This window comes from Marinomonas pollencensis, assembly GCF_003387375.1.
GTDB classification, from domain to species: Bacteria; Pseudomonadota; Gammaproteobacteria; order Pseudomonadales; family Marinomonadaceae; genus Marinomonas; species Marinomonas pollencensis.
The window spans coordinates 1-45,044 of record NZ_QUNG01000016.1 but is presented as its reverse complement, the minus strand read 5'-3'; the positions used below and the strand labels follow the sequence as shown (position 1 = coordinate 45,044).

54 protein-coding genes and 4 tRNA genes are annotated in these 45,044 nt (G+C 45.4%); 3 read left to right on the top strand and 55 right to left on the bottom strand.

The window, feature by feature from the left end:
• From DFP81_RS16415 to DFP81_RS16395, 5 genes are all read right to left on the bottom strand, one after another.
• Positions 1-147, bottom strand: a 147-nt coding sequence (locus DFP81_RS16415) for a cold-shock protein (protein ID WP_147299458.1), incomplete at its 3' end; no start/stop codon positions are given.
• 186 nt (positions 148-333) lie between these two features.
• On the bottom strand, positions 334-543 hold the full coding sequence (locus DFP81_RS16410; RefSeq protein ID WP_115898976.1) for a cold-shock protein: 210 nt from the start codon (positions 541-543) through the stop codon (positions 334-336).
• A 250-nt stretch (positions 544-793) separates the two neighbouring features.
• Complete coding sequence (locus tag DFP81_RS16405; RefSeq protein ID WP_115898975.1) at positions 794-1,165, bottom strand: VOC family protein; 372 nt, start codon at positions 1,163-1,165, stop codon at positions 794-796.
• A gap of 91 nt (positions 1,166-1,256) precedes the next feature.
• Positions 1,257-1,970 carry a single-stranded DNA-binding protein gene (gene ssb / locus DFP81_RS16400; protein ID WP_115898974.1) on the bottom strand — a complete coding sequence of 238 codons (714 nt, stop codon included), beginning with the start codon at positions 1,968-1,970 and terminating at the stop codon, positions 1,257-1,259.
• A 33-nt stretch (positions 1,971-2,003) separates the two neighbouring features.
• Positions 2,004-3,362 (bottom strand): MFS transporter, encoded by a 1,359-nt coding sequence (locus tag DFP81_RS16395; RefSeq protein ID WP_115898973.1) that lies wholly within the window; start codon positions 3,360-3,362, stop codon positions 2,004-2,006.
• 158 nt (positions 3,363-3,520) lie between these two features.
• Here DFP81_RS16395 and uvrA point away from each other — a divergent pair, with 158 nt between their 5' ends.
• Positions 3,521-6,343 carry an excinuclease ABC subunit UvrA gene (uvrA, locus tag DFP81_RS16390; protein ID WP_115898972.1) on the top strand — a complete coding sequence of 941 codons (2,823 nt, stop codon included), beginning with the start codon at positions 3,521-3,523 and terminating at the stop codon, positions 6,341-6,343.
• A gap of 139 nt (positions 6,344-6,482) precedes the next feature.
• Here uvrA and rplQ read toward each other — a convergent pair whose 3' ends face one another.
• The 49 genes from rplQ to DFP81_RS16145 form a co-directional block, all read right to left on the bottom strand.
• The gene (gene rplQ / locus DFP81_RS16385) at positions 6,483-6,860 is read right to left on the bottom strand and encodes a 50S ribosomal protein L17 (protein ID WP_067020081.1); all 378 of its coding nucleotides are present in this window, start codon (positions 6,858-6,860) and stop codon (positions 6,483-6,485) included.
• Positions 6,861-6,902: 42 nt separating this feature from the next.
• Positions 6,903-7,907, bottom strand: a complete 1,005-nt coding sequence (locus tag DFP81_RS16380; RefSeq protein WP_115898971.1) for a DNA-directed RNA polymerase subunit alpha — start codon at positions 7,905-7,907, stop codon at positions 6,903-6,905.
• 33 nt (positions 7,908-7,940) lie between these two features.
• A complete protein-coding gene (gene rpsD / locus DFP81_RS16375; protein ID WP_115898970.1) occupies positions 7,941-8,561 on the bottom strand; it encodes a 30S ribosomal protein S4 in 621 nt (206 codons plus the stop codon).
• 16 nt (positions 8,562-8,577) lie between these two features.
• Positions 8,578-8,970, bottom strand: a complete 393-nt coding sequence (gene rpsK, locus DFP81_RS16370) for a 30S ribosomal protein S11 (protein ID WP_012071913.1) — start codon at positions 8,968-8,970, stop codon at positions 8,578-8,580.
• Positions 8,971-9,036: 66 nt separating this feature from the next.
• Positions 9,037-9,393, bottom strand: coding sequence for a 30S ribosomal protein S13 (gene rpsM, locus DFP81_RS16365; RefSeq protein WP_115898969.1), 357 nt, complete (start codon positions 9,391-9,393; stop codon positions 9,037-9,039).
• A 123-nt stretch (positions 9,394-9,516) separates the two neighbouring features.
• On the bottom strand, positions 9,517-9,630 hold the full coding sequence (rpmJ, locus tag DFP81_RS16360; RefSeq protein ID WP_012071915.1) for a 50S ribosomal protein L36: 114 nt from the start codon (positions 9,628-9,630) through the stop codon (positions 9,517-9,519).
• A gap of 18 nt (positions 9,631-9,648) precedes the next feature.
• A complete protein-coding gene (secY, locus tag DFP81_RS16355; RefSeq protein WP_115898968.1) occupies positions 9,649-10,980 on the bottom strand; it encodes a preprotein translocase subunit SecY in 1,332 nt (443 codons plus the stop codon).
• On the bottom strand, positions 10,981-11,415 hold the full coding sequence (gene rplO / locus DFP81_RS16350; protein ID WP_115898967.1) for a 50S ribosomal protein L15: 435 nt from the start codon (positions 11,413-11,415) through the stop codon (positions 10,981-10,983). It abuts the gene before it with no gap.
• A gap of 1 nt (position 11,416) precedes the next feature.
• Positions 11,417-11,602: a 50S ribosomal protein L30 gene (rpmD, locus tag DFP81_RS16345; RefSeq protein ID WP_036163144.1), complete on the bottom strand. Its 186-nt coding sequence runs from the start codon at positions 11,600-11,602 to the stop codon at positions 11,417-11,419.
• A gap of 6 nt (positions 11,603-11,608) precedes the next feature.
• Complete coding sequence (rpsE, locus tag DFP81_RS16340) at positions 11,609-12,109, bottom strand: 30S ribosomal protein S5 (RefSeq protein WP_115898966.1); 501 nt, start codon at positions 12,107-12,109, stop codon at positions 11,609-11,611.
• Positions 12,110-12,120: 11 nt separating this feature from the next.
• The gene (gene rplR, locus DFP81_RS16335; RefSeq protein WP_115898965.1) at positions 12,121-12,471 is read right to left on the bottom strand and encodes a 50S ribosomal protein L18; all 351 of its coding nucleotides are present in this window, start codon (positions 12,469-12,471) and stop codon (positions 12,121-12,123) included.
• A gap of 10 nt (positions 12,472-12,481) precedes the next feature.
• Positions 12,482-13,015: a 50S ribosomal protein L6 gene (gene rplF / locus DFP81_RS16330; RefSeq protein WP_115898964.1), complete on the bottom strand. Its 534-nt coding sequence runs from the start codon at positions 13,013-13,015 to the stop codon at positions 12,482-12,484.
• 8 nt (positions 13,016-13,023) lie between these two features.
• Positions 13,024-13,416, bottom strand: coding sequence for a 30S ribosomal protein S8 (rpsH, locus tag DFP81_RS16325; protein WP_115898963.1), 393 nt, complete (start codon positions 13,414-13,416; stop codon positions 13,024-13,026).
• A 129-nt stretch (positions 13,417-13,545) separates the two neighbouring features.
• Positions 13,546-13,851 carry a 30S ribosomal protein S14 gene (gene rpsN / locus DFP81_RS16320; RefSeq protein ID WP_009834612.1) on the bottom strand — a complete coding sequence of 102 codons (306 nt, stop codon included), beginning with the start codon at positions 13,849-13,851 and terminating at the stop codon, positions 13,546-13,548.
• A 12-nt stretch (positions 13,852-13,863) separates the two neighbouring features.
• A complete protein-coding gene (gene rplE, locus DFP81_RS16315; protein ID WP_115898962.1) occupies positions 13,864-14,403 on the bottom strand; it encodes a 50S ribosomal protein L5 in 540 nt (179 codons plus the stop codon).
• Between the two features lie 17 nt (positions 14,404-14,420).
• Positions 14,421-14,738, bottom strand: a complete 318-nt coding sequence (gene rplX / locus DFP81_RS16310) for a 50S ribosomal protein L24 (protein ID WP_115898961.1) — start codon at positions 14,736-14,738, stop codon at positions 14,421-14,423.
• A 17-nt stretch (positions 14,739-14,755) separates the two neighbouring features.
• Positions 14,756-15,124: a 50S ribosomal protein L14 gene (gene rplN / locus DFP81_RS16305; RefSeq protein ID WP_113875592.1), complete on the bottom strand. Its 369-nt coding sequence runs from the start codon at positions 15,122-15,124 to the stop codon at positions 14,756-14,758.
• Between the two features lie 51 nt (positions 15,125-15,175).
• Positions 15,176-15,436 (bottom strand): 30S ribosomal protein S17, encoded by a 261-nt coding sequence (gene rpsQ / locus DFP81_RS16300; RefSeq protein WP_115898960.1) that lies wholly within the window; start codon positions 15,434-15,436, stop codon positions 15,176-15,178.
• 1 nt (position 15,437) lies between these two features.
• On the bottom strand, positions 15,438-15,629 hold the full coding sequence (rpmC, locus tag DFP81_RS16295) for a 50S ribosomal protein L29 (protein WP_115898959.1): 192 nt from the start codon (positions 15,627-15,629) through the stop codon (positions 15,438-15,440).
• On the bottom strand, positions 15,630-16,043 hold the full coding sequence (gene rplP / locus DFP81_RS16290) for a 50S ribosomal protein L16 (RefSeq protein ID WP_115898958.1): 414 nt from the start codon (positions 16,041-16,043) through the stop codon (positions 15,630-15,632). It lies immediately after the preceding gene.
• A 10-nt stretch (positions 16,044-16,053) separates the two neighbouring features.
• On the bottom strand, positions 16,054-16,734 hold the full coding sequence (gene rpsC, locus DFP81_RS16285) for a 30S ribosomal protein S3 (RefSeq protein ID WP_115898957.1): 681 nt from the start codon (positions 16,732-16,734) through the stop codon (positions 16,054-16,056).
• A 14-nt stretch (positions 16,735-16,748) separates the two neighbouring features.
• The gene (gene rplV, locus DFP81_RS16280) at positions 16,749-17,081 is read right to left on the bottom strand and encodes a 50S ribosomal protein L22 (RefSeq protein ID WP_115898956.1); all 333 of its coding nucleotides are present in this window, start codon (positions 17,079-17,081) and stop codon (positions 16,749-16,751) included.
• A 14-nt stretch (positions 17,082-17,095) separates the two neighbouring features.
• Entirely contained in the window at positions 17,096-17,371 is a 276-nt protein-coding gene (rpsS, locus tag DFP81_RS16275; RefSeq protein ID WP_115898955.1) for a 30S ribosomal protein S19, read from the bottom strand.
• Between the two features lie 15 nt (positions 17,372-17,386).
• Positions 17,387-18,211, bottom strand: coding sequence for a 50S ribosomal protein L2 (rplB, locus tag DFP81_RS16270; RefSeq protein WP_115898954.1), 825 nt, complete (start codon positions 18,209-18,211; stop codon positions 17,387-17,389).
• A gap of 14 nt (positions 18,212-18,225) precedes the next feature.
• Entirely contained in the window at positions 18,226-18,522 is a 297-nt protein-coding gene (rplW, locus tag DFP81_RS16265) for a 50S ribosomal protein L23 (RefSeq protein WP_115898953.1), read from the bottom strand.
• On the bottom strand, positions 18,519-19,124 hold the full coding sequence (gene rplD, locus DFP81_RS16260) for a 50S ribosomal protein L4 (RefSeq protein WP_115898952.1): 606 nt from the start codon (positions 19,122-19,124) through the stop codon (positions 18,519-18,521). The genes rplW and rplD overlap by 4 nt, the downstream gene beginning before the upstream one ends.
• Positions 19,125-19,136: 12 nt before the next feature.
• Entirely contained in the window at positions 19,137-19,775 is a 639-nt protein-coding gene (gene rplC, locus DFP81_RS16255; RefSeq protein ID WP_115898951.1) for a 50S ribosomal protein L3, read from the bottom strand.
• A gap of 128 nt (positions 19,776-19,903) precedes the next feature.
• Positions 19,904-20,215 carry a 30S ribosomal protein S10 gene (rpsJ, locus tag DFP81_RS16250; protein WP_012071937.1) on the bottom strand — a complete coding sequence of 104 codons (312 nt, stop codon included), beginning with the start codon at positions 20,213-20,215 and terminating at the stop codon, positions 19,904-19,906.
• A gap of 208 nt (positions 20,216-20,423) precedes the next feature.
• Entirely contained in the window at positions 20,424-21,647 is a 1,224-nt protein-coding gene (gene tuf, locus DFP81_RS16245) for an elongation factor Tu (protein ID WP_115898950.1), read from the bottom strand.
• A 35-nt stretch (positions 21,648-21,682) separates the two neighbouring features.
• Complete coding sequence (gene fusA, locus DFP81_RS16240; RefSeq protein WP_115898949.1) at positions 21,683-23,776, bottom strand: elongation factor G; 2,094 nt, start codon at positions 23,774-23,776, stop codon at positions 21,683-21,685.
• A gap of 21 nt (positions 23,777-23,797) precedes the next feature.
• Positions 23,798-24,271 carry a 30S ribosomal protein S7 gene (gene rpsG, locus DFP81_RS16235; RefSeq protein WP_115898948.1) on the bottom strand — a complete coding sequence of 158 codons (474 nt, stop codon included), beginning with the start codon at positions 24,269-24,271 and terminating at the stop codon, positions 23,798-23,800.
• A gap of 99 nt (positions 24,272-24,370) precedes the next feature.
• Positions 24,371-24,742, bottom strand: a complete 372-nt coding sequence (gene rpsL, locus DFP81_RS16230; RefSeq protein WP_013659444.1) for a 30S ribosomal protein S12 — start codon at positions 24,740-24,742, stop codon at positions 24,371-24,373.
• Between the two features lie 137 nt (positions 24,743-24,879).
• Complete coding sequence (gene rpoC / locus DFP81_RS16225) at positions 24,880-29,082, bottom strand: DNA-directed RNA polymerase subunit beta' (RefSeq protein ID WP_115898947.1); 4,203 nt, start codon at positions 29,080-29,082, stop codon at positions 24,880-24,882.
• Positions 29,083-29,147: 65 nt separating this feature from the next.
• Positions 29,148-33,248, bottom strand: coding sequence for a DNA-directed RNA polymerase subunit beta (gene rpoB / locus DFP81_RS16220; RefSeq protein WP_115898946.1), 4,101 nt, complete (start codon positions 33,246-33,248; stop codon positions 29,148-29,150).
• 189 nt (positions 33,249-33,437) lie between these two features.
• Positions 33,438-33,809 carry a 50S ribosomal protein L7/L12 gene (gene rplL / locus DFP81_RS16215; RefSeq protein WP_115898945.1) on the bottom strand — a complete coding sequence of 124 codons (372 nt, stop codon included), beginning with the start codon at positions 33,807-33,809 and terminating at the stop codon, positions 33,438-33,440.
• 83 nt (positions 33,810-33,892) lie between these two features.
• A complete protein-coding gene (gene rplJ, locus DFP81_RS16210) occupies positions 33,893-34,393 on the bottom strand; it encodes a 50S ribosomal protein L10 (RefSeq protein ID WP_115898944.1) in 501 nt (166 codons plus the stop codon).
• Between the two features lie 230 nt (positions 34,394-34,623).
• Positions 34,624-35,325, bottom strand: a complete 702-nt coding sequence (gene rplA, locus DFP81_RS16205; protein ID WP_115898943.1) for a 50S ribosomal protein L1 — start codon at positions 35,323-35,325, stop codon at positions 34,624-34,626.
• A complete protein-coding gene (rplK, locus tag DFP81_RS16200) occupies positions 35,325-35,759 on the bottom strand; it encodes a 50S ribosomal protein L11 (RefSeq protein ID WP_115898942.1) in 435 nt (144 codons plus the stop codon). Before rplK ends, rplA begins: the two co-directional genes overlap by 1 nt.
• Positions 35,760-35,808: 49 nt before the next feature.
• On the bottom strand, positions 35,809-36,342 hold the full coding sequence (nusG, locus tag DFP81_RS16195; RefSeq protein ID WP_115898941.1) for a transcription termination/antitermination protein NusG: 534 nt from the start codon (positions 36,340-36,342) through the stop codon (positions 35,809-35,811).
• Positions 36,343-36,351: 9 nt separating this feature from the next.
• Positions 36,352-36,720: a preprotein translocase subunit SecE gene (secE, locus tag DFP81_RS16190; RefSeq protein ID WP_115898940.1), complete on the bottom strand. Its 369-nt coding sequence runs from the start codon at positions 36,718-36,720 to the stop codon at positions 36,352-36,354.
• Between the two features lie 41 nt (positions 36,721-36,761).
• Positions 36,762-36,837 (bottom strand) — tRNA-Trp (locus DFP81_RS16185).
• Between the two features lie 115 nt (positions 36,838-36,952).
• Positions 36,953-37,028: transfer RNA gene (locus DFP81_RS16180), tRNA-Thr, on the bottom strand.
• Position 37,029: 1 nt separating this feature from the next.
• Positions 37,030-37,104 (bottom strand) — tRNA-Gly (locus DFP81_RS16175).
• Between the two features lie 3 nt (positions 37,105-37,107).
• A tRNA-Tyr gene (locus DFP81_RS16170) sits at positions 37,108-37,191 on the bottom strand.
• Between the two features lie 75 nt (positions 37,192-37,266).
• Entirely contained in the window at positions 37,267-37,974 is a 708-nt protein-coding gene (locus tag DFP81_RS16165) for an SPOR domain-containing protein (RefSeq protein WP_115898939.1), read from the bottom strand.
• On the bottom strand, positions 37,971-38,705 hold the full coding sequence (locus DFP81_RS16160) for a type III pantothenate kinase (protein WP_115898938.1): 735 nt from the start codon (positions 38,703-38,705) through the stop codon (positions 37,971-37,973). Before DFP81_RS16160 ends, DFP81_RS16165 begins: the two co-directional genes overlap by 4 nt.
• On the bottom strand, positions 38,689-39,642 hold the full coding sequence (locus tag DFP81_RS16155) for a biotin--[acetyl-CoA-carboxylase] ligase (RefSeq protein WP_115898937.1): 954 nt from the start codon (positions 39,640-39,642) through the stop codon (positions 38,689-38,691). The genes DFP81_RS16160 and DFP81_RS16155 overlap by 17 nt, the downstream gene beginning before the upstream one ends.
• 4 nt (positions 39,643-39,646) lie before the next feature.
• Entirely contained in the window at positions 39,647-40,555 is a 909-nt protein-coding gene (locus DFP81_RS16150) for a phytanoyl-CoA dioxygenase family protein (protein WP_115898936.1), read from the bottom strand.
• 26 nt (positions 40,556-40,581) lie between these two features.
• Positions 40,582-41,763: an alpha/beta hydrolase gene (locus DFP81_RS16145; RefSeq protein WP_115898935.1), complete on the bottom strand. Its 1,182-nt coding sequence runs from the start codon at positions 41,761-41,763 to the stop codon at positions 40,582-40,584.
• Between the two features lie 107 nt (positions 41,764-41,870).
• Here DFP81_RS16145 and DFP81_RS16140 point away from each other — a divergent pair, with 107 nt between their 5' ends.
• A complete protein-coding gene (locus DFP81_RS16140; protein WP_115898934.1) occupies positions 41,871-42,302 on the top strand; it encodes a GNAT family N-acetyltransferase in 432 nt (143 codons plus the stop codon).
• 65 nt (positions 42,303-42,367) lie between these two features.
• Here DFP81_RS16140 and DFP81_RS16135 read toward each other — a convergent pair whose 3' ends face one another.
• Complete coding sequence (locus DFP81_RS16135) at positions 42,368-44,059, bottom strand: OpgD/OpgG family glucan biosynthesis protein (protein WP_115898933.1); 1,692 nt, start codon at positions 44,057-44,059, stop codon at positions 42,368-42,370.
• A 351-nt stretch (positions 44,060-44,410) separates the two neighbouring features.
• Here DFP81_RS16135 and DFP81_RS16130 point away from each other — a divergent pair, with 351 nt between their 5' ends.
• Positions 44,411-44,569, top strand: a complete 159-nt coding sequence (locus tag DFP81_RS16130; protein ID WP_115898932.1) for a YqaE/Pmp3 family membrane protein — start codon at positions 44,411-44,413, stop codon at positions 44,567-44,569.
• Positions 44,570-45,044 lie beyond the last annotated feature (475 nt).

The following is a 45,044-nucleotide window of genomic DNA, read 5'->3' as shown; positions in this document are numbered from 1 at the left end:
GCGTTGGCCTTCAGCCAATGTTTTAAAGCCGTCACTGACGATCGCACTAAAGTGTGCAAAAACATCAGGACCAGATTCTTGTTCAATAAAACCAAAACCTTTTGTTTCGTTAAACCATTTTACTGAACCAGTTGTTGTATTAGACATAATAGATATCCTAGAAATTAATAAAAGTGTGCCTAAAATAAGGCGATAGAGTATGAAGAAAACAAATATTTAACTGAGGATAGCGCGAAGGATTATTACTAATAACAACGTGATACGTACAATAAACAGGTATTTCTTTCAAACCAATGTTAAATAGTGGGCTAACTAAGCCCTCTATTTAAAAATTTAGATACAAACAATATTTTCTGCTTGTGGGCCTTTTTGGCCTTGTGTCACTTTAAATTCTACACGTTGGCCTTCAGCCAATGTTTTAAAGCCGTCACTGACGATCGCACTAAAGTGTGCAAAAACATCAGGACCAGATTCTTGTTCAATAAAACCAAAACCTTTTGTTTCGTTAAACCATTTTACTGAACCAGTTGTTGTATTAGACATAATAGATACCCTAGAAATTAATAAAAGTGTGCCTAAAATAAGGCGATAGAGTATGAAGAAAACAGATATTTAACTGAGGATAACGCGAAGGATTATTACTAATAACAACGTGGTACTTACAAATAAACAGGGCTTTCTATTGACCCGATGAAAAAATATTAACACAGCAAGCAATTTTATAGCAAGTTATATTTAAAACTTTATAATACAAAGCACTCAACAAAAATATATTTAAGAGGCAGTAGAGATATTAAGCTTGGTACATAACGTGTAATTTATTACCATCTAAATCTCGGCAGTAAGCACCGTAATATCCTGGGCGATAACGATATCCTGGTGCGCCTTCATCCACGCCGCCAAGCACTAATACCATTTGGTGAAATGCCTCAACCTCATCGTTATTCGACGCTTGAAAGGTGACTTGTACACCATTTCCGTACGACGCAGGCTGTTGATTAAACGGCGTTAATACCCAAAAGCAACTTTGGCCGCCTTTCACGCCATAACCTATCTCTCCCTCTACTGCCATCGTCTGGACCATATTAATGGTACCCAATACAGCATTATAAAAAGCACTCGCTTTTGCCAGATCATTCGTTCCGAGCGTGACACCTAATAGCATTCTAGACTCCTCTTTGAGCTGTGCTATGAAAAAGAAAGCCCCTATAAAGGGGCTTCAGGTTAACTCTATTCTTTATGAGCTCAGATAAATCCTAGAATGGAATATCATCATCGAAGTCATCAAAGTTTGGCGCTTGCTGAGGCTTTGGCTCAGGCGCAGGGGCACGCTGAGGAGCCGGCTGCTGTGGTGCACGCTGTTGCGGAGCTTGTTGAGCTGGCGCTTGCTGAGGAGCATTCCCCCAACTACCAAAAGATTGTGGCTGAGCTTGCGGTGCGGCCTGCTGCGGTGCTTGTTGCGCTGGCGCTTGATTGTAACCACCTTGAGGCTGATTGAAGCCTTGCTGTGGCGCTTGCTGCGCAGGTGCTTGGTTGTAACCACCTTGTTGAGGTGCGTTGTTGCCGTAACCACCTTGAGCACCAGAATCATAACCGCCTTGTTGGCCGCCGCTATTGTTATCGCCACGACCATCAAGTAATTGCATTTCGTTCGCTACGATTTCTGTTGTGTAACGCTTAATGCCGTCTTTTTCCCACTCACGTGTACGCAAAGAACCTTCAACGTATACTTTTGAGCCTTTCTTAATGAAATCGCCAGCAATTTGACCTAGACGGAAATTACCACGGTCCATGAATGCCACTCGGTGCCATTCAGTACGCTCTTGCATTTGTCCAGTTTGCTTATCGCGCCAGCTTTCTGATGTTGCTAGGTTAACGTTTGCAACCGCTGCACCCGATGGCATAAAACGCACTTCGGCATCATTGCCTGCGTTACCGATTAAGATAACTTTGTTAATTCCACGTGCCATGACGCTCTCCAACTAAATAATTCATTATCGTCTTTAAAGATTCACTTGCGGCGCTAAACGCTGCAAAGCTTCTTTATCGAGTATTTTTTTGTCTACTTTAAGATAAGCGGTACGCTCATCTATAAAAATCTGCATGTCTTCCACCCCTTCCACATGGGAGAGCTGGTCAGCGAACGCATTTATTTCTGCGTCATCACCGTCTGGCAGGCTAAATGCCATACTGCTTAATTGTCGTATTGTAGGCTGGAATAAGCAGACTATCGACCACAATAACAATACTAAACCAACAACAAGGAACAAACTGTTACTAGATAAGTGCTGTAATAACCAACCACCACCAATTCCACCGAGAAAGGAACCTAAGAACTGATGGGTAGAAAACACCCCCATCGCCGTGCCACGATAACCTACTGGTGCCAGCTTACTGATTAACGAGGGTAAGGTTGCCTCTAACGTGTTGAAACCGACAAAATAGGCCCATAATAATAGCCCAAATGCCCATAAGTACGGCGCCCATTGTAACAATAAAGCACTAAAACCTAGTAATGCAACGACGCCAAAAACCACTTCTTTCATTTTGCCTTTGGCTTCGGCAAGAATCACTAATGGTACCATACCCACAAAAGCAAAACCCATAATAGCAAGGTATAACCAACTATGGTGGGCGAGTGGTAAACCAAATCGAGTGATGAGTAAATGCGGCACGGTGACAAACAAAGCAGTCAGGCTGGCATGTAATAACAACACGCTGATATTCAAGAAACGTAACCGACTGTCTTTAATAACTTGGCCTAACGCTACAGCGCTTGGCGTAGTGTCGCGTCGAAAGGTATGCTGCACGATATTTGGCACCATAAAGAGTACCAAAGCGATACCTAAGAAAGAAAAACCAAACGATAGGTAAAAAAGTCCAGACAGGCCAATCAGGTCAAATAGCCAAGGCCCGAGCACCAAAGACAACATAAAGGAAGCACCTATGCTAATGCCAACCGTTGCCATAGCTTTAGTGCGGTTTTGTTCGCGGGTAACATCACTTAATAATGCCATTAAAGTACTGGCAATGGCACCTGCCCCTTGCACAGCTCGACCAATGATCAATACATAAATGTCTGTCGCGTTGGCACAAATCAAGCTACCCAGAGCAAACAATAATAGACCGATAACAATCACGCGCTTGCGGCCAATGTGATCCGACCACATCCCCATAGGTATCTGTAAACAGGCCTGGGTAAAACCATAGATACCAATTGCAGTACCGATTAATGCAGCATCAGAACCAGTTAAGCCATCAGCAGCCACACTGATCACTGGCATAATAAGAAAAAGCCCGAGCATTCTAAACAAGTAAACTGATGCGAGAGCAAGAACAGAACGACGTTCGAGTACATCCATAAGGAGATTACAACCACTCAACTTAGGGTTTAAAAAAGAAAGATGTCTATTTTACTTAAAATACCGTTGAAGCTCTATTTCAAGTACTGTAAAAATAGACAGTTATTCTACCGACAACGATGTAAAACTTCTGTTGCTAAAACACTATTTGGAGACACATGGATACCATCACCATACGCGGAGCTCGCACCCACAATTTAAAAAATGTGGATTTAGACATCCCCAGAGATAAACTCGTGGTGATCACAGGTTTATCAGGCTCGGGAAAGTCGTCTCTTGCTTTCGACACCTTATATGCTGAGGGTCAACGACGCTATGTAGAATCCCTCTCTACTTATGCTCGACAATTCTTATCCATGATGGAAAAGCCAGATATAGACCATATCGAAGGCCTTTCACCAGCGATCTCCATAGAACAGAAATCCACGTCACATAACCCGCGCTCGACAGTGGGTACTATCACAGAAATTTATGATTATCTCCGCCTGTTGTTTGCACGAGCGGGCCAACCACGTTGTCCTGACCATGGTGAGCCGCTAGAGGCGCAGACCATATCACAAATGGTCGATAAGATAATCTCCCTCCCTGAGGAAACTAAAATGATGTTGCTTGCACCGATCGTGAAAGATCGTAAAGGCGAGCACCTTCACATTCTTAATGACTTGTTATCTAAAGGTTTTATTCGCGCGCGTATTGACGGTATCGTGGTCGATCTAGATGACGCACCGGCTTTAGAAAAAAATAAGAAGCACACTATTGAGGTGGTAATAGACCGTTTCAAAGTCCGTGACGACTTACAACTTCGTTTAGCAGAGTCGTTTGAAACCTGTTTAGGGCTATCAGACGGCATCGCCAAAGTCATTAATATGGATGACGATGAAGACGTTCATATATTCTCTAGCAAATTTGCTTGTCCGGTTTGTGGTTACAGCCTAACTGAGCTTGAGCCTCGCCTTTTCTCGTTTAATAATCCAAATGGCGCTTGCCAAACCTGTGATGGGTTAGGCACTCACCAGTTGTTCGATCCAGAACGAATCATCCAGGACAATACACTCACCCTAGCGGAAGGAGCGATTCGAGGTTGGGGACGACGCAGTATCTTTTATTACCAACAGCTCACGGCACTAGCAAAACATTATGGCTTTGATATAGAGGCGAAATTCAAAGACATTCCAGTCGAATTCCAAAATAAAATTCTAAAAGGTTCAGGCGAAGACAAAATAGACTTTGTTTACATCAATGAGCGCGGCGACAAGATGATTCGTTCCCACGCTTTTGAAGGTGTGCTGCCGAACCTACAACGTCGTTACCATGAAACAGAATCTGACAGCGTACGAGAAGACCTATCTCAATACATCAGCACTCAGGCTTGTCCAGACTGCCACGGCTCTCGATTAAATCGCTCAGCAAGAAACGTATTTATCAACAAACAAACTCTACCAGAGATAGTCACCTACCCTATTGCAGAATGCCTTGCCTACTTTGAAGCCCTCAACCTACCTGGCGCTCGTGGCGAGATTGCTTCCAAGATTCTAAAAGAAATCCGTGACCGTTTAACCTTCTTGGTAAATGTCGGATTAGACTATCTGACCTTGGACCGTAAAGCCGACTCCTTATCCGGTGGTGAAGCACAACGTATCCGTTTAGCCAGCCAGATTGGTGCGGGCTTAGTGGGTGTCATGTACATTCTAGACGAGCCATCTATTGGGCTTCATCAACGCGACAATGAACGCTTGATTGAAACCCTAACTCGCCTAAGAGATTTAGGTAATACCGTAATCGTTGTTGAACACGACGAAGATGCCATCCGAGTTGCTGACTTTGTTGTGGATATTGGCCCAGGTGCGGGTATTCATGGTGGAGAAGTCATTGTTAGTGGAACACCGCAAGATGTGATGAACTGCGAAGACTCCATCACCGGCCAATACTTAACTGGCCAACGCAAAATTGAAATTCCCGCCATCAGAAACAAAGCCAAAGACGGGCACTCTCTCAACCTAATAGGTGCAACAGGTAATAACTTAAACACAGTGGATCTAAAAATCCCGGTTGGCATAATGACCTGTGTCACTGGTGTGTCTGGATCAGGCAAATCGACGCTGATTAACGGCACCTTATACCCACTGGCCTCGACCGCATTAAATGGCGCAACAACCTTAAAAGCAGCACCCCATGACCGTATCGAAGGGTTAGAGTTATTTGATAAATGCGTCGATATTAACCAGAGTCCGATTGGCCGTACGCCTCGCTCAAACCCAGCCACATATACAGGGATTTTCACGCCAATGCGTGAACTCTTTGCCGCCACGCAAGAAGCGCGCTCTCGTGGTTATAAACCTGGCCGCTTTAGTTTCAACGTTAAAGGCGGTCGCTGTGAAGCTTGCCAAGGTGATGGTGTTATCAAGGTTGAAATGCATTTCTTACCGGATGTTTATGTCCCTTGTGATGTTTGTAAGGGGCATCGCTACAATCGCGAAACCTTAGAAATACATTATAAAGGCAAAAACATACACCAATGCTTAGACATGACAATCGAAGATGCTCGAGAGTTTTTCGATGCGGTGCCGTCTATCGCCCGCAAGCTACAAACTTTGATTGATGTGGGCTTAGGCTATATCAAGCTAGGGCAAGCGGCGACAACACTGTCAGGCGGTGAGGCTCAACGTGTCAAACTCGCCAAAGAGCTCTCTAAACGTGATACTGGGCAAACCTTGTATATTTTAGACGAACCGACAACAGGGCTGCATTTTGCAGATATTGAACAGCTGCTGAAAGTGCTTCATCGATTACGTGATCATGGCAACACTGTTGTAGTTATTGAACACAATCTAGATGTCATTAAAACTGCTGACTGGATAGTGGATTTAGGGCCAGAAGGAGGCAGTGGCGGAGGTTATATCATTGCAGAAGGAACACCTGAAGAAGTGGCTGAGGCAACCGGATCTCATACAGGACGATTTTTGAAAGGAATGTTAGCCTGATTAAGCATAAATAAGGGAGCCACATGAATGCTCTCTTGTTTAATAAAAAAGCGGCAGTGCCGCTTTTTTATTAACTGAGTTTTCTTCAGACATAAAAAAAGCCGAGCTATAAGCTCGGCTTTTTTATTACAAACTGATATTACTCAGCTGCTTCCGCAACTGGTCGATCGACCAATTCAACGTAAGCCATAGGTGCGTTGTCACCTGCACGGAAGCCACATTTTAGAATGCGAACATAACCGCCAGGACGAGCTTGGTAACGAGGACCAAGTTCAGAAAACAATTTACCTACTGCATCTTTGCTACGAGTACGAGCAAAGGCAAGGCGACGATTCGCAACGGAATCTTCTTTCGCCAATGTGATCAAAGGCTCTGCAACACGGCGAAGTTCTTTGGCTTTCGGCAACGTAGTTTTAATAACTTCGTGTTCGAACAAAGAAGCAGCCATATTCTTGAACATCGCTTTGCGATGAGAGCTAGTACGGTTTAAGTGACGTCCACTCTTACGATGACGCATTTTACATTCCTTACCAAACTACGGTGGTCAGGGAACAATGACCTAGCGAGCTAGAACTTTGCTATCGTCTTTCAAACTAGCTGGTGGCCAGTTTTCTAGACGCATTCCCAAAGACAAACCACGCTGTGCTAAAACATCTTTGATTTCAGTTAACGACTTTTTACCTAGGTTAGGCGTCTTAAGAAGCTCAACCTCAGTACGTTGAATCAAATCACCGATGTAATAAATGTTCTCTGCTTTCAAACAGTTAGCACTGCGAACGGTCAACTCAAGATCATCAACCGGGCGTAGCAAAATTGGATCAATCTCATCCTCTTCTTCAACAACAGGTGCTTCACTCTCACTTTCAAGAGCAACAAACACAGCAATTTGCTGTTGTAGAATAGTCGCTGCGCGACGGATAGCTTCTTCAGGGTCGATAGTACCGTTTGACTCGATATCTAATACTAGCTTATCAAGGTCAGTACGCTGCTCTACACGAGCATTATCAACACTGTAGGCTACACGGCGAACAGGGCTGAATGAGGCATCCAGTTGCAAGCGACCGATAGGACGAGTCTCATCATCGCTAGCAACACGAGCGTCAGCAGGCTCATAACCACGACCACGAGACACTTTGATCTGCATAGAAAGTTCAGCAGTATCATCCAAGTGTGCAATCACATGGTCAGGGTTAGCGATCTCTGCATCAGCAACTAACTGGATATCACCAGCCGTTACGATACCAGGACCTTTTTTACTTAGAGTAAGAGTTGCTTCATCTTGCCCGTGTAGAGCGATCGCAACTCCTTTCAGGTTAAGAAGAATTTCAATGACATCTTCTTTAACCCCTTCAATTGCGCTGTATTCATGCAATACACCGTCGATTTCAACTTCAACAATTGCACAACCAGGCATTGAAGACAGTAGAATTCGGCGCAACGCATTACCCAAAGTGTGACCAAAACCACGTTCTAGTGGTTGTAGCGTCACTTTAGCGCGCGTTTTGCCCAATTCCTGAACTTCAATGTTGCGTGGGGTTAACAATTCGCTCACTGAACGCTGCATAGATCCACCTATTTCTTAATCCCAATCACCGACTTACTTAGAGTAAAGTTCGACAATTAGGTTCTCATTAATTTCAGCTGATAAATCGGCACGTTCTGGAGCAGCTTTATAAGTTGCTTCCAGTTTAGTTGTATCAACTTCGATCCAATGGATCGACGTACGATTTTTAGATAGCTCTAGTGCGCTTTGAATACGCAATTGCTTCTTAGCTTTTTCACGGATAGACACTACATCACCAGCTTTCACTTGGTAAGATGGAATGTTAACCGTTGCGCCGTTTACTAGAATGCCTTTATGGCCTACTAGCTGACGAGCTTCCGCACGTGTAGAACCAAAACCTGCGCGGTATACAACGTTATCTAAACGTGATTCCAAAAGTTGCAAAAGGTTCTCACCAGTCGCGCCTTTTAGACGAGCTGCAGATTTGTAGTAGTTACGGAATTGTTTTTCAAGAACACCGTACATACGACGTACTTTTTGTTTCTCACGTAATTGTAAGCCGTAATCAGAAAGACGTCCGCGACGTGCACCGTGCACACCAGGAACTGTTTCTGCTTTACATTTCGACTCAAGAGCGCGTGAACCGCTCTTCAATTGCAAGTCGGTACCTTCACGACGAGACAACTTACAAGTTGGACCTATATAACGAGCCATGTATCTGTCTCCTCAGTTAAACGCGACGTTTCTTAGGTGGACGGCAACCGTTGTGCGGGATTGGCGTCACATCTGTGATGTTATTAATGCGCAAGCCCAATGCATTCAATGCACGAACTGCGGACTCACGACCTGGGCCAGGGCCCTTGATCATTACGTCAACGTTTTTAAGGCCGAATTCTTGTGCGACAGTACCGGCACGTTCCGCTGCTACTTGAGCTGCGAATGGTGTACTTTTACGAGATCCGCGAAAACCAGAACCACCGGCAGTAGCCCAAGACAATGCATTGCCTTGGCGGTCGGTGATAGTCACGATCGTGTTGTTAAATGACGCGTGTACATGAGCAACACCGTCGACAACCGTCTTTTTGACTTTTTTCTTGGTATTGCGCGTAGCTGGCTTAGCCATATTGCACTTTCCTATTTAATGCTCAGCTCTAGCTAACTTATGTAGCTAGAGCGAAACGCGTTTATATTACTTACGAATAGGCTTACGAGGGCCTTTTCGCGTACGGGCGTTCGTTTTGGTACGTTGACCACGAACAGGTAGGCTGCGGCGGTGACGAATACCACGGTTACAGCCAAGATCCATCAGACGCTTAATAGACATGCTGACTTCACGGCGTAGATCACCCTCTACAGTATACTTAGCAACTTCGCCACGAAGTTCATCAAGTGTTTCATCACTTAAAGAACCAATTTTCGTAGTTTCTGCAACACCTGACGCGGCGCAAATTGCGCGCGAACGAGTGCGACCAATTCCGAAGATGTAAGTCAGAGAAATGACCGCATGTTTATTGTCAGGAATATTGACACCGGCTATACGAGCCATTCACTTTACTCCGTTGTTATGGATGATTCTAAATCATCACTTTGCTTTCATGAGGGCGGCTGATTATGCCTATCTTTAGGCGAAAAATCAACCACCCTTCCCTATCATCGAGCGAACTCGCAATTAACCTTGACGCTGTTTGTGTCGAGGCTCAACGCAAATCACTCGAACTGAACCGTTACGACGAACGATTTTACAGTTACGACAGATTTTCTTTACAGATGCACGTACTTTCATGTTCAACTCCAACCTATGCTAACGCATTAGGCCATTTGGACCATAACCAGTCAGATTAGACTTCTTCATTAATGACTCGTATTGATGACTCATTAAGTGACTTTGAACTTGCGACATAAAGTCCATGACAACTACGACTACGATCAACATAGAAGTACCGCCAAAGTAGAATGGAACATTCCACGCAACAACAAAGAACTGAGGCATCAGTGACACTAGAGTGATGTATAAAGCACCAAATAGAGTCAAACGAGTCATTACACCATCAATATATCGAGCTGTATGATCGCCTGGACGAATACCCGGCAAAAAAGCACCGGATTTTTTTAAGTTATCTGCCACATCTTTAGGGTTGAACACCAGTGCTGTATAAAAGAAGCAAAAGAAAACAATTGCTATCGCAAACAACAGCACATAAAGAGGTTGCCCAGGAGCTAGAGCCAAAGAGATATTTTGCAACCATTCCATTCCTTGTCCTTGACCAAACCATTGGCCAATTGACGCAGGAAACAGAAGGATACTAGAAGCAAATATAGGTGGGATAACACCCGCCATATTCACTTTAAGAGGCAAATGACTCTTTTGTGCGGCAAACACCTTGTTACCTTGCTGACGCTTAGCGTAGTTCACTGTAATACGGCGCTGACCACGTTCGATGAAAACAACGAATGCGATAGTCGCCACAGCAAGAACACCAATTACCAACAAAGCAAGAATATTAATATCGCCTTGACGAGCCGATTCAAATGAACGACCTAGAGCAGAAGGTAAGCCAGCAACAATACCGGAGAAAATGATAATGGAAATACCATTACCAATTCCTTTTTCTGTCACTTGTTCACCCAACCACATCAAGAATACCGTACCAGCAACAAGAGTGACAACGGCAACACCGTAGAACTCAAGACCACTGCTAAACGAAATCCCCTGACTGGCAAGGCCAACTGCCATGGAGGCAGATTGAACAAGCGCTAGAAGCACAGTACCGTAACGGGTGTATTGAGTAATCTTACGACGACCCGCCTCACCCTCTTTCTTTAACTGCTCTAGCTGCGGACTCACAACCGTTAATAACTGCATAATAATAGAGGCAGAAATATAGGGCAGGATCCCAAGCGCAAAAATACTCATACGCTCGAGCGCGCCCCCTGAGAATACGTTAAATAAACTCAGAATTGTGCCTTCATTTTGATTAAACAGGGCAGACAATCTATCTGGGTTAATACCCGGAACAGGGATGTGTGCACCAATTCGGTATACAATAATTGCTAAGAAAACAAAGCGGATACGCGACCAAAGTTCGCCTAATCCATTTTGCACTCCAGCTGGTAGTGAGCCACGCTTTGCCATTTATTCCTCGACTTTTCCGCCGGCAGCTTCAATAGCAGCACGAGCACCTTTAGTCACTTTAAGACCACGAACAGTAACGGCTTTGTCGATAGAACCTGACAAGATTACTCGAGCTGACTTAATTTGATGACCAAGGATGTCGGCGCTTTTAAGAGCAGCCAAATCTACAACTTCAGCATTTACAGCAGCAAGTTCGTTTAAACGAACCTCAGCAACATACTTTGCCTGACGTGAAGTAAAACCAAATTTTGGCAGACGACGCTGCAAAGGCATTTGACCACCTTCAAAACCAGGTTTTACTGAGCCACCAGAGCGAGACTTAAGACCTTTATGGCCACGTCCGCCTGTTTTGCCCAAGCCGCTACCAATACCGCGACCGACACGTTTCGGAGCATGTTTGCTACCTTCGCCAGGACGAAGCGTATTTAAGAACATGTTATTCTCCTACTACTTTAACCATGTAATAAACTTTATTAACCATACCACGTACCGCTGGAGTATCTTCCAGCTCACGAGTTTGGCCAACTTTACGCAAACCCAAGCCTTTAACTGTTTCACGGTGCTTTGGAAGACGACCGATCGGGCTACGGGTTAGTTGAACTGTGATGGTATTATTCGCCATAACACATTACCCCAAAATTTGATCGACTGACTTACCGCGTTTAGCCGCGATTTGCTCAGGTGCTTTCATATCTTGCAAACCTTTGATCGTAGCGCGAACTACGTTTACTGGGTTTGTAGATCCGTAACATTTTGCCAATACGTTGTGAACGCCTGCAATTTCTAGAACTGCACGCATCGCACCACCGGCAATGATACCAGTACCTTGAGAAGCTGGTTGCATGTAAACTTTAGAAGCGCCATGCACAGCTTTAACTGGATACTGCAAAGTATCACCGTCAAGTTTAACTGAAACCATATTGCGACGAGCTTGTTCCATCGCTTTTTGGATAGCTTGAGGCACTTCGCGCGCTTTACCGCGACCGAAGCCAACCTTACCATTTCCATCACCAACGACTGTCAAAGCAGTGAAAGAGAAGATACGACCACCCTTCACAACTTTAGCAACGCGGTTTACTTGAACTAGCTTCTCTTGGAGGTCGCTAGTTTGTTGATCATTAACTGCCATTTGCTACCCCTTTAGAACTCTAGACCGGCTTCACGTGCTGCGTCAGCAAGAGCTTGAACGCGGCCATGGTATTTGAAGCCAGAACGGTCAAAAGCGACCGAAGTGACACCTGCTTCTTTAGCGCGTGTAGCAATCAAAGTACCGACTTGTTGAGCCGCTGCTTTGTTGCCAGTCGCTGTAGCACGTAGAGTTTCTTCCAGAGTAGAAGCACTAGCTAGTACTTTACTACCACAAGGAGAAATCACTTGAGCATACATATGACGTGGCGTGCGATGTACAGTAAGACGATTCGCACCTAGCTCACGAATATGTAGGCGCGCACGACGTGCACGACGAATTCGAGATTGTTTCTTAGTGTTCATGAATGCTTACCTACTTCTTCTTAGCTTCTTTACGACGAACATTTTCGTCAGCATAGCGAACACCTTTGCCTTTATAAGGCTCTGGTGGACGGAAACCGCGAACTTCTGCAGCGACTTGACCAACGGCTTGTTTATCAATACCTCTGATCACAACTTCTGTCTGTGAAGCACATTCAGCTGTAATGCCTTCAGGTAGTTCGTAATCTACTGGGTGTGAGAAACCCAAAGATAGGTTAAGTACTTTGCCTTTAAGAGCAGCACGGTAACCAACACCTTGAAGAAGCAATCTTTTCTCAAAACCTTGGCTAACACCAACAACCATGTTGTTGACCAAAGCGCGAGTAGTACCAGCTAAGGCACGGCTTTGTTTTGCACCATCGCGGGCAGCGAAAGTGATAACATTTTCTTCTTTAGACACAACAACGCTTGTGTGAGCAGTAAACTCTAATGAACCTTTGCCGCCTTTTACAACAACATTTTGGCCATTTAGAGTTACATCTACACCACTAGGAAGCGTCACGGGACTATTAGCAACTCGAGACATACTAACTCCTAGAATACAGTGCAGATTACTTCGCCGCCGATACCAGCAGCACGAGCTGCACGGTCAGTCATCACACCTTTAGAGGTAGAGATGATCGCAACACCAAGGCCAGCTTCTACTTTAGGTAGATTTGCAGAACCTTTGTATTGACGCAAGCTTGGGCGAGATGCGCGTTTAATTTCTTCGATTACCGGCTTACCTTCGTAGTATTTCAACTCGATAGTAAGGGTCGGTTTGATCGCTTCGTCTACAGAGAAGTTACCTACGTAACCTTCTTCTTGTAGTACAGAAGCAATTGATGCTTTCATTTTTGATGAAGGCATGCTCACAGAGGTCTTTGCAGCCATCTGTGCATTACGAATACGAGTGAACATATCCGCAAGTGTATCTTGCATACTCATTGAAGAGCTCCTAATTGAAAAACCATTGTGCAGCAAATAGAGCTCGCGCATAGTACACAGCAGCGAGCAGAATGTCCAGTATTTAGACACCCCACTCGCTGCCATGTATTATGATCGCGCTCTACTTGCTTACCAACTAGCTTTCTTCAAGCCTGGTACATCACCGCGCATCGCTGCTTCACGCAATTTGATTCGAGACAAACCAAATTTACGATAAACACCGTGTGGGCGACCCGTTACTTGGCAACGGTTACGCTGGCGAGAAGAAGATGAATCGCGTGGAAGTGCTTGCAATTTAAGCGTTGCTTCCCACTTTTCATCGTCCGATGCATTAACGTCGCTAATGATCGCTTTTAGAGCAGCACGCTTTTCAGCGAACTTTGCTACTAATTTAGTGCGTTTTGCTTCGCGCTGAATCATTGAGATCTTTGCCATGATTCCTACCTCTTATTTCTTGAAAGGGAAACTAAAGGCGGCTAGCAAAGCACGACCTTCTTCGTCGGTACGAGCAGTCGTTGTAATGGTAATATCCATACCACGTACACGATCTACTTTATCGTAATCGATTTCAGGGAAGATGATCTGCTCTTTAACACCCATGCTGTAGTTACCACGACCGTCGAAAGACTTAGGATTAAGTCCACGGAAGTCACGGATACGTGGAATAGCAACATCAACCAAACGGTCGAAGAAATCCCACATACGCTCACCACGTAGCGTTACTTTACAACCGATCGGGTAACCGTCACGGATTTTAAAGCCTGCTACTGATTTACGCGCCTTAGTCACTACAACTTTCTGGCCGCTAAGTGCTTCTAGATCGTTTACCGCATGCTCAAGAAGTTTCTTGTCTGCGATAGCTTCACCAACACCCATATTCAATGTGATTTTAGTGATTTTCGGCACTTCCATCACATTCTTGTATGCAAACTCTTCAGTAAGAGCTGATACAACATTATCTTTATAAACTTGCTTAAGTCTCGCCATGGCTATAATTCTCGCTCTTAGGCGTCGATCGCTTCACTGTTTGATTTAAAGATACGCACTTTCGTACCGTCTTCATTCAATTTAAAGCCGACGCGATCCGCTTTGTCAGTAGCTTTATTATAAATAGCTACATTAGAAACCTGGATAGGTGCTTCTTTTTCAACGATGCCGCCAGTTGAACCCTTCATAGGGTTTGGTTTTTCGTGTTTCTTGATCATATTGATACCAGAAACAAGAACTCGGCTTTCGTCTACTACCTTAACAACAGTACCGCGTTTGCCTTTATCTTTACCTGCAATCACGATTACTTCGTCGTCACGTTTGATTTTACGCATAATGTCCCCTCTCCCTCTTACAGCACTTCAGGTGCAAGAGAAACAATTTTCATGAATTGCTCAGTTCGCAACTCACGTGTTACAGGGCCAAAGATACGAGTACCAATAGGCTGTCCTGAAGCATTCAATAGAACCGCTGAGTTTACATCAAAACGGATTACAGAACCATCAGGACGACGAACACCTTTCTTAGTTCTAACGACAACTGCGTTTAGAACCTGCCCTTTTTTAACACGACCACGAGGGATCGCTTCTTTCACTGTGACTTTAATAATGTCACCGATAGCAGCATAACGACGGTGTGAGCCACCCAGTACTTTAATACACTGAACACGCTTTGCGCCGCTGTTATCTGCAACATCAAGCATCGATTCTGTTTGAATCATTACTGCTCTCCAATCAAGTTAGATAACAAGTCTCACGAGGGAAAAAGCAGCTTATACAGCTGCAGTTTTCTCAACAACTTGAACCAGGTTCCAAGTCTTAGACTTAGAGTAAGGACGTGTTTCTACGACCTTAACCGTATCACCAATCTGGCACTCATTGTTTTCATCGTGAGCGTGTAGTTTAGTTGAACGACGTACGTACTTACCGTACAACGGATGTTTCTCCGTACGTTCAACTAGTACTGTAATGGTTTTATCCATTTTGTCGCTGACTACTTTACCAGTAGCTGTACGCGCTTTTGTTTCTGCCATCTTAGTTACCTGCCTTATCATTTAGCACGGTTTTAACACGTGCGATATTGCGGCGAACTTGCGGAAGCAAATGAGTTTGCGTCAGCTGACCAGTCGCTTTCTGCATGCGCAAAGTAAATTGCTCACGTAGAAGCTCAACCAAGGTCGCTTGTAGCTCTGCTACAGACTTTTCTTGCAGTTCTTTTGCTATCATCTACATCACCGTACGCGTTACGAAAGTTGTGGACAAAGGAAGTTTAGCAGCAGCTAGTGCGAATGCTTCGCGTGCTAGTTGCTCTGAAACGCCCTCAACTTCATAAAGCATCTTACCAGGTTGAATCTGTGCAACCCAGTACTCTACATTACCCTTACCTTTACCCTGACGAACCTCTAGAGGTTTCTGAGTAATCGGCTTATCAGGGAACACACGAATCCAGATTTTACCACCACGTTTGATGTGACGAGTCATTGCACGACGCGCCGCCTCAATTTGACGAGCAGTAATACGACCACGTTCAGTGGACTTCAATCCAAATTCACCAAAGCTAACTTGGTTACCGCGAAGGGCAAGACCGCGGTTACGGCCTTTTTGCATCTTGCGGAACTTAGTACGTTTCGGTTGTAACATGACTTACCCCCTACTTAGACTTCTTCTTTTGTGCGCCTTTATCAGCACGCACTTGCTCAATACCGCCCAAGATTTCGCCTTTGAAGATCCACACTTTAACACCAATGATGCCGTAAGTTGTGTTTGCTTCATAAGTAGCGTAGTCAATGTCAGCGCGTAGAGTGTGTAGAGGCACGCGGCCTTCACGGTACCACTCAGCACGTGCAATTTCAGCACCGCCTAGACGACCACTTACCTGAACCTTGATACCTTTCGCGCCTGCACGCATAGCGTTCTGTACTGCACGCTTCATAGCACGACGGAACATAACACGACGCTCTAATTGGCTAGCAATGTTTTGCGCAACCAATTTCGCGTCCATTTCAGGCTTGCGAATTTCTTCGATGTTGATGTGAACAGGTACGCCCATCATCTCAGAAACTGCATTACGTAGTTTCTCAACATCTTCACCTTTCTTACCAATCACGATGCCTGGACGGGCAGTGAAGATAGTAATACGGGCTGTTTGAGCAGGACGCTGAATCTCAATACGAGAAACAGAAGCCTGAACTAATTTTTTCTCCAAGTACTCACGAACCTGAAGATCGTTTAACAACAGCTTAGAATAGTTTTGATTGCTCGCATACCAAGTAGAAGTATGGTCTTTTACAATCCCTAAGCGTATTCCAGTTGGATGAACCTTCTGACCCATTGGGTTTCTCCTAATTAGTCAGCGACTTTAACTGTAATATGGCAACCGCGTTTAAGAATACGGTCAGCACGGCCTTTAGCACGTGGCATGATACGTTTTAAGGTCATAGCCTCATCAACGTACGCCGTAGATACACGCAAGTCATCAATATCAGCACCTTCGTTATGCTCAGCATTTGCTACAGCAGACTCTAGTACTTTTTTGACAATTACTGCCGCCTTCTTAGGACTGAACGCTAAGATGTTCAGTGCTTCGCTAACAGATTTGCCGCGGATTTGATCTACAACCAAACGGGCCTTCTGCGCTGAGAGGCGAGCACCTTTTAATGAAGCGCTTACTTCACTCATATTAATACTCCTAATTACCGTTTGGCTTTCTTGTCCGCAGCGTGACCACGATATGTACGGGTCGGAGCGAACTCACCCAATTTATGACCGACCATGTCTTCAGTTACTAGAACTGGAACATGCTGGCGACCATTATGGACAGCGATAGTCAACCCTACAAAATCAGGGAAGATAGTAGAACGGCGTGACCAAGTCTTAATTGGACGGCGTTCGTTTTTCTCTACCGCAGCCTCTACCTTTTTCAACAAATGAAGGTCGATAAAAGGACCTTTTTTTAGTGAACGTGGCACAGTCGTTTCCTCTTATTACTTAGTACGACGACGTACAATAAGTTTATCAGTACGCTTGTTGCTGCGTGTTTTGTACCCTTTAGTAGGTACACCCCAAGGTGTAACAGGATGACGACCACCCTTACTACGACCTTCACCACCACCATGCGGGTGATCCACTGGGTTCATCGCCGCACCGCGAACGGTAGGACGAACACCACGCCAACGCGTAGCACCAGCTTTACCAAGAACTCGTAAGCTATGCTCAGAGTTTGATACTTCACCCAAAGTAGCGCGGCATTCAGTCAAAACTTTACGCATTTCACCAGAACGTAGGCGAAGCGTAACGTAGCGACCTTCACGAGCAACTAGCTGAGCAGAAGCACCGGCTGAACGTGCAACTTGTGCACCTTTACCTGGCTTAAGCTCGATGCAGTGAACAGTACTACCAACTGGGATATTTTGCAGTGGCAAAGTATTACCCGCTTTGATAGGCGCATCTGCACCACTAGAAACAACACTGCCAGCTACCATGCCTTTGGAAGCGATAATGTAACGACGCTCACCATCAGCATATCTAACCAATGCAATATTTGCAGAACGGTTTGGATCATATTCCAAACGCTCAACTACCGCAGGAATTCCGTCTTTGTTACGACGAAAATCAATCATACGGTAATGCTGCTTATGACCACCACCTACGTGACGCGTAGTGATGCGTCCGTTATTGTTACGTCCACCAGATTTGCTCTTTTTTGAAAGCAAAGGTGCATATGGCGCGCCTTTGTGCAAATCGTTGTTGGTAACTTTAACAACGTGACGACGGCCTGCAGACGTTGGCTTACTCTTTACAACAGCCATTGACCTATCTCCCCTTATTCAGCGACCATGAAGTCAATTTCTTGGCCTTCAGCCAAACGTACGTACGCTTTTTTAACGTCACTACGCTTGCCTAGACCACGAACTGTACGCTTTGTTTTACCTTTTTGGTTCAACGTGCGAACAGACTCAACTTTGACTTCAAAAAGTGCTTCGATAGCTTTTTTGATTTCAGGTTTTGTTGCATCACCAGTTACGCGAAAAACGTACTGACCGTTTCCTTCAGAAACGATAGTTGCTTTTTCGGAAATGTGTGGACCCAACAGAACTTTATAAATGCGTTCGCCGATCATGCTAGTGCCTCCTCAACTTGTTTCAGAGCACCAACTGTCACCAACACTTTGTCGTATGCAATCAAGCTAACAGGGTCGATAGACGCTGCATCACGCACATCTACGTTTGGAATGTTGCGAGCTGCTAAAAACAGGTTATCGTCCAATTCGTGGGAGATAATCAAAGCATTCTCAACATTCAATTCTGTCATTTTGGCTTTGAAGAGCTTAGTTTTTGGAGCTTCCAATTTAAGTTCTTCAACAACAACAAGGCGGTCTTGACGTACTAACTCAGACCAGATGGTGCGCATTGCTGCACGGTACATCTTCTTGTTTACTTTCTGAGAGTGATCTTGTGGTTTTGCAGCGAAAGTAACACCACCAGAGCGCCATAGAGGGCTACGGATAGTACCTGCACGTGCACGACCAGAACCTTTTTGTTTCCAAGGTTTGCGTCCGCCACCGGCCACTTCAGAGCGTGTTTTCTGTGCGCGTGAGCCTTGACGAGCGCCAGCCAAGTAAGCAGTAACTACTTGGTGTACTAGAGCTTCGTTATATTCACGAGCAAAGGCTACTTCAGAAACTTCAACAGTTCCTTCTGCGCCTGTAAGATTCAAGTTCATTGTCTACCCCTCTTAGCGAGCTTTAACAGCTGATTGAAGAATAACATCACCGTTAACAGCGCCAGGAACCGCACCTTTCACTAGGATAAGGTTACGTTCTGTGTCAACACGAACTACTTCAAGAGATTGAGTAGTTACTTGTGCTGCGCCCATGTGTCCTGCCATCTTCTTGCCTTTCCAAACACGACCAGGTGTTTGACATTGGCCGATAGAACCAGGTGCACGGTGAGACAATGAGTTACCATGTGTAGCGTCTTGCATACTGAAATTATGACGCTTGATGGCACCTTGAAAACCTTTACCTTTAGATTGACCAGTTACATCAACCATAGAGATAGATTCGAAATCAGCAACAGTTAGCTCATCACCAACATTGATTTCTTTTTCATCACCTGCCAGGCGGAACTCCCACAAACCACGACCTGCTTCAACAGTAGCTTTTGCAAAGTGACCTGCAGCAGCTTTATTGACGCGGCTCGAACGGCGAGTACCAACAGTAACTTGAACAGCTTGGTAGCCGTCAGTTTCTGCAGTTTTCACCTGAGTAACGCGGTTCGGTTCAACCTCGATGACGGTTACTGGCACGGATACACCATCTTCATTGAAGATACGTGTCATTCCGGCTTTGCGTCCGACTAATTGAATAGCCATTTTTTACCTCATTTGCCAGTTGTGTACGGGGCTATCACCCGCTACGGCTGGTCATTCCAGACCATTCCACTAATGTGCATAAGCCGACTGATAACCAGTCGGTTCTCGCACCCCAAAACTTTGAGCAATTAGCCCAAAGAGATTTGTACTTCCACGCCTGCCGCAAGATCTAGTTTCATTAGAGCATCAACTGTTTTTTCAGTTGGTTCTACAATGTCTAGAACACGTTTGTGTGTACGGATTTCATACTGATCACGCGCATCTTTGTTTACGTGTGGAGAAATCAATACTGTGTAACGCTCTTTGCGAGTAGGAAGTGGAATCGGTCCACGTACTTGCGCACCTGTGCGTTTCGCTGTATCCACAATTTCTTGTGTTGAAGCATCGATCAGACGATGATCAAACGCTTTCAAACGAATACGGATTTTTTGGCTTTGCATTTCCAACTCCAAATACAATGTTTTGATAACTTAACTGTACATTTGTTAAGCTAACGTCCTTTTTTAAGGACGGCGAATATTAGCTATTCACAAACTGGTTGTCAAGTAACCAATTTCTGAAAGAATAAAATTTGCCAACAAATAAAAAAGGCCACTCGAATGACGAGCGGCCCTTTTCTAGCTTTTAACAATCAATTCAAAGAATCAATTATTTTAGAACTTTAGCTACAACGCCCGCACCAACTGTACGACCACCTTCACGGATCGCGAAACGTAGACCTTCGTCCATCGCGATTGGGTGAATTAGGGTAACAGTCATTTGGATGTTATCACCAGGCATAACCATTTCTACGCCTTCTGGAAGCTCACAAGCACCAGTTACGTCAGTTGTACGGAAGTAGAACTGTGGACGGTAACCTTTGAAGAATGGAGTGTGACGACCACCTTCATCTTTACCCAACACGTATACTTCTGCAGTGAACTCAGTGTGTGGAGTGATAGAACCAGGCTTAGCCAATACTTGACCGCGCTGAACGTCATCACGCTTAGTACCACGTAGAAGAACACCACAGTTTTCGCCAGCACGACCTTCGTCTAGAAGCTTACGGAACATCTCAACGCCAGTACAAGTAGTTTTCGTAGTATCTTTGATACCAACGATTTCAACTTCTTCACCAACTTTAACGATACCGCGCTCTACACGACCAGTAACTACTGTACCACGACCTTGGATAGAGAATACGTCCTCGATAGGCATGATGAATGCACCGTCGATTGCACGCTCTGGCTCAGGGATGTACTCGTCTAGAGTTTCAACAAGTTTCTTAACAGCAGTAGTACCCATTTCGTTGTCGTCTTCGCCGTTCAATGCCATCAAAGCAGAACCTGGGATGATTGGAGTATCATCACCTGGGAAGTCGTATTCAGAAAGAAGGTCACGCAATTCCATTTCAACCAACTCTAGCATTTCAGCGTATTCTTCAGAATCCGCACCGCCACAGTCTTCAGCCAACAAGTCAGCTTTGTTTAGGAAAACTACGATGTAAGGTACACCTACTTGACGAGAAAGAAGGATGTGCTCACGAGTTTGAGGCATAGGACCATCAGTCGCACCACAAACAAGGATAGCGCCGTCCATTTGAGCAGCACCAGTGATCATGTTTTTAACATAATCGGCGTGTCCAGGACAGTCTACGTGTGCGTAGTGACGAGATGGAGAATCGTACTCTACGTGAGAAGTAGAGATAGTGATACCACGCTCACGCTCTTCTGGAGCATTATCGATACCGTCAAAAGCAACAGCTTCGCCGCCGAATACTTCTGCACATACACGAGTTAGTGCTGCAGTTAGTGTTGTTTTACCGTGGTCAACGTGACCGATAGTACCAACGTTAACGTGTGGTTTATTACGTTCGAATTTACTCTTTGCCATGATACATACACCTTAAGAATTAGTAAGTATGATGATTAATCTTCATTTTTGATGATCGCGTCTGCCACACTAGCTGGTGCTTCAGCGTATTTCTCAAATTCCATCGCATAACTTGCACGCCCTTGCGACAAGCTACGCACATCGGTTGCATACCCGAACATCTCACCCAAAGGCACTTCCGCTCGAATAATTTTCCCCGACGGGGAATCGTCCATCCCCTGTACAAGACCACGACGACGATTCAGGTCACCCATCACATCGCCCATGTATTCTTCAGGAGTAACAACTTCCACTTTCATTACAGGCTCAAGAACGCAAGGATCTGCATCAGCAGCTCCTTTCTTTAAGCCTTGAGAAGCTGCAATTTTAAAGGCCATTTCATTAGAGTCAACATCATGGAATGAACCATCGAACAATACGACCTTGATACCCAATAATGGGAAACCAGCGATCACACCATTCTTCATTTGCTCTGAAACACCCTTTTCTATTGCAGGGATGTATTCTTTAGGAATAGCACCACCAACAATCTCGTTAACAAACTCAAGCCCTTCCTTATCGGTTGGGATTAACTTCATTACGACGTGACCATATTGACCACGACCACCAGATTGACGTGCAAATTTGTGATCAACTGTCACTTCTTTGCGAATTTTCTCCCGGTAGGAAACCTGAGGCTTACCAATGTTCGCCTCCACCTTGAACTCGCGACGCATACGGTCAACAAGGATATCTAGATGTAGTTCACCCATACCAGAAATAATCGTCTGCCCGGTCTCTTCATGTGTCTCCACACGAAAGGATGGATCTTCTTGCGCCAATTTACCAAGCGCAATCCCCATCTTTTCTTGGTCAGCTTGGGATTTAGGCTCAACCGCAACCGAGATCACAGGCTCTGGAAATTCCATGCGTTCAAGCACCACAACATCTTTCATGTCACAAAGCGTATCACCTGTGGTCACATCCTTCATACCGATAGCGGCAGCGATGTCCCCAGCAAGCACTTCTTTGATCTCTTCACGATTATTAGCGTGCATTTGAACCATTCGGCCAACGCGTTCACGCTTCTGCTTAACAGAGTTGTAAACCGCATCGCCTGTTTTTAACACACCAGAGTACACACGCATAAAGGTTAACGTTCCGACAAATGGATCTGTCGCAATTTTAAACGCTAACGCAGAGAAAGGTGCACTGTCGTCCGCTTCACGCGCAACAACGGTTTCACCATCTTCAAGCGTACCTTCAATTGCCTTAACTTCGACAGGTGAAGGCATATACTCAATAACGGCATCCAGAACAGCCTGAACGCCCTTATTCTTAAACGCAGAACCGCAGGTCACCAACACCACTTCGTTGGCTAATGTGCGTGCACGCAAACCGGCTTTGATATCCTCAACAGACAATTCACCTTCTTCAAGGTATTTATCCATTAATTCTTCATTCGCCTCTGCAGCTTCTTCTACTAGCTTCTCACGCCATTCATTCGCCACATCAAGTAGATCACTTGGGATATCTTCCAAAGAGAAAGTCATTCCATGATCTTCTTCATTCCAGCGAATTGCCTTCATGAGAATCAAATCAACCACACCTTGGAAATCTTCCTCAGCGCCAATGTTCATTTGAATAGGAACAGCATTCGCCCCCAAACGGTCTTTTAGTTGACGTACCACTGAGAAATAATCCGCACCCGTACGGTCCATCTTATTGACGAACACCATACGAGGCACTTCATATTTGTTAGCTTGACGCCAAACCGTTTCGGTTTGAGGCTGAACACCAGAAGAACCACAAAGCACAACCACCGCGCCATCTAGAACACGCAAAGAACGCTCCACTTCAATCGTGAAGTCTACGTGTCCTGGCGTATCAATGATATTGATACGATGTTGATCAAACTGCTTACTCATCCCACTCCAGAAGCAGGTTGTTGCCGCTGAAGTAATGGTAATACCGCGCTCTTGCTCTTGCTCCATCCAATCCATTGTTGCGGCGCCATCATGCACCTCACCAATTTTATGGGACAGACCAGTGTAGAAAAGAACGCGTTCAGTTGTCGTCGTTTTACCCGCATCAACATGCGCACAGATACCGATATTTCGGTAGCGGTTGATAGGTGTCTTACGTGCCACTGTCTTTGTTGCTCCGGTCTATTAGAAACGGTAGTGAGAGAATGCTTTGTTAGCTTCTGCCATACGGTGAACGTCTTCACGTTTCTTAACAGCAGAACCTTTGTTTTCAGCTGCATCTAGAATTTCACCTGCTAGACGTAGCGCCATGGATTTTTCACCACGCTTACGAGACGCTTCAACCAACCAACGCATAGACAATGCTGAACGGCGAGCTGGACGTACTTCTACAGGGACTTGGTAAGTCGCACCACCAACACGGCGAGATTTAACCTCAACCATTGGCTGGATAGATTCTAGTGCTTTCTCGAAGATCGCCATTGGATCTTCAGATTTAGCGCGGGTTGCAACTGTGTTTAGTGCATTGTAAACAATGCTTTCAGCTACAGATTTTTTGCCACTAACCATTACATGGTTGATGAACTTAGCAAGAAGTTGGCTTCCGTGTTTAGGATCAGGAAGAACTTCACGCTTAGCGACTACGCGTCTTCTAGGCATGTCTATATCCTCTTCAGGTTCGCCCGAGACAATACGATTATTGCTCGGCCTTACTGTATTAAAAAATTATGTCTAAACGATGACTTAAGCAGTATTAACTTACTTAGGACGTTTAGTACCGTATTTAGAACGGCCTTGCTTACGATTTTGTACGCCTGAAGTATCCAAGCTACCACGTACTGTGTGGTAACGAACACCCGGTAGATCTTTTACACGACCGCCGCGAATCAGCACTACGCTGTGTTCTTGCAGGTTGTGACCTTCACCACCGATGTATGAAGTTACTTCGAAGCCGTTAGTCAAGCGAACACGACATACTTTACGCAAAGCCGAGTTAGGCTTTTTAGGTGTAGTAGTATATACGCGTGTGCAGACACCGCGGCGTTGCGGACAAGCTTGTAACGCAGGAACGTCACTCTTTGCCACTTTACGTTTACGTGGTTTACGAACCAACTGGTTAACGGTTGCCATTAAACAAGCTCCACAGATCCAATACTTATGGCGGAAATCGCCAAAATTTAGGAGGCGCAAGTGTAATTTGCGCCTATAAAACAGTCAATAGGGAGGCGACTAAAAAATCACCTCCCTCGCGATTTAGCAGCGAATAACTAGTCTTTCAGTGCTGCGCTTAGTGCTTCTTCTACATCAGAGGCACTAATTGAGGCACTTCCTTCCTTCGCTGCTAGCGCAAGCTCTTTTTTACGCTTACGCTCATTGTGGTAAGCCAAACCAGTACCAGCTGGAATCAGACGACCTACTACAACGTTTTCCTTCAAGCCACGTAAGTGATCTTTCTTACCAGTTACCGCACCTTCGGTTAAGACTCGAGTTGTCTCTTGGAAGGATGCTGCCGATATAAAGGACTCAGTAGCCAAAGAAGCTTTGGTGATACCTAGAAGCACACGTTCAAACTTGGCAGTAAATTTACCTTCTGCTTCTGCTTTCTCGTTTGCATCAAGAAGTTGAGTTAATTCAACTTGGTCACCTTGGATAAGATCTGTATCACCAGACTCACCAACATCTACTTTACGTAGCATCTGACGAACGATAACTTCAATGTGCTTATCGTTTATCACAACGCCCTGTAAGCGGTAAACTTCTTGTACTTCATTTGTGATGTAGTCAGCTAAAGCCTCTACACCTTTCAAGCGCAAGATATCATGAGGGCTTAGAGGACCGTCGGCGATGATTTCGCCTTTTTCCACTTCTTCACCATCAAAGATGTTGATTTGACGCCATTTAGGAATCAATGTCTCGATTGGGTCACTACCATCTTGTGGTGTAACAACCAAACGGATCTTACCTTTTGTTTCTTTACCGAAGCTAACCACACCCGTTGCTTCTGCCATAACAGCAGGATCTTTCGGACGACGCGCTTCGAATAAGTCTGCCACTCGTGGCAAACCACCGGTGATATCTTTGTTACCTTGTGATTCCTGAGGAATACGAGCCAACACTTCACCAGATTTTACTGTCGCGCCATGATCAAGGCTCAACAACGCTTTCTCAGGCAACATGTATTGCACTGGAGAATCCGTTCCTGGAATTAATACTGGATTACCTTCAGCATCAACAACAGCGATCATAGGACGCAAATCTTTACCTGCGGACGGACGGTCACGAATTTCCATGACTTCAATAGTAGTCAAACCCGTCATTTCGTCAGATTGGCGACGAATAGTAACGTTTTCTTCCATACCACTGAATTCTAGACGGCCTTCCATCTCAGATACGATTGGGTGTGTATGCGGATCCCAGTTAGCCACGATCTGGCCAGCAGTAACCTCATCACCTTCACGTACGCTAAGAACAGCACCGTAAGGAAGTTTGTAACGCTCTTTCTCACGACCTGCTTCATCAGCAATTGCCAATTCAGAGGAACGAGAAGCCACAACCAAGTGACCAGTGTCACGTTCGATACTCTTCATCTTATTGAAGCGAACCGTACCCGCACTCTTAACTTGTACACTGTCGACTGCAGAAGCTCGAGATGCCGCACCACCGATGTGGAAAGTACGCATCGTCAACTGTGTACCAGGCTCACCGATGGATTGTGCTGCCACAACACCGATCGCTTCACCAATATTAACTTGATGTCCACGCGCCAAATCACGACCGTAACACTTAGCACATACCCCATGACGAGTATCACAAGTGATTACAGAGCGAATAAGCATTTCATCCACACCAGCCGCTTCGATAGTACGAACGTTATGCTCGTCGATCAAAGTACCTGCTGGAAGCACTTCATTGCCTTTAGCGTCCATCACGTCTTGAGCAACAACACGACCCAATACACGATGACCTAGTGGTACAACAACGTCACCACCTTCAATCATGGCCGCAACGGAAATACCGTTGGTAGAACCACAATCTACTTCAGTGATAACCAAATCTTGTGCTACGTCTACTAGACGACGCGTCAAGTAACCGGAGTTTGCTGTCTTCAATGCCGTATCGGCTAGACCCTTACGAGCACCGTGAGTGGAGGTAAAGTACTGAAGTACTGATAGACCTTCACGGAAGTTCGCAGTGATCGGTGTTTCGATGATGGAACCATCCGGTTTCGCCATCAAACCACGCATACCGCCCAACTGACGCATCTGAGCAACACTACCACGGGCACCAGAGTCGGCCATCATATAAACCGAGTTGAAAGATTGTTGCTCAACCGTTTCACCCGCTTTATTGACAGTGGTCTCTTTTGCCAAGTTTTTCATCATAGCTTCAGTTACGGTTTCGTTAGTACGAGACCATAAATCGATTACTTTGTTGTACTTCTCGCCTTGTGTTACAAGACCATCCGCATACTGGTACTCGATCTCTTTAACTTCCGCTTCGGCTTTGGCAATGATATCCGCTTTCTCTGGTGGGATAACAAAGTCATCAACACCAACAGAAGAACCAGAGGCTGTCGCATATGCGAAACCTGTGTACATCAATTGGTCAGCAAAGATACAGCTCTCTTTCAAGCCTACTTTACGGTAACATTCATTGATTAGGTTCGAGATTGCCTTCTTCTTCATGGTTTGGTTAACCACGGAGAATGGTAGGCCATCAGGCACGATATCAAACAACAAGGCACGACCAACAGTAGTGTCAGCAATGAAAGTAGATGGTACTTTATCGCCATCCAATGTCGTATCGACTTGGCTAACGCGTACTTTTACTTTGGCATGCAATTCAACTTGTTTAGCGCCATACGCACGGTGTACTTCTTTGATGTCAGAAAACGCCATGCCTTCACCCTTGGCATTGATTTTCTCACGAGTCATGTAGTACAGACCCAATACAACGTCCTGAGAAGGTACGATGATCGGCTCGCCGTTTGCTGGCGATAGGATGTTGTTCGTAGACATCATCAAAGCACGGGCTTCAAGCTGCGCCTCAAGAGTCAATGGAACGTGAACCGCCATTTGGTCACCATCAAAGTCGGCGTTGTAAGCCGCACACACTAATGGGTGCAACTGAATCGCTTTACCTTCGATCAACATAGGTTCAAACGCTTGGATACCCAAACGGTGAAGTGTTGGCGCACGGTTCAACATCACTGGATGTTCGCGGATAACCTCATCAAGGATATCCCACACTTCAGGCGTTTCACGCTCAACCATTTTCTTCGCTGCTTTGATCGTCGTCGCCATGCCACGAAGCTCAAGTTTGGAGAAAATGAATGGCTTGAATAGCTCAAGTGCCATTTTCTTAGGTAGACCACACTGGTGTAGACGCAGTGATGGACCTACTGTGATTACCGAACGACCAGAGTAGTCAACACGCTTACCTAGCAAGTTCTGACGGAAACGTCCTTGCTTACCTTTGATCATATCGGCCAAAGATTTAAGAGGACGTTTGTTAGAACCAGTAATCGCACGACCACGACGACCGTTATCAAGCAATGCATCAACAGACTCTTGCAACATACGTTTTTCGTTACGTACGATGATGTCTGGAGCAGAAAGCTCTAACAGGCGTTTTAGGCGGTTGTTACGGTTAATCACACGACGGTAAAGGTCGTTCAAATCAGACGTCGCAAAACGGCCACCTTCAAGTGGTACCAATGGACGTAGATCAGGCGGAAGAACAGGCAATACTTCAAGCACCATCCACTCTGGGTTGTTACCAGAATGATAGAAAGCTTCAACTAGCTTAAGGCGCTTAGAAAGCTTCTTAATACGAGTTTCAGAGTTCGTGCTGTTTAGCTCTTCGCGCATGCGATTGATTTCTTCAGGCATTTCCAAATCGCGAAGCAACATTTGAACCGCTTCCGCACCCATACGGGCATCAAATTCGTCACCGAATTCTTCTAGCGCTTCAAAATACTGTTCGTCATTTAGCAACTGGCCTTTATCAAGCGTTGTCATACCCGGATCGATCACAATGAAAGATTCGAAATACAAAACACGCTCAATGTCACGCAATGTCATATCAAGGATAAGACCGATACGAGACGGTAGAGATTTTAAGAACCAAATGTGAGCAACCGGTGATGCTAGCTCAATGTGCCCCATGCGTTCACGACGCACTTTAGACAGAGCAACTTCAACGCCACACTTCTCACAAATAACACCACGGTGTTTCAAACGCTTGTATTTACCACACAAACATTCGTAGTCCTTAATAGGACCAAAGATTTTTGCACAGAACAAACCGTCACGTTCTGGTTTGAACGTACGGTAGTTAATAGTCTCAGGCTTCTTTACTTCACCGTAAGACCATGAACGAATCATATCTGGTGATGCCAAGCCAATGCGGATAGCATCAAACTCGTCAGATTGTCCCTGTGATTTTAGAAGACCTAATAAGTCTTTCATGGATATTCGCCCCACTCGTAAGGCCGGGGAGTCTTGCTCCCCAGCAGGTCAAATGTGATTCGTGCTTATTCGGTTTCCAGCTCGATATCGATACCAAGAGAACGAATCTCTTTCACCAACACGTTGAAGGACTCAGGCATGCCAGGTTCCATGCGATGGTCACCATCGACGATGTTTTTATACATCTTCGTACGGCCATTCACGTCATCCGACTTAACAGTTAGCATTTCTTGAAGCGTGTAAGCGGCACCGTATGCTTCTAGTGCCCATACTTCCATTTCCCCGAAACGCTGACCACCGAACTGAGCTTTACCACCCAGCGGCTGCTGAGTAACTAGGCTGTAAGAACCGGTAGAACGTGCGTGCATCTTATCGTCAACCAAGTGGTTCAACTTAAGCATGTACATGTAACCAACCGTTACAGGACGCTCGAAAGCATCACCAGTACGGCCATTAAACAACTTAACTTGGCCACTTTCGTTAATACCAGCTAAGCGCAACATACGTTTGATTTCTGCTTCTTTCGCACCGTCAAAGGCACCAGACGCCATTGGAACACCACCTTTAAGGTTTTGTGCCAAAGTTAGAATTTCTTCGTCTGTGAAGCTGTCTAGATCTTCCGTACGAGCACAACGCAAGTCGCCTTCATAGCCATTGTAGATTTCATCTAAGAAACTACGCAACTCAGCAACCGCTTCTGCTTTTTCACGCTCTACAGCCAACATCTCGTTGATCTTACGGCCCAAGCCTTTAGAAGCTGCACCTAAGTGAGTCTCCAAAACCTGACCGACGTTCATACGCGATGGAACACCTAGCGGGTTCAATACGATGTCTACTGGATCACCATTTTCATCGTATGGCATGTCTTCAACTGGCATGATCTTAGAGATTACACCCTTGTTACCATGACGACCGGCCATTTTATCACCTGGCTGGATACGACGTTTGATAGCAACATAGACCTTAACGATTTTAAGAACGCCAGGTGCTAAATCATCACCTGTCTGTAGCTTGCGTTTCTTATCTTCGAATTTGGCATCAAGTTCTTTACGGCGTTCAACCAAAGCGGCTTGCGCTTTTTCAAGCTGCTCGCTGCCTTCTTCGTTCGCTACGCGAATCTTAAACCACTCAGGGTGATCAAGATTTGCCAAGTACTCTTCTGTGATGATCGCATTTCGAGCTAATCCAGGACCACCTTCCGCTGACAAGCCAACCAATGTTTCAGCTAGACGCTCAAACGTGGCTTTCTCAACAATACGGAACTCTTCGTTCAAGTCTTTACGAACTTGATCAAGCTGTGCTTTCTCGATGGACTTAGCACGTTCATCTTTTTCAATACCGTCACGAGTAAAGACTTGCACATCGATAACTGTACCGCGTGTACCTGTCTTAACGCGCTGAGACGTGTCTTTCACGTCAGAGGCTTTCTCACCAAAGATAGCTCGCAAAAGCTTCTCTTCAGGCGTTAGCTGAGTTTCACCCTTCGGTGTCACTTTACCAACAAGAATATCGCCAGGCTCAACTTCTGCACCGATGTAAACGATACCTGATTGATCTAGCTTAGAAAGCGCACCTTCACCCACATTCGGGATGTCAGAGGTAATTTCTTCAGGCCCAAGCTTAGTATCACGAGCCACACAAGTTAGCTCTTGAATGTGAATCGATGTGAATCGATCTTCTTCAACCACACGCTCAGAAACAAGGATGGAATCCTCGAAGTTGAAACCGTTCCAAGGCATGAAAGCAATACGCATGTTTTGGCCAAGCGCCAAATCACCCATATCAACAGAAGGACCGTCAGCCATGATATCGCCAGACGCTACTTTTTCGCCCTTCATTACCAAGGTACGCTGATTGATACAGGTATTTTGGTTAGAACGAACGTATTTAGTCAGGTTGTAGATATCAACACCGGCTTCACCCGCTAGCGTTTCTTCAGAGTTCACGCGAACAACGATGCGACTCGCATCAACAGACTCAATCTCACCACCACGACGGGCAACAATACAAACACCTGAGTCTTTTGCTACGTTCTTCTCCATACCAGTACCGACAACTGGCTTATCAGCCTTAAGCGTTGGTACGGCTTGACGTTGCATGTTCGATCCCATCAAGGCACGGTTGGCATCATCGTGCTCAAGGAACGGAATCAAGGACGCCGCCACAGAAACAACCTGACGAGGAGAAACATCCATCAAGTTTACTTTCTCTTTTGGAATCAAAGTGGTTTCATGCATATGACGCACCTGAACCAACTCATCAACCAAACGCCCTTCTTCATCCACATTTGCAGATGCTTGGGCAATAACATATTTCGCTTCATCGATCGCAGAAACGTAAACCGTTTCGTCAGTCATCTTACCATCTACAATCTTACGGTAAGGCGTTTCCAAGAAGCCATAGCTATTGGTACGCGCGTAAGTAGATAGAGAGTTGATCAAACCGATGTTTGGACCTTCCGGCGTTTCGATTGGACAAACACGACCATAGTGAGTGGCGTGTACATCTCGAACCTCAAAGCCTGCACGTTCACGCGTCAGACCACCAGGCCCTAATGCAGAAACACGACGCTTATGAGTTACTTCCGAAAGCGGGTTGTTTTGGTCCATGAACTGAGACAATTGGCTAGAACCAAAGAACTCTTTGATAGCGGCAGCCACAGGCTTCGCATTCAATAGATCTTGTGGCATTAGGCCGTCCGCTTCTGCCATTGACAGACGCTCTTTAACAGCACGTTCAACACGAACCAAACCAACACGGAATTGGTTTTCAGCCATTTCACCAACAGAACGAACACGACGGTTACCCAGGTGATCGATGTCATCTACCATGCCATTACCGTTACGGATATCAAGCAAGGTCTTAAGAACAGCAACGATATCGTCGTTGTCCAAAATACCAGGACCTGTATCTTCGTCACGGCCTAAGCGACGGTTAAACTTCATACGACCAACGCCAGACAAGTCATAGCGATCTTCAGTGAAGAACAAACCTTGGAATAAGCCTTCGGCAGATTCTTTGGTTGGTGGCTCGCCAGGACGCATCATACGGTAGATTTCTACCAATGCTTCTAGCTGGTTGTTTGTTGGATCGATGCGTAGCGTGTCAGAAATGAATGGACCATTGTCCAAATCATTTGTGTACAGAGTATCAATTTCTGAAATACCCGCAGAAACCAAAGCTTCTAACAATTCAACAGAAAGCTCTGTATTCGCTTCCGCAATCAGTTCACCGGTAGCAGGGTGAACAAGGTTTTTCGCCGTTACTTTGCCAAGCATGTACTCTAGCGGTACAGACAAGCGGTCAAGACCCGCTTTTTCCATAACGCGAATGTGCTTAGCCGTAATACGACGACTTTCTTCAACGATGATTTCGCCATTCGCATCAGCGATATCAAACAATGCCGTTTCGCCACGAAGACGATTCGCCACCAACTCCATTTCAAAACCATCACGGGTTAAGTAGAAACGAGTTGTTTCGAAGAAAGTTTCAAGGATCTGTTCCGTTCCGTAACCCAAAGCACGCAGTAAAATAGTTACTGGTAACTTACGACGACGGTCAATACGAACGAAAACGCAGTCTTTTGGATCAAACTCGAAGTCCAACCAAGAACCGCGGTAAGGAATTACACGAGCAGAATGTAGCAATTTGCCTGATGAGTGAGTTTTACCACGGTCGTGGTCAAAAAACACACCAGGTGAACGGTGCAATTGAGAAACGATAACACGTTCTGTACCGTTGATTACAAACGTACCATTTTCTGTCATGAGTGGAATTTCACCCATGTAGACTTCTTGCTCGCGGATGTCTTTGATGGCCTTGTTAGAGGACTCTTTATCATAGATGATGAGTCGAACTCGAACGCGTAGAGGAGCAGCGTAAGTAACACCACGCAGCTGACACTCTTTCACATCAAACACAGGTTTGCCTAAACGGTAATCGACGTATTCTAGCGCCGCATTGCCGGAAAAGCTGACCATTGGAAAGACAGATTTAAAGGCCCCATGCAGACCTAATTCCCCACGCTCTGCAAGGCTTTTGCCTTCTTGCAGAAAATTACGGTAGGACTCAAGCTGTATTGCCAGCAAGTATGGCACATCCAAAACGGGCGGCAGTTTACCGAAATCCTTACGGATACGTTTTTTCTCAGTATATGAGTAAGCCATCAGCATTCCCCAGCTTGTGCACATTGACGCAAAAGGCCCAAATCAGGCCTTACCATATATGGGAGCATTATCTCCCACTTGAAAATTCTTTTAGGTTTTATTTGAGTTTCTAGAAACCCAAAAAGGCCGGTGACAAAATGTCACCAGCCATTTCGACTTATAGGTCGAAATCTGGAAATACAAGTATCATTACTTGATTTCGACAGATGCACCAGCTTCTTCAAGAGCCGCTTTAAGTGCGTCAGCGTCTTCTTTAGAAACGCCTTCTTTAACAGTCGCTGGAGCGCCGTCAACCATGCCTTTAGCTTCTTTCAAGCCAAGACCAGTTGCTGCACGAACTGCTTTGATTACGTTAACTTTCTTATCGCCTGCAGCAGTAAGAACAACGTCAAATTCAGTTTGTGCTTCAGCAGCAGCGCCAGCATCAGCAGCTGGGCCAGCAGCAGCAGCAACAGCTGCTGTTACGCCAAATTTTTCTTCCATTGCTGAAATTAGTTCAACAACGTCCATCACAGACATTTCTGCTACTGCATTGATGATATCTTCTTTAGTTAGAGCCATGACTCAGATTCCTAGCATTCTTTTAAAATCACCCGTAGGTGATAAAACAAAATATTTATCAAGAAGGGTTACGGTAAACCGTATTACGCTGCTTCTTGCTCTTTTTGATCGCGAACCGCTGCAAGAGTACGAGCAAGTTTGCTTGTTGCGCCCTGAATAACACTCATCAGTTTCGCAATAGCTTCGTCGTATGTAGGCAGTGTTGCCAATCGATCAATGTCGCCAGCTGGGATCAACTCACCGTTGAACGCCAACGCCTTTACTTCAAACTTGTCATTCGCTTTCGCGAACGTTTTCAACAAACGAGCAGCCGCACCTGGGTGTTCGTTAGAGAAAGCGATCAACGTAGGACCAACAAAGCTCTCAGCTAGACATTCGAAGTCAGTGCCTTCAACTGCACGGCGAGCCAAAGTGTTACGTACTACACGTACATAAACACCTGCTTCACGCGCTTCTTTACGTAGTGCTGTCATATTGCCCACGGTAACACCGCGAGAATCAGCAACTACTGCAGACAATGCAGTTTTAGCAGCTTCGCTAACTTCGGCGACAATGGCTTTTTTGTCTTCTAGACCTAATGCCACTGGTTTTCTCCTGGATTAGCAGGGAATAAATTCCCCTATTTTTTACCAACTCTCCGATTGCTCGAAGTACTTGCTGGTGAGTTAGATCCAGTAAATCTGAATCGGGCCACACCATCTGCGCAGGACAAACATTTTTCAACGTTGTTATTAAACCCGAAGGTTCCTGCGGTCTTTGACGGCCTGCACCTCAACTTAATGAAGGCAGACCCCAAAGCGCATGATTTAAATGCTTACTTCACAGAAGTAAGAGCACCTAAATCAATTTGTAAGCCAGGTCCCATTGTAGAAGACAAGACTACTTTTTTCATGAAAACACCTTTAGAAGACGCAGGCTTAGCACGACGTAGGTCGGTAAGAAGCGCTTCCAAGTTGCCTCGGACAGATTCAGCAGCAAAATCGATAGAACCGATGCCAGCGTGAATGATGCCGTTTTTATCTGTACGGTAACGAGCCTGACCTGCTTTTGCATTTTTAACTGCAGTTGCAACGTCTGGCGTTACTGTGCCAACTTTAGGGTTAGGCATTAGACCACGTGGGCCTAAGATCTGACCAAGTTGACCAACGATGCGCATTGCGTCTGGAGAAGCAATAACAACGTCAAAATCTAGGTTGCCGGCTTTAACTTGCTCAGCCAAGTCGTCAAAACCTACAACGTCAGCGCCTGCTGCTGTTGCTGCTTCGGCGTTAGCGCCTTGAGCAAATACAGCAACACGAACGTCTTTACCTGTACCGTGAGGCAATACAGTAGAACCACGAACAACCTGATCAGATTTACGTGGGTCAACACCTAGGTTAACAGATACGTCGATAGATTCTTTGAACTTAACAGTAGAAAGCTCAGACAAAAGAGCAACAGCCTCTTCAACAGAGTACAACTTAGTTGCTTCTACTTTTTCTGCGATCAAGCGAGCGCGTTTAGTTAGCTTAGCCATTAGTTCACACCCTCAACATCTAGACCCATAGCGCGTGCGCTACCAGCGATAGTACGAACCGCCGCATCCATATCAGCTGCAGTCAAGTCAGCTTTCTTCGCTTCAACGATCTCTTCAAGTTGAGCACGAGTAACCGTACCTACTTTTTGAGTGTTTGGACGTGGTGAACCACTCTTAAGGCCTGCTGCTTTCTTAAGAAGAACAGAAGCTGGAGTAGATTTCGTTTCAAATGTGAAGCTACGGTCACTGTATACAGTGATGATAACTGGTGTTGGAAGACCAGGTTCAACGCCTTGAGTTTTGGCATTAAACGCTTTACAGAATTCCATGATGTTCACACCGTGCTGACCAAGTGCTGGACCAACTGGTGGACTTGGGTTCGCTTGACCCGCTTTAACTTGAAGCTTGATATAAGCTTGGACTTTCTTAGCCATTTTATAACTCCAGATGGGTCACTGCCCGAAGGCTACCCGTTCAACAAAATCAGGCTTTTTCAACCTGACTAAATTCCAAATCAACCGGTGTAGAGCGCCCAAAAATAAGCACCGCCACCTTGATTCGGCTTTTATCGTAATCCACTTCTTCAACGACACCGTTAAAGTCTGCAAATGGACCTTCGTTAACTCGAACCACCTCACCAACCTCAAACAAAGTCTTAGGACGTGGCTTGTCAACACCATCATTTACTCGCTGCAGAATAGCATCTGCCTCACGATCTGTGATTGGAGAAGGTTTGTCCGCTGTACCGCCAATAAAGCCCAATACACGCGACGTACCTTTAACCAAGTGCCAAGAGTCGTCATTCATATCCATTTGGACTAATACATAGCCAGGATAGAATTTTCTCTCACTCTTGCGCTTTTTACCATCTCGAATCTCAACCACTTCTTCGGTTGGAACCAAAATGTCACCAAAATTATCTTCTTGCCCCATGATCTGCACACGTTCGTTCAACGAGCGCATCACGTGCTTTTCGTACCCTGAGTACGCTTGTACTACATACCATCGTTTCGTCACGAGCAACTCCTAACCTATTACCGAAGAAACGATCCAACCAAGGAGCGAATCTACCCCCCATAGTACGAGAGACATAAAAATAACAACCGCCAACACGATTAAGGTTGTCTGTACTGTTTCCTGCCTTGTAGGCCATACAACACGACGAATTTCGGTTTTCGCTTCTTTAGCCAATGTAAAGAAAGCCTTACCCTTCGCAGTTTGCAGCGCAACAAAACCAGCAACACCAGCCAAAACCAGAATAGCGATCAAGCGATACAATAGTGACTCAGCAGAAAAATAGTTATTACCGACAACGCCAACCGCAACCAGCAAAATAACAATCGCCCACTTAAATACGTCTCCGCGAGACGCTTGAGCTTCAGTACTCGATCTCATACTTTCAGGTAATCCCTAACTAAGAAATAGGATACGAAAAATGGCAGGCCAAGAGGGACTCGAACCCCCAACAGCCGGTTTTGGAAACCGGTGCTCTACCAATTGAACTATTGGCCTACAATCGTATGGGCGGAGGATGATACCCGTCTTTGCAAAAACTAGCAAGGGTATTCGCCCAAAAAACAGACAATAAAAAAGGCGGATGATCCACCTATCTTTGCATTGAAAATGCTGGAGCTCATGAGCAGATTTGAACTGCCGACCTCACCCTTACCAAGGGTGTGCTCTACCAACTGAGCTACATGAGCTTGGAGCGGGTAGCGGGAATCGAACCCGCCTCTTCAGCTTGGAAGGCTGAGGTAATAGCCACTATACCATACCCGCAAATGGTGGAGGGAGGTGGATTCGAACCACCGAAACTTTCGTGGCAGATTTACAATCTGCTCCCTTTGGCCACTCGGGAACCCCTCCACGTACTCACTGCTACTTACGCAACACCCCAAAAGGTGGGAGCCATTATATGAATCACATTTCTAATTGCAAGCACTAACATGGATTTTTTTCTAATTTTATCATCATCTTGGTTAAATCGAACTGCGCAAGGAAAGCTTCTAAGTCTGCCTCCTTGATAGGTTGCTTTAGCGTGATCTGATGCAGCGATACGCTGCGCATATGATCATAGATATTTACTTGATAGCCGGACAGCTTCTGAATCCTTTCACGCGCCTGTAGCGCCCTACCTTGCGCAGAATACAACCCCAAAGAAATTCGGTTTTTCATCTCCTCACGGGTAATGATAAAACTGTCTATCGACTTGGCTGCCAAGTCTTTGACGATCTCAGTCGCGCGCTGCTTGGTTTCTGGCGCATCAATATATAGCCAGTATTTTGGCCTTTTACCAACCGTTTCCTGCTCACTATACTCCCATCCAAACGCCTTTAACGCCTTCACTACCTGAGCTTCGTCGCCACTTTTCTCTGTTTCAATGCGAGGACAAAACTCTGCAGTCGACTCGCCATTTGACCCAACCGAAGAAGCGACGGCTTGATTTAAGGCGTCTTCGATTTTTTCGGCTTGGCTCTTTTCCGCCTTGATGTCATCGTCACTCTGTGGCTCAGACAGTAAACGAATACTCTCACTTACGGGTGGCGCATAAACGGATTCTTTTGGGGCAACCCTATTATCCTGAACCAAGCTGTTCCAACTCAAGGCCGCCGCATTAGCCAATACAAACACATAAAAAAGCCACTTCACACGCGTGTCCTTAAATATTCATCGCCCACTAGTTTCGCTCCTATTGCAACCAAATTCAGCTCCTGCTTCATATCAACACCTAATGCTTTTAACAGGGTTTTAGCATCTCCCCCCGTCACAACCCATGTAAAGTGTTTATATTCTTTGTGGACGCGCTCAAGAAAGCCTAGCGCCATTTCGTAACACCCTTCCGTCACTGCCCTAGCAGTCGAGTTAGGAAGCCCATTGGCTTGCACTTTTTCTTCTGCCGTATAACGTATACGTGCTGTTTTCGAAAGCAATGCGTCTTCCATCATTGCCAACCCCGGCGTGATATAGCCACCCAAATGCAAACCAGAGCTATCCACCATATCCACCTTGATCGCGGTGCCTGCATCTACCACAACCACATCACCACCAAACAACTGATAACTAGCAACCACTGCTAACCAGCGATCCACACCTAATCGCTGCGGCTCTTGATACGCATTGCGCACACCACAAGCTTCAGCGCTACTGTGAATATCAACCCAAGCACAATCAGAATAGCGAGCCTGCAGCTGGTTCTTTAATGCCTCTCCCGCCTCTAATGAGCGGACACTGGCAAGATACACAGCATCAGGGCGAAACGCTGTTTGCTGGTCAAGCGCTTCGTCACGTACCTGCCAAAGCACTTTCCCTGCCTCAAACGCGGTATATTTAATACTGGTATTACCCACATCAACCACTAAGACGTTAACGACGTCGGACACTCACTTCTCCTCCGTGCAAAGCCACCAATACGCCATTTTCTTCCACCAATAAAGCCCCGCTTTCATCAATACCGCGAGCAATACCTACCCGCTGCTGAGAAACCGAACTTACGGTAACTGGCTGATTAAACAACACATCATGCGCTTGCCATATAGCTTGATAATGCTTCATCCCATGGCCTTCTTCAAAGCACTCGCAAACAGCGACCAGCTCATTCGTTAACTCAGCGACAATTTGATTACGACTAGGTACTTTTCCTAGCCTCGTAGCCAGATCCGTCCAAGGCTGATCCACAGCTGCCATAAACTCTGAATCCATTTCAACATTCAAGCCTATTCCGATAATCACATGACAAGCATCTTCATCAATTACCATTTCCAGCAGAATGCCGCACACTTTTTGACCATCGATTTGCACATCATTGGGCCACTTTAGGCCTGGGTTTGGAACGCCAAGCTTCTTGATCGTACGCGCGACCGCAACACCAACGGCAAGGCTTAACCCTTCAATTACACTTGGGCCACCTTCAAAACGCCAGGCAAAAGACATGGTGACATTCTTCGCCACACCTGAGGCCCATTGTCGGCCACGACGCCCTTTACCATTCAACTGATGCTCTGCGGTTACCAATACAGGCAAATCACCGCCTTCTGCAATGTGCTGCTTTACATCACTGTTTGTCGACTCTGTTTCAAACACCACCTTGCGCGCCACCTTAGGCTGCAAGCCAGACGCTAATAAGGCAGAATCAGATAGCAACTCTAATGGCGCAGGCAAACGATAACCGCGTCCTTTAACAGAGTGTACTGTCACTCCGATGCTCTCTAACTTTTTAAGCTTCTTCCAGACCGCCGCACGTGTCACCCCAATGGCTTCACCCAACTCTTCACCAGAATGGAACTTACTGTCACTTAAAAGAGACAATATTTTTTGCATCTACTTATACTCCGACGCGACTTTCATCCGCACTATAAAAATGAGCAAACTGCTGCCCATCTCCAAGCTGCAACCAATTTTCTGCCGGATAATGACACCGATTATCTATTGCATGAAGCGCATAGGCATGACGCGACTTATCCGAACGATTTGCGTAACTAAGGTGAGGAAACTCACCATTTAGAATGACTAAAGAGCCTTTTTTTACAGGTAACGCAACCAACTCATCTGGCGACCAAGCATGCTCTTTCAAGGTCACCATTTTCGTTTCTAATGCATTTTCAGAAACCCGCTCAAAACGCTTCAAAAGCCCTTCTCGGTGCCCTCCAGGAACACCCCATAAACAGCCATTTTCAAGCGTAGCATCCTCCAGCGCAAACCATAATCCAATCACACTCATAGGACGAGTATAAAGAAAGGTACTATCCTGATGACAATTAACCTCACCACCGATACTCGGTTGTTTAAAGATGTACATTGATTGTGCCGCTCTTGGTTCTGCCATCCCCAATTGCTGTAGAATACCCCGCCATTTGGCAGATAAAGAAAACGCTTTAAATACCCTGTCTTGTGTATGTAACCCATGACCCACTTTGTTAATGGAAAATGATAAAGGTTGTGCTAGTTCACCTTGATCATTAAAGGCGTTCTCTTCAAAAAAATAAGACACTTTATTCGCCGATTCCATAAAGTACTGGTCAGTGTGTCGGGTCTGTTCATTCGTCGTAAAAATAGAACGTTTAGAGCTGGGCTCAAACTCCGTGAGCAATTGCGACATCCTTGCCTTTAGTTGCTCACACACAACATCAGCCACAGCAGCTTCGACCACTAACACTCCCTTTTCATGATAAGTGTCAATTTGCTCTTGAGTGAGCGTCAACAAGCCCAAATCAAATGAATCATTCGTCGTCATAATGCTTTGCCTTTATATTCTACTACTCAACCTAAATCGACTGTGGCTTCTATGAAGTTAGACACCTGCTTCATCAGCGAATCAAAAGTGGGGTTCCATGAAACTCGCGCAGCATGCTTACTTTTTTCTAATAAAGCCTCTGATTTCTCCCCAAACCAGTTCGCTTGATCCGATCGGCAAGCCTGATAATTAAGCGGCTCTTCAAGATACCAACTACAAATACGATAGCGACCCTGCTCACCATAATAGGTATTCTGTGGATCACCGTGAATAGCCATATGGGACAATCCTAGTATCCGTTGTTGAGGCCAATTTGTGTTGTAGATTCTCACTCTATCTGTGTTGGCATTAGGCTGTAAGCGGCTATAAAGGAGCATCTGGCTCTTTGAGCTCACCATTGCCTTTTTAAAAACAGTCTTACTGACGGTCGCATCTACCGTTTGATCATCTTCTGACAGAGCCATAAACACCGGGATCGCTTGCGGATTATCGATCAATCTATTGCGCACATCTTTAGCCAAACGATACGCCGAGGCAATAGCCGGCACGGGGATGGAAGCATATTTAGCAAAGTCATCCGTAGGATAATTATCTAACCAATCTTTGAAATAAGACAGCATCGGCGACAACCAATCAATGCTGCTGTTGATCTTGAACAGAGGCGAGAACAAGATAACACCTGCTACTGACTGAGGATTCTGCCAAGCGTATTCCGCTGCAAGTGCTCCACCAGTAGAGAACCCACCTACATAAAGCACATCAACTTCTTGTTTAAAGACATCGGCAGCGCTTTGGAAGGCGTCGCGCCAATCATCTTCATCAACGAAGAGCAAATCTGAAGAGCGTGTACCATGCCCTGGCAGCAAAATAACCCGCACCTGATAACAAGCTGCTTGCAGTGCCCTAGCAGGGTCTCGCATCGAAAATGGCGAATCTGACAAACCATGAGAAAGCAGCACCCCAACTTTCGGAGAAGCCGCACACTCCTCAGGGTCTGGCTGCAATTCAAATGGCATAACAGCACTCACTTCTCGCGCTGAATCTTGCTCTTTAACCCATTCTTTATGGGTTTGTAAAAAGGCGTTTGCACGCGCCTCGTATGCCGAGAAACTCTCACCAGACTTGGAGAGAAAAACATCCCTACTTTCTGCCGCCCAGATGGGGCTCATCAGCACACACAGACACCAAAAAACCACTTGTTGTCGCATGATTCATCCTCATTGAATACATTAATGGCTATGATCCTACCAAAGTAGCCGAAATAAAACTCTATGCTATTATTCTTTCTTCTCTAAGCCGCAGTAAAAGTAACTCAATGCAAACTCACACACTGACCGTTGAACGCGTGCCAGCCCTTTGGTTCTTACTCGTAAAGAAATTCTATCAACAGCACTATCCAAGTGGAAAACCAAACAAAGCCGACCCCATATGGGTACTAAAAGAAGGCCATAATATTGTTTCAGCGGTCCGCCTCAAACAACTCTCAGATTGCCAACTTTTAACAGCCATGGTGACCGCGCCTCAACATAGAGAAAAAGGGCTCGGTGGCTACTTGCTAAACGCTATCGAAAGCGCTTTAGCAGAAAAAGCCTGCTATTGTTTTGCCTTTTCTCATCTCGTCCCCTTTTATCAAAAGCATGGCTTTTGCCCCATAAAACCAGAACAACTTCCATCACTGCTAGCGCAACGCTTTAATGCTTATACAGCACAAGGTCGCCAGTTATCGCCGATGCTGTTTACTGGCTAACAACATGTCTCTGAAACAAAAAAAGCGCCGGAGGTTAATCCAGCGCTTCGCAAGTGAAAAGGGAACTATTTTAGATGCCCTGCATTATGCAGCGCCCTATCTTTCTCTTCTGGTGGATTCCATTGATATTGCCAAGTTTCAGATAATGGCTGACCATTGGCCTCTAAATACACTCGCATATTAATAGGGTCAGAAGTAGCATCCGGCGGCACTAAATCAAACATAACTCGGTAACCATCGATCGAATGCAAAGGTCGCGCTGATTCAATTTCTACCTTACCTTTCGAAGTTGTAATCATTGCTTTTACTTCTGTGTCTCTGCCTAGCATTGCCAAAGAGCCGCCAGCAAAGTCCACGACAAAACGCTTACTGTAATAATGACGCTTTTTACCAATGACACCACCAATTCCTGTAAAGGTATCAACTACTCGAGCGCGAGGAGAATGCACTGGTGGATGACTCCCCCAATACATGTTGTAGCTATAAAGTAGCTCTTGGCCTGGCAGAACGGGCTTTGCAGGATGCCAAAATGCAACAATATTATCGAATGTTTCATCCAACGTTGGAATCTCAACCAACTGAACAGAACCTTTGCCCCACTGACCAAGCGGCTCTATCCATAAGCTAGGACGTTTCTCGTAAAAAACCCCATCGTCTTGATAATGGTCAAACTTACGATCTCTTTGCAACAAACCAAACCCTTTAGGGTTTTCATCACTATAGGCGTTGAAACGTAAGTTTTTAGGGTTACCTAAAGGGCGCCATATCCATTCGCCACTACCAGTTTGCATTGCTAAACCATCAGAATCGTGAATTTCTGGACGCCAGTCGTAACCTGTTCGACGGTCATTTTCACCCGCCATAAACATACTGGTCATTGGTGCTACACCTAAACGCTCTATCGCCTTTCTAGGATAAATAGCGGCATCTACTTTCATCTTAAAGGGTTCGCCTGGCGTCATATCAAAACGATATGCACCCGATACACTAGGAGAGTCCATGAGCGCATAAACTGTCACTCGATCTGACCCTGGCTTGGGCTTTTCTAACCAGAAATTAGTAAAAGTCGGAAATTCTTCAGGATGAGGTAATGCTGTATCAACCGCTAACCCGCGCGCGGAAAGACCATATTGCATTTCACTACCAACCGCCCGAAAATAGCTTGCACCTAAAAAGGCGACCACATCACGCTGCCAATCTGTGGCAAACTGCATTCTAAAACCAGCAAAACCTAAATCTTGAGGAAGCTTTTTACCATGAACCTTAGACTGACCATAATCAAACATAGCAGGCGAATAAGGAACCGGAGTTGATTTACCATTTTCAAGTTCATTGATGTGAATTGGCGTATCGAAGCCTAGACCAAGGTGAAATAACTCGGTACGAAACTCAGTGTTACTTTCCGTCCATAGCGCTTTATCTTTATCAAAATGAATTTGTTGATAATCGTCCCAATCCAAACTTTTTAAACTGGCCGGAAGCTCACCCTTATGACTTTGATAAGTCTGAGTCGCTAACTGCCGAGCGTACCCTTTTAGCCAAGCATAGTTAAACGCCTCTCCGGCTCTTGGTTCGGCAGGCACTGAGGTCTGTGCTGCACAAGCGGTAAAACTAAATAACACGCCAGCCGCCACTAACGAACGACTAACTAACCTCTGCAGACGGCCCGTTGTACGGCTTTTTCGGGATGCATTCCAAGCTTTCGCCCCGACCAAGTGAGAGCCTTTACTAGGCTCTGAAAAACTATGTAGATGCATAAGCTAACTCTATCTATTTAACATTTCCGCTTATAGTAGCGAATTCCCGATTGGGTGTGTGTTCAGGTATGGTAAATATTTAATAGATTAATTGTGATAATTAGGAATAAAGCCTGACGCTTATAAAAAAGAGCCGTTAGTATCGATGCGCACAAATTCACAAGCTAAAAATTCTTAATAACGTGAATAGCTCACACAAGCATCCGTCACAGTATAAACGCCTTCATTATGTTTATAACTCGCATAATTCCTAACAAGCAACTAGCCTACAAAACACGATTGACAATAATTTCTCAGTTTTCTTATCTTCTGTTCGTTGAAAAGCGAGCATTAATGAAAGGAGTAAACGACATGGATCTAATTAGAATTATATTTTCGATTTTACTTCCGCCAATTGGCGTATTTTTACAAGTCGGTATTGGTGGTGCATTCTGGCTCAATATACTGCTTACGTTATTCGGCTATATTCCAGGCGTCATTCACGCAATATACATTATTGGAAAACACTGACCACCAATCATTTAACGTCATCAGACAGTAGAACTCATCATTGCTGGATTTTAACTATGCCTGTCCTAGATAAAAGAGAGTATTTAGTGGGGCAAGCTTATCCGATCTACCCCAGACCATCTCGGCACCTCAAAAAGCCTGTAAGGAGCATCGTTGCTAGATTTTAACTATGCCTGTCCTAGATAGAAGAGAGTATTTAGTGACTCATAGCTCCAGACCATCTCGGTGCATTAAAAAGGCTGTGAGGCGCATGATTGCTAGATTTTAACTATGCCTGTCCTAGATAAAAGAAAGTGTTTAGTAGGGCAAGCTTATCCGTAGGGCAAGCTTATCCGATCTACCCCAGACCATCTCTGCATCTCAAAAAGCCTGTAAGGCGTATGATTGCTAGATTTTAACTATGCCTGTCCTAGATAAAAGAGCCTTAATAACGACCTACTCTCACATGCGTTTCTTCATAAGAGCCCCACACGGT

What these genes read in the sequence shown, in the direction of transcription:
- DFP81_RS16410 (WP_115898976.1), bottom strand. Translation starts at nt 543, where the DNA reads ATGTCTAATACAACAACTGGTTCAGTAAAATGGTTTAACGAAACAAAA.
- DFP81_RS16405 (WP_115898975.1), bottom strand. Translation starts at nt 1,165, where the DNA reads ATGCTATTAGGTGTCACGCTCGGAACGAATGATCTGGCAAAAGCGAGT.
- ssb (WP_115898974.1), bottom strand. Translation starts at nt 1,970, where the DNA reads ATGGCACGTGGAATTAACAAAGTTATCTTAATCGGTAACGCAGGCAAT.
- DFP81_RS16395 (WP_115898973.1), bottom strand. Translation starts at nt 3,362, where the DNA reads ATGGATGTACTCGAACGTCGTTCTGTTCTTGCTCTCGCATCAGTTTAC.
- uvrA (WP_115898972.1), top strand. Translation starts at nt 3,521, where the DNA reads ATGGATACCATCACCATACGCGGAGCTCGCACCCACAATTTAAAAAAT.
- rplQ (WP_067020081.1), bottom strand. Translation starts at nt 6,860, where the DNA reads ATGCGTCATCGTAAGAGTGGACGTCACTTAAACCGTACTAGCTCTCAT.
- DFP81_RS16380 (WP_115898971.1), bottom strand. Translation starts at nt 7,907, where the DNA reads ATGCAGCGTTCAGTGAGCGAATTGTTAACCCCACGCAACATTGAAGTT.
- rpsD (WP_115898970.1), bottom strand. Translation starts at nt 8,561, where the DNA reads ATGGCTCGTTATATAGGTCCAACTTGTAAGTTGTCTCGTCGTGAAGGT.
- rpsK (WP_012071913.1), bottom strand. Translation starts at nt 8,970, where the DNA reads ATGGCTAAGCCAGCTACGCGCAATACCAAGAAAAAAGTCAAAAAGACG.
- rpsM (WP_115898969.1), bottom strand. Translation starts at nt 9,393, where the DNA reads ATGGCTCGTATAGCCGGTGTCAATATTCCTGACAATAAACATGCGGTC.
- rpmJ (WP_012071915.1), bottom strand. Translation starts at nt 9,630, where the DNA reads ATGAAAGTACGTGCATCTGTAAAGAAAATCTGTCGTAACTGTAAAATC.
- secY (WP_115898968.1), bottom strand. Translation starts at nt 10,980, where the DNA reads ATGGCAAAGCGTGGCTCACTACCAGCTGGAGTGCAAAATGGATTAGGC.
- rplO (WP_115898967.1), bottom strand. Translation starts at nt 11,415, where the DNA reads ATGTTCTTAAATACGCTTCGTCCTGGCGAAGGTAGCAAACATGCTCCG.
- rpmD (WP_036163144.1), bottom strand. Translation starts at nt 11,602, where the DNA reads ATGGCGAATAATACCATCACAGTTCAACTAACCCGTAGCCCGATCGGT.
- rpsE (WP_115898966.1), bottom strand. Translation starts at nt 12,109, where the DNA reads ATGGCAGTTAATGATCAACAAACTAGCGACCTCCAAGAGAAGCTAGTT.
- rplR (WP_115898965.1), bottom strand. Translation starts at nt 12,471, where the DNA reads ATGAACACTAAGAAACAATCTCGAATTCGTCGTGCACGTCGTGCGCGC.
- rplF (WP_115898964.1), bottom strand. Translation starts at nt 13,015, where the DNA reads ATGTCTCGAGTTGCTAATAGTCCCGTGACGCTTCCTAGTGGTGTAGAT.
- rpsH (WP_115898963.1), bottom strand. Translation starts at nt 13,416, where the DNA reads ATGAGTATGCAAGATACACTTGCGGATATGTTCACTCGTATTCGTAAT.
- rpsN (WP_009834612.1), bottom strand. Translation starts at nt 13,851, where the DNA reads ATGGCAAAGATCTCAATGATTCAGCGCGAAGCAAAACGCACTAAATTA.
- rplE (WP_115898962.1), bottom strand. Translation starts at nt 14,403, where the DNA reads ATGGCGAGACTTAAGCAAGTTTATAAAGATAATGTTGTATCAGCTCTT.
- rplX (WP_115898961.1), bottom strand. Translation starts at nt 14,738, where the DNA reads ATGCGTAAAATCAAACGTGACGACGAAGTAATCGTGATTGCAGGTAAA.
- rplN (WP_113875592.1), bottom strand. Translation starts at nt 15,124, where the DNA reads ATGATTCAAACAGAATCGATGCTTGATGTTGCAGATAACAGCGGCGCA.
- rpsQ (WP_115898960.1), bottom strand. Translation starts at nt 15,436, where the DNA reads ATGGCAGAAACAAAAGCGCGTACAGCTACTGGTAAAGTAGTCAGCGAC.
- rpmC (WP_115898959.1), bottom strand. Translation starts at nt 15,629, where the DNA reads ATGATAGCAAAAGAACTGCAAGAAAAGTCTGTAGCAGAGCTACAAGCG.
- rplP (WP_115898958.1), bottom strand. Translation starts at nt 16,043, where the DNA reads ATGTTACAACCGAAACGTACTAAGTTCCGCAAGATGCAAAAAGGCCGT.
- rpsC (WP_115898957.1), bottom strand. Translation starts at nt 16,734, where the DNA reads ATGGGTCAGAAGGTTCATCCAACTGGAATACGCTTAGGGATTGTAAAA.
- rplV (WP_115898956.1), bottom strand. Translation starts at nt 17,081, where the DNA reads ATGAGTGAAGTAAGCGCTTCATTAAAAGGTGCTCGCCTCTCAGCGCAG.
- rplB (WP_115898954.1), bottom strand. Translation starts at nt 18,211, where the DNA reads ATGGCTGTTGTAAAGAGTAAGCCAACGTCTGCAGGCCGTCGTCACGTT.
- rplW (WP_115898953.1), bottom strand. Translation starts at nt 18,522, where the DNA reads ATGATCGGCGAACGCATTTATAAAGTTCTGTTGGGTCCACACATTTCC.
- rplD (WP_115898952.1), bottom strand. Translation starts at nt 19,124, where the DNA reads ATGAACTTGAATCTTACAGGCGCAGAAGGAACTGTTGAAGTTTCTGAA.
- rplC (WP_115898951.1), bottom strand. Translation starts at nt 19,775, where the DNA reads ATGGCTATTCAATTAGTCGGACGCAAAGCCGGAATGACACGTATCTTC.
- rpsJ (WP_012071937.1), bottom strand. Translation starts at nt 20,215, where the DNA reads ATGCAAAGCCAAAAAATCCGTATTCGTTTGAAAGCGTTTGATCATCGT.
- tuf (WP_115898950.1), bottom strand. Translation starts at nt 21,647, where the DNA reads ATGGCAAAGAGTAAATTCGAACGTAATAAACCACACGTTAACGTTGGT.
- rpsG (WP_115898948.1), bottom strand. Translation starts at nt 24,271, where the DNA reads ATGCCTAGAAGACGCGTAGTCGCTAAGCGTGAAGTTCTTCCTGATCCT.
- rpsL (WP_013659444.1), bottom strand. Translation starts at nt 24,742, where the DNA reads ATGGCAACCGTTAACCAGTTGGTTCGTAAACCACGTAAACGTAAAGTG.
- rpoC (WP_115898947.1), bottom strand. Translation starts at nt 29,082, where the DNA reads ATGAAAGACTTATTAGGTCTTCTAAAATCACAGGGACAATCTGACGAG.
- rpoB (WP_115898946.1), bottom strand. Translation starts at nt 33,248, where the DNA reads ATGGCTTACTCATATACTGAGAAAAAACGTATCCGTAAGGATTTCGGT.
- rplL (WP_115898945.1), bottom strand. Translation starts at nt 33,809, where the DNA reads ATGGCTCTAACTAAAGAAGATATCATCAATGCAGTAGCAGAAATGTCT.
- rplA (WP_115898943.1), bottom strand. Translation starts at nt 35,325, where the DNA reads ATGGCTAAGCTAACTAAACGCGCTCGCTTGATCGCAGAAAAAGTAGAA.
- rplK (WP_115898942.1), bottom strand. Translation starts at nt 35,759, where the DNA reads ATGGCTAAGAAAGTCCAAGCTTATATCAAGCTTCAAGTTAAAGCGGGT.
- secE (WP_115898940.1), bottom strand. Translation starts at nt 36,720, where the DNA reads ATGAGATCGAGTACTGAAGCTCAAGCGTCTCGCGGAGACGTATTTAAG.
- DFP81_RS16155 (WP_115898937.1), bottom strand. Translation starts at nt 39,642, where the DNA reads ATGCAAAAAATATTGTCTCTTTTAAGTGACAGTAAGTTCCATTCTGGT.
- DFP81_RS16150 (WP_115898936.1), bottom strand. Translation starts at nt 40,555, where the DNA reads ATGACGACGAATGATTCATTTGATTTGGGCTTGTTGACGCTCACTCAA.
- DFP81_RS16145 (WP_115898935.1), bottom strand. Translation starts at nt 41,763, where the DNA reads ATGCGACAACAAGTGGTTTTTTGGTGTCTGTGTGTGCTGATGAGCCCC.
- DFP81_RS16140 (WP_115898934.1), top strand. Translation starts at nt 41,871, where the DNA reads ATGCAAACTCACACACTGACCGTTGAACGCGTGCCAGCCCTTTGGTTC.
- DFP81_RS16135 (WP_115898933.1), bottom strand. Translation starts at nt 44,059, where the DNA reads ATGCATCTACATAGTTTTTCAGAGCCTAGTAAAGGCTCTCACTTGGTC.
- DFP81_RS16130 (WP_115898932.1), top strand. Translation starts at nt 44,411, where the DNA reads ATGGATCTAATTAGAATTATATTTTCGATTTTACTTCCGCCAATTGGC.